Below are 57,671 nucleotides of genomic sequence, written 5' to 3'. Positions count from 1 at the left end.
AGTTGGTTATTGATATTCGTTCTGGCGGGGATCGTGTTTTTTAATCGCTATATTTTCCTCGAACCCGCCGTGCCGGTAAAAATCCCCGTTTTACTGCATCGTGCATTAAAGTATTCTGCGCCATGTTTACTCACCGCGATTTGTGGGCCGATTATTTTAATGGAACACGGCGTGATTCGCGCCTTTCCTGATAACCCGTATTTTCTCGGCGCGATAGTGAGTATCGTGATTTCATTCTTTATCAGAAATATAGTAGTCGCGGTGCTCTTGAGTATGCTGGCTTTCTATATGATTGCCGCCTTGCTTTAGCGCTTAATTTAAAAAAGAAAAAGCCCGCAATAAAACGTGCGGGCTTTGTGTTATCTACGATGCCAAATCAGTTCAAAAATGCAGGCTGATTCTTTTCATACTCGGTAATCGATGCTTCGTGTTGCAGCGTCAGGCCGATACTGTCTAATCCGTTGATCATGCAGTGACGACGAAAGCTGTCGATTTCAAACGGATAGCTTTTGCTGCCTGCCTGAACGACCTGATTTTCCAGATCGACGGTGAAGTTAATGCCTTCTTGACCATCAACCAGTTTGAACAGTTCGTCTACTTCTTCGTCGCTCAACTTCACTGGCAGCAGTTGGTTGTTAAACGAGTTGCCGTAGAAGATATCGGCAAAGCTTGGGGCGATAACGACTTTGAAGCCGTAATCGGTCAGCGCCCACGGCGCGTGCTCACGGGAAGAGCCGCAGCCGAAGTTTTCGCGCGCCAGCAGGATGCTTGCCCCTTTGTATTGTGGCTTGTTCAGCACAAACTCAGGGTTGGGCTGTTGGCCAGCGTCGTCCAGAAAACGCCAGTCGTGGAACAGATGTTGGCCGAAACCGGTACGCGTCACCTTTTGCAGAAACTGCTTGGGGATAATGGCGTCGGTATCGACGTTAGCGGCATCCAGAGGAACCACCAGACCTGTGTGTTGAGTAAATTTAGCCATGTCGGTTTCTCTCTTAATTCAACTCGCGGACGTCGGCAAAGCGACCCGTCACCGCAGCAGCAGCAGCCATTGCCGGGCTGACCAAATGGGTACGACCCGCGCGGCCCTGACGGCCTTCAAAGTTACGGTTGCTGGTTGATGCACAACGCTCGCCAGGGTTCAGGCGGTCATTGTTCATCGCCAGGCACATGGAACAGCCCGGTAAGCGCCACTCAAAACCTGCTTCGATGAACACTTTATCCAGCCCTTCCAGCTCAGCCATGGTTTTTACCGGGCCGGAGCCGGGTACGACGATGGCCTGAACGCCAGCCGCGACTTTACGCCCTTTGGCGATTTCTGCCGCTGCGCGTAAATCTTCGATACGCGAGTTGGTGCAAGAACCAATGAAGACTTTATCGATCTTCACGTCGGTCAATTTAATGCCGGGTTGCAGATCCATATACGCCAGCGCTTTAGCGGCAGAGGCGCGCTCTACCGGATCGCTGAAAGAATCAGGGTTAGGGATTTCCTGATTGACGGCGATAACCTGACCGGGGTTGGTGCCCCAGGTGACCTGCGGTGCAATCTGCGCGGCGTCCAGTGTGACGATCGTGTCGAACTGCGCGTCATCATCGGATTTCAGCGTGCTCCAGTACGCAACGGCGGCGTCCCAGTTGACGTCTTTCGGTGCAAATTGGCGGCCTTTCAGATAGTTGAAGGTGGTTTCATCCGGTGCAACCAGACCCGCCTTCGCCCCCATCTCAATGGCCATGTTGCACAGCGTCATACGGCCTTCCATGCTCAGCGCCCGAATGGCTTTGCCACAGAATTCAACCACATGGCCGGTGCCACCTGCGCTACCCGTTTTACCGATGATCGCCAGCACAATATCTTTCGCGGTGATGCCGTGTGCAGCATCACCGGTGACTTCAATCTTCATGGTTTTGGCACGGCCCTGTTTCAGGGTTTGCGTCGCCAGCACATGTTCTACTTCTGATGTACCGATACCGAAGGCCAGTGAGCCAAACGCGCCGTGCGTTGCGGTGTGTGAATCACCGCAGACGATGGTCATACCCGGCAGCGTCATCCCTTGTTCTGGGCCGATAACGTGAACGATACCCTGATTCGGGTGGTTCAGGTCATACAGCTGAACGCCGAATTCCGCACAGTTCTTGATTAACTCTTGCATCTGAATGCGAGCCATCTCACCGCTGGCATTGATGTCTTTGGTCTGTGTGGATACGTTGTGGTCCATGGTTGCAAAGGTTTTCCCCGGCTGACGAACCTTGCGGCCCATCGCGCGCAGGCCGTCGAATGCCTGTGGGGAAGTCACTTCGTGTACCAGATGCCTGTCGATATACAGCAGCGGTGTTTCGTTCGGCGCTTCATGAACGATGTGTGCGTCGTACAGTTTTTGATATAACGTCTTACCCATGGTTATGCCCCTTGCGCCACGAAACGCGCAATAACGTCGCCCATTTCACTGGTACCGATCGCGTTGCTGGCGCTTGCCAGATCGGCGGTGCGGTAGCCCTCAGCCAGCGCAGTATTGACGGCTTTTTCGATCGCCTCTGCGGCATCATCTGCACCCAGACTGTAACGCAGCAGCAGCGCCAACGACAGAATCTGTGCGATCGGGTTAGCAATGTCTTTACCGGCGATATCCGGTGCGGAACCGCCAGCAGGCTCGTACAGACCAAAGCCTTGTTCGTTCAAGCTCGCGGAAGGCAGCATACCCATGGAGCCAGTAATCATGGCGCACTCGTCGGACAGAATGTCTCCGAACAGGTTAGAACACAGCATCACGTCAAACTGAGAGGGATCTTTAATTAACTGCATTGTCGCGTTATCGATATACAGATGGGACAGCTTCACGTCTGGATAGGCTTTAGCGACTTCTGTGACGATCTCGCGCCACAAAATAGAGCTTTGCAGCACGTTGGCTTTATCGATGGAAGTCACGATACTGCGGCGTTTACGGGCGGATTCAAACGCGATATGTGCGATGCGCTCAATCTCGAAACGGTGATACACCTCAGTATCGAATGCGCGCTCATACTGACCGCTACCTTCGCGTCCTTTCGGCTGACCAAAGTAGATCCCACCCGTCAGTTCACGGACGCACAGGATATCAAAGCCTTTTGCGGCGATGTCGCTACGCAGTGGACAAAATGCTTCCAGTCCTTGATACAGACGTGCGGGACGCAGGTTGCTGAACAGTTTGAAGTGCTTACGCAAAGGCAATAATGCACCGCGTTCCGGTTGCTCTGCGGGTGGCAAATGTTCCCATTTCGGACCGCCCACGGAACCAAACAGAATCGCATCGGCCTGCTCGCAGCCCGTGACGGTCGCCTGCGGCAACGGTGTGCCCTGACGGTCAATGGCGATACCGCCAACGTCGTATTCACTGGTGGTAATGCGGATACCAAAACGCTGACGCACCGCATCCAGTACTTTGTGGGCCTGCGCCATTACTTCTGGGCCAATGCCGTCTCCGGGTAAAACGGCGATATGGTAGCTCTTTGTCATCACACTGTTTCCTGACTGTTTTGTTGTTTGCTATCGTTTTGTTGTTGGTTATTGTGCTGTTGCAGACGTTGAATTTCTTTTTCTACCTGCTGGGCACGTTTGATGTTGTTTAATACATTTACCATTGCCTGCGCGGAAGATTCAACGATATCCGTCGCCAAACCGACGCCGTGGAAACGACGGCCCTGATAATCCGCGACGATATCAACCTGACCCAGCGCATCACGTCCCTGACCTTTGGCCGTCAGTTGGTATTTAACCAGCGAAACCTGATAACCCGTAATGCGGTTGATCGCCTGATAAACGGCATCTACCGGACCATTACCCGTTGCGGCTTCTGACTGGGTTTCTTCACCACAGATCAGCTTGACTGAAGCGGTTGCCATTACGCTGGAGCCAGACTGAACGCTGAAATAGTCCAAACTGTAGAATTCAGGTTCTTCCTGCTGACGGCTGATAAAGGCCAGCGCTTCCAGATCGTAATCAAATACCTGACCTTTTTTATCTGCCAGTTTCAGGAAAGCGGAGTACAAGTCGTCCAGATTGTAATCGCTGTCCTGGTAGCCCATTTCTTCCATACGGTGTTTCACGGCGGCACGGCCAGAGCGAGAAGTCAGGTTCAACTGCACTTCTTTCAGCCCGATGGATTCCGGCGTCATGATTTCGTAGTTTTCACGATTCTTCAGCACGCCATCCTGATGAATGCCTGAAGAGTGGGCGAAGGCGTTGGCACCGACGACCGCTTTGTTGGCAGGAATAGGCATGTTGCAAATCTGGCTGACCAGTTGGCTGGTGCGGTAGATTTCCTGATGATTGATGTTGGTGTGGACATTCAGGAGGTTATGGCGAGTTTTTATCGCCATGATCACTTCTTCCAGTGAGCAGTTACCCGCACGTTCACCGATACCGTTCAACGTGCCTTCTACCTGACGAGCACCTGCATGAACCGCCGCCATGGCATTGCCGACGGCCAAGCCCAGATCGTCGTGAGTGTGAACAGAAATGATGGCTTTATCGATATTGGGGACACGTTGATACAGTGAAGCGATGATATTGCCGAACTCATGCGGCATGGTGTAGCCGACGGTGTCCGGGATATTAATGGTGCGAGCGCCCGCGTTAATTGCAGCTTCGACCACGCGACACAGATCGGGGATTGGCGTACGGCCTGCATCTTCACAGGAGAATTCAACATCGTCTGTGTAGTTACGCGCGCGTTTGATCATGTAAATAGCGCGTTCAATGACTTCATCCAGCGTGCTGCGCAGCTTGGTGGCGATGTGCATCGGTGAGGTAGCGATGAAGGTGTGGATACGGAAGGCCTCTGCGACGCGCAGTGCTTCTGCGGCGACATCGATATCCTTTTCGACACAGCGGGTCAGACCGCACACACGACTATTCTTGATGTTGCGGGCAATGGTCTGAACGGATTCAAAGTCGCCGGGAGATGACACGGGAAAGCCGACTTCCATGACATCAACGCCCATACGCTCCAGGGCAAAGGCAATTTGCAGCTTTTCTTTTACGCTCAAACTCGCCTGTAAAGCCTGTTCACCATCGCGTAATGTGGTATCAAAAATAATGACTTGCTCGCTCATCGGTTTAGTTCCTTGTCGTGTCTACTTTGTACTTGGCGCTCGGCGAGTAAAAAAAAACCCGCGCATCAGCGCGGGTTTTTGTATCGTGTGGCGAGAAACTTAGTTCTTAACTCTGCCCACAAACCTACCGCGCAAGAAGGATGCGTTTAGTAGTAGGCCTAGTAGGACAGCAAAGTTGAACATGGGATCTCGTCATCTAAAATTCGGTGTTGCATTATTGGTACGCGATTATCAGGGTTATGTCAACTTTTGATTGATGTGACGTGCGTCAAGTAAACCAGCGATAGCCCACGGCGAATGAACGAAAGATCGTTGCGGTTTTGAACAATGGCGGTAGACTGCACGCCAAATAATATACAGCTGTACGCTGAAACGCTGTCACATTCATTTCCCTTATAAATTCTTTTACAGATGACTAATCATTTACAGCCATACCATGTGGTGCACCGGGTTCAAGATCGGATCAATCACTGCGCAGGTCGTATTGCGCTGCGCGAGTGGACGCCTACGGGCGAGCAGCAACTCACCTGGACACAGGCCGGACAGCGCATTCAGCGCATTGCCAGCGCGCTCTTAGCGCAGGGCGTGGATGTTCAGGAACGGGTTGCGATTTTCTCTCACAATTCGATGAATTGGTCGCTAGCCGACCTGGCACTGTTGCACCTGCGCGCAATCAGTGTGCCAATTTATGCCACGAATACGGCGGCACAGGCGGCGTTCATTATCAATGACGCGGATATTCGTACGATATTCGTCGGTGGTCAGGAGCAATTGGATGCGCTGCTGGCGCTGCGCGATACCTGTCCACAGTTGCGAAACATTATCGTGATGGATAACGGCGTTAACCTGCGCGGTAGCGACATCGCACAATCCCTGCATGAATTTGAAGCGCAGGCCGTAGACGATTTCTGGCGTGATGAATGGCAAACGCGCATCGACAGCCGCGATCTCAACGATCTATTTACGCTGATTTATACCTCTGGCACTACCGGCGAGCCGAAAGGCGTCATGCTGGATTACACCAACATGGCGATGCAGCTTAAGCTGCATGACGATCGTCTGGATATGTCAGAAAATGACGTATCGCTCTGTTTCTTACCGCTTTCCCACGTATTTGAGCGCGCCTGGAGCTTTGTCATTATGCACCGCGGCGCGCAGAACGTGTATCTCAGCAACACAAATCTGGTGCGTGAGGCAATGCAGGCGGTGAAGCCGACGGTGATGTGTGCCGTTCCCCGTTTTTATGAAAAAGTGTATAGCGCCATCCATGAAAAAGTGGCGCAGGCACCGTGGTATCGCCAGCGGCTCTTCAACTGGGCTGTTACGCAGGGGCAACACGCTTTTCTGGCGAGCCAAACCGCGAAGAAGGGCGGTCTTTTCCGTCGCGTGATGCACCACTATGCCGACCGTCTGGTGTTAGGGAAACTGCGCCAGCTTCTGGGCGGCGAAATTCGCTTTATGCCGGCAGCAGGCGCACGGCTGGATGACAATATCATTCTGTTTTTCCGGTCGATCGGGATTCGCATTATTTATGGTTATGGTATGACCGAAACCTGCGCGACGGTTTCCTGCTGGGAAGAAAACCGTTTCCGCTTAGGCTCTATTGGCACGCCGCTACCGGGCATTGATGTCCGTATTGGCGAGGAAAAAGAGATCCAAGTGCGCGGGGCGACCATCATGCGGGGGTATTTCCATCGTCCGCAAGAAACCGCGGACGCTTTTACCGAAGACGGCTGGCTGAAAACGGGCGATGCGGGAGAGCTGGATGCCAACGGTAACCTGTTTATTACCGAGCGATTGAAAGATCTGATGAAAACCTCGGGCGGTAAATATATCGCACCGCAGCATCTGGAAGGGACGCTGGGGCAGGATCGTTTTATCGAACAGGTTGCGATTATCGCAGACACGCGTAAGTACGTGTCTGCGCTGATTGTTCCCTGTTTCGAGGCGCTGGAAGAATACGCTCACTCTATTAATCTGAAGTACCACGATCGTCTGGAGCTGTTGCGTCACAGCCATATTATTGAGCTGTTCGAACAGCGCCTGCGAGAGATGCAGAAAGAGCTTTCTCGCGTTGAGCAGGTGAAGAAATTCACGCTATTGCCTGTGCCGTTTTCGATGGCTGAAGGGGAACTGACGCCAACGCTCAAGCTGCGCAGGAAGATCATCAATCAGCGTTACCAGCTGGAAATTGATGCGATGTACGCCGAGTCTTGATGATGTCGTCGGCCGAAAAATGCGTTTCCTGAAAAGAAATGTGGTTTTTCGGCCTCAAGATTTCACTCTGTAATTTACCGTCTTCATGGACGATCTCTCAGGTCTACAGGTCTCTGATTAGTATTTTATCTCAGTTCTTTTTTCACTCACGTTCGATTTCCCCTAGGCCTGATTAAGAGCGGTGGTTTTTTGCCGTTTGTCTGCGTCATAATCTGGCGTTATGTTAATGGGTTATCAGTAATCCCTATAATATTTCGTATTCTTGTACTAAAAGTTAACAGTATTAACACAACGTGAGCGCGGGGATTTCCCCCGGTCAATACAGAAACGGGCTCCGTTTTCTGAACAAAAGAGGCAGATCCATGGAGATGTTGTCAGGCGCCGAAATGGTGGTCCGATCGTTGATCGATCAGGGCGTAAAACATGTGTTCGGTTATCCGGGCGGTGCGGTGTTGGATATTTATGATGCCCTACACACGGTTGGCGGTATCGAGCATATTTTGGTGCGGCATGAGCAAGGTGCGGTACATATGGCCGATGGCTATGCGCGCGCGACGGGTGAGGTCGGTGTGGTGCTGGTTACCTCCGGTCCCGGTGCGACAAATGCCATTACCGGTATTGCGACGGCGTATATGGACTCCATTCCTATGGTGGTGTTATCCGGTCAGGTTGCTACCTCGCTGATTGGCTATGATTCCTTTCAGGAATGTGACACGGTGGGCATTTCCCGCCCTATCGTGAAGCACAGCTTTCTGGTCAAGAAAGTTGAAGATGTTCCGACGATCCTGAAAAAAGCGTTTTATCTGGCATCAACCGGACGTCCGGGGCCGGTAGTCGTCGATCTACCCAAAGACATCATGAATCCGGCAAATAAACTGCCGTATGTTTATCCCGAAAGCGTCAGCATGCGCTCCTATAGCCCAACGGTTCAAGGGCACAAAGGTCAGATTCGCCGTGCGTTGCAAACCCTGCTGGCGGCAGAAAAGCCGATTATCTACAGCGGTGGCGGCGTGATTAACGCGGAGTGCCATGAAGAGCTGCTGACGCTGGCGGAAAAGCTTAATTTGCCCGTGACAACGTCTCTGATGGGGCTGGGCGGCTTCCCGGGAACGCATCGTCAATGCCTCGGCATGCTGGGAATGCACGGGACGTACGAAGCCAACATGGCTATGCATAACGCCGATGTGATTTTTGCCGTTGGGGTGCGTTTCGATGACCGTACGACCAACAATCTGGCGAAATATTGCCCGAATGCGACGGTATTGCATATTGATATCGATCCCGCGTCGATTTCTAAAACGGTAAACGCAGATATCCCTATCGTGGGCGATGCCAAACAAGTGCTAAGCCTGATGTTGGAGTTGTTGGAACAGGATGGCGCACCGCAGCAGTTCGATGCGCTGCGCGACTGGTGGCAGGGTGTCGAGCAGTGGCGTGGACGTCACTGTCTGAAATACGACACTGAAAGCGACAAAATTAAACCGCAGGCAGTGATTGAAACGCTGCATCGGCTGACTGAAGGTAAAGCCTATGTGGCATCGGATGTCGGCCAGCACCAGATGTTTGCTGCGCTGTATTATCCTTTCGATTTACCACGTCGCTGGGTGAACTCAGGTGGACTGGGGACGATGGGCTTTGGCCTGCCTGCTGCGTTGGGCATTAAGCTTGCGCTGCCGGAAGAAACGGTCATTTGTGTGACGGGCGATGGCAGTATTCAGATGAATATTCAGGAGCTTTCTACGGCACTGCAATATGATCTGCCGGTCGTGGTGATCAACCTGAACAACCGTTTCCTTGGTATGGTGAAGCAGTGGCAGGACATGATTTACTCTGGCCGCCATTCCAGTTCTTATATGGAATCGTTACCGGATTTCGTCAAGCTGGCTGAAGCGTACGGTCACGTCGGGATTTCTATCGATACGCCGGATGAACTGGAAAGTAAGCTGTCGCAAGCATTGGCACAGAAAGATCGTCTGGTGTTTGTTGATATCAACATCGATAGCAGCGAGCATGTTTACCCCATGCAGATTCGCGGCGGGGCGATGGATGAAATGTGGTTGAGCAAAACGGAGAGAACCTGATCATGCGGCGGATTTTATCAGTATTACTTGAGAATGAATCAGGCGCTTTATCACGTGTCGTCGGTCTGTTTTCACAGCGTGGTTACAACATCGAAAGTCTGACGGTGGCACCAACCGAAGACCCTACGCTGTCCCGTATGACTATCCAGACGGTAGGCGATGAGAAGGTGTTGGAACAGATCGAAAAGCAACTGCACAAGCTGGTAGATGTCCTGCGCGTCAGCGAATTGGGGCAGGGCGCGCACGTTGAGCGTGAAATCATGCTGGTGAAGTTACAGGCTACAGGTTATGGCCGTGAAGAAGTGAAACGCTGCGCCGATATTTTCCGCGGGCAGATCGTGGATGTCACCGCCTCGCTGTATACCGTACAGCTTGCTGGCACCAGCGATAAATTGGATGCATTCCTCAGCGCTGTGCGTGAAGTTGCCGAAATTGTTGAAGTGGCACGTTCAGGAGTTGTCGGCGTATCGCGCGGCGATAAGATAATGCGTTAATCAACTTCGCAGCTTTTTCCTTTAAGAGGCCCGATATTATCGTATCGGGCCTTTTTATTTCCCTTATCTTATATATACCCGTCATACTTCAAGTTGCATGTGCGTTGGCTGCGTTCACTCACCCGAATCACTTACCTGAGTAAGCTCATCGGGATTCCTTCTCTTGCCGCCTTCCTGAAACTCGAATTATTTAGGGTATAGGCGCAATATATTTTAGGTTAAAAGGTGTCCATTATTGATATGGCAGCTTGAAATATGTGGGTAACGTGATAAAAGCAGTTGCCGTACAAAAGCTTCTGCTGTTAGATCTACGCCATATCCATGATGATTTTATGGTCATCACACTATTTATTTAGCCGGCCTATTTATTTTCCGGCCTACTAAGGGGTTACCGTGAAACTGGATGAAATCGCGCGTCTTGCGGGTGTTTCACGCACGACAGCCAGCTATGTCATTAACGGGAAAGCCAAACAATATCGCGTAAGCGATAAGACCGTTGAGAAAGTCATGGCTGTCGTCAGGGAGCACAATTATCATCCCAACGCCGTCGCGGCTGGATTACGTGCCGGACGCACACGTTCAATTGGTCTGGTTATTCCCGATCTGGAAAATACCAGCTATACGCGCATTGCCAATTATTTGGAACGTCAGGCCAGACAGCGCGGATATCAGTTATTAATCGCATGTTCCGAAGATCAGCCGGATAACGAGATGCGGTGTATTGAGCATCTATTACAGCGGCAAGTTGATGCGATTATCGTTTCTACCGCGCTGCCACCCGAGCACCCGTTTTATCAGCGCTGGATAAACGGCGGCCTGCCGATTATTGCATTAGACCGAGCATTAGATCGCGAGCACTTTACCAGCGTGGTCGGGGCCGACCTTGAAGATGCCGAAATGTTGGCGCAGGAATTGAGGAAGGTGCCTGCTAAATCGGTACTCTACCTTGGGGCGTTACCTGAACTTTCCGTCAGTTTCCTGCGTGAACAGGGGTTCCGTCAGGCATGGTCGGGCGATCCGCGTGAAGTGAATTATCTTTATTCCAATAGCTATGAGCGGGTGGCTGCTGCTGCTGCGTTTATGGATTATTTGAATAATAATCCTATGCCTGATGCGTTGTTCACCACTTCATTCCCACTATTGCAGGGGGTGATGGACGTTAACCTGAAGGTTAATGGGCGTTTGCCGAATAATCTGGCTATCGCGACCTTTGGGGATAATGAGCTGTTGGATTATCTGGAATGCCCAGTATTGTCTGTCGCCCAGCGTCATCGTGAAGTTGCTGAGCGTGTGCTGGAGTTGGTGTTGGCCAGTCTGGATGAACCGAAAAGGCCGAAGCCTGGCTTGAATCGTATTCGACGTAATCTGTACCGCCGTGGCTCATTGAGCCGCGCATAATATCCCTCTGCTTTTCTGCGCCATAGACTGCTATGGCGCCTCTTCTTTATCCGATCTCAATCCATTTTTATGGCAGTGCGACCCGGAATAGCCGACGACAATATTCCAGAAAGTAGCCGTACGTTACACCCATCACCATTGATATCACCAGATTACTGGTGACTGCGGTCAAAATTTGCGCCGGGCTTGCCCCGATAACCCAGAGAATCGCAGCATAAACAGGAGATTGAAAGCTAACATACGCAAACAGGTCAGCAACGCTGCGCACCAGGAAATGGTTGCCACCGTGACGTTTGGCCATATTCAACACGCGATCGCGGTAAAGCCCGTACGGCCAGGCAATAGCAATATTGACGGGGATAGATAGCAGACGTGAAGACAGCGACTGCTCGAAGCTCATCCCGGAAAGCATAATTTCAATTGCCATGCCGATGATGAAACAATAGACAACGAGTGCAAAGGTATCAGCGGTGACGCTTCGCAATCGTGATGTCGGGGAAAACATACCTAGGTGCTCCATTGTTAGGGCGGATAAACTGCTTAAGTCTATTTGTGTGGTTTTTTGTTGTGACTTATTTTATTTGCGTAGTTTACATCACTGAATGATTGGCTTGGTATTAGTGAAAAGTTTTTATTTGTGTTCGTTTTTTATACTTTTCCGCTACTTTATGTCTATCCAATAATTTTCCCGTTTTTTTATCGCGAGATGAAATTTAAAATCATTTAAAAACAATGCATTAATTTATTTTTGAGCCATGGGGTTTCTGCAACGCGTTAATTATGTGGAAGCCTTAAAGGAAGTGAGGGAATGACCGATAAACAAAGGTTACTTTTGACGCCGTTGTTTAAGGCTTCTTAGGATGTACTGGTGTTCATTTTATTCGACGTGATTCCTGAGTCTGTTGTTCTTTCAGTGGGAACCTGTATTCATCGTAGAGAGACGTAAATGAGCGTAAATCGACGGATTAATGCAGAATCGATGGCGTTGATGTTAAAAATGTGACATTGAGCAAATGTTTGCACCCACGGTATGATCCCGCGTGATTCGGTAAGCCTTGACATTCAAGGTGTTCGGCTTAATGAGACAATTCTGAAAGCTTTTATCTTTGGTATCAGGTTGTGACAATAAAAATAATCGATATGTTGAAGTTGGCGGCGATATGTTTGCAATGAACCCTTTTTACTGCAAATTTTCCTCAAATTATCATGATGTTAATCACTGTTAATTCCGACTCCTTATTCTTTTTACCTCTATGCTGGCCCAAATTCATTCAGGAATAATCCCAAAGCGCGTCCGCTCTGGCTTGACAAGGTTTTCATACCCTCCGTACACTCTTAAAGGTGGGATTTTGTGGGGTAAAGTGGTGAAAAAGGTGATGGAGGGGTAACTCAGGTATGTTTCGTGGGGCTACTCTGGTTAACCTCGACAGTAAAGGGCGTCTTGCTGTGCCTACCCGATACCGGGAAATGCTGAATGAGGAATCGCAAGGTCAAATGGTTTGTACCATTGACCTGCATCAGCCATGCCTGCTGCTTTATCCCTTACCTGAATGGGAAATCATTGAACAAAAATTGTCTCGCTTGTCGAGCATGAACCCCGTTGAGCGCCGTGTGCAGCGTTTGTTATTGGGGCATGCCAGCGAGTGTCAAATGGATAGTGCAGGGCGTTTGTTGATTGCGAATACGTTAAGGCAGCATGCGGACCTTAAAAAAGAAGTGATGCTAGTCGGGCAGTTCAACAAGTTTGAGCTGTGGGATGAACAGACTTGGTATCAACAGGTCAAGGATGATATTGACGCTGAACAATCGACTCAGGAGCCTTTGTCTGAGCGGTTGCAGGACCTATCGCTATAGCCATGCTGGAAAATTATAAACATACCACCGTCCTGCTGGATGAGGCCGTAAATGGCCTGAATATTCGCAGCGGCGGCACATACATCGACGGCACATTTGGCCGTGGTGGTCACTCTCGTCTCATTCTTTCCCAACTCGGGCCGGAAGGGCGTCTGTTAGCTATTGACCGCGATCCTCAGGCCATTGAAGCAGCCAAGGCGATTAACGATCCGCGTTTCTCCATTATTCATGGGCCGTTCTCTGCAATGGCGGATTATGTCGAGGAGCTTGGGCTTACCGGGCAAATCGATGGTGTTTTGCTCGATCTCGGCGTTTCTTCCCCACAACTTGATGACCCTGAGCGTGGGTTCTCATTTATGCGCGATGGCCCGCTGGATATGCGTATGGACCCGACGCGCGGTTTGTCTGCTGCCGAGTGGCTGATGAAAGCGGAAGCTGACGACATTGTCTGGGTATTGAAAACGTTCGGTGAAGAGCGTTTTGCCAAGCGTATTGCCCGCGCCATTGTGGAACGTAATCGTACTGAGCCGATGACGCGGACAAAAGAACTGGCGGAATTGATTGCTGCTGCTAGCCCGGTTCGGGAAAAGCATAAACATCCTGCAACGCGCAGCTTTCAGGCGATCCGCATTTATATCAATAGTGAACTGGAAGAGATCGAACGTGCGTTAGAAGGTGCGCTGAGCGTACTGGCTCCGCAGGGACGTCTGTCGGTGATCAGCTTCCATTCGTTAGAAGATCGGATTGTAAAACGGTTTATCCGTCATCAAAGTCGTGGACCACAGGTTCCTGCCGGCCTGCCACTAACGGAAGCGCAACTGCGCAGCCAAGGTGGACAGACATTAAAGCCTGTTGGAAAGAAACTGATGCCTTCGGAAGAAGAAATTGCAGAAAACCCGCGTGCGCGTAGTTCCGTGCTGCGGTTTGCTGAGAGACTGCCGGCATGATCGGTAATGAGCGGCATACTCTGGTCGGCGTCATCGGCGAGGATCTGCTACGCAATGCAAAACTCCCGGTGCTGCTGATGGTTGCCGTGTTGATTTCAGCCGTTTTTGTCGTAACGACGGCGCACCGGACGCGCTTGCTGACAGCGGAGCGCGAACGGCTTCTACTGGAGCGTGATGCGCTGGATATCGAATGGCGAAATCTGATCCTGGAGGAAAACTCATTAGGGGATCATAGCCGCGTTGAGCGGATCGCGACGGAAAAGCTGCAAATGGGGCATGTTGATCCGTCACAGGAAAACATTGTGGTTAAGTAATGAACTAAATAGGCAATCAACCAAGCATGAAAGCAGCCCGTACAGGAAAGTTAAAGCGCCAAGAAGAACAAGCCAGCTTTGTTAGCTGGCGTTTTGCGTTGCTTTGCGGCTGTATCCTGCTTGCGATGGTTGGCTTGATGGCTCGCGCGGCTTATCTTCAGGTGATCAATCCAGACAAACTGGTGCGCGAAGGCGATATGCGTTCCCTACGTGTTCAGGAAGTGCCGACAGCGCGCGGTATGATCAGCGATCGCGCTGGCCGTCCTTTGGCCGTTAGTGTGCCAGTAAATGCTGTATGGGCAGATCCGAAAGAAGTGAACGATCGTGGTGGCATCACGCTGGATACGCGCTGGAAAGCACTTTCTGACGCGCTCGATATTCCGTTAGATCAGTTGGCAACCAAAATCAATGCTAACCCGAAAGGGCGCTTCGTTTATCTGGCGCGTCAGGTGAATCCGGCTATTGGCGAATACGTTCATAAGCTGAAATTGCCAGGAATTAATCTGCGGCAGGAGTCTCGCCGGTACTATCCTTCTGGGCAAGTTACCTCTCATCTCATCGGTTTCACCAATATCGATGGGCAAGGCATCGAAGGGGTAGAGAAAAGTTTTGACCGCTGGCTGACCGGGCAACCCGGTGAACGCACCGTGCGAAAAGACCGATTTGGCCGCGTGATTGAAGATATCTCCTCCGTTGACAGCCAGGCAGCACATAATTTGGCGCTCAGTATTGATGAGCGTTTGCAGGCGCTGGTGTACCGTGAACTTAATAACGCAGTGGCCTTTAACAAAGCTGAATCGGGAACGGCCGTACTGGTCGATGTGAATACCGGTGAAGTATTGGCAATGGCGAATAGCCCGTCTTATAACCCGAACAATCTGGCGGGTACGCCGAAAGACATCATGCGTAATCGCGCGATCACCGATATCTTCGAACCAGGGTCTACCGTTAAACCGATGGTGGTAATGACGGCCTTGCAGCGCGGCGTGGTGAAAGAAAATAGCGTACTCAACACGCTGCCTTACTACGTCAACGGTCATGAAATCAAAGATGTGGCGCGCTACAGCGAATTAACGCTAGCCGGTATTCTTCAAAAATCGAGTAACGTTGGCGTGTCTAAGCTGGCGTTAGCGATGCCTTCCTCTGCGCTGGTCGACACTTACGCCCGCTTTGGATTAGGAAAAGCGACCAATTTGGGGTTGGTCGGAGAAAGCAGTGGCTTATATCCTCAAAAACAACGGTGGTCTGACGTAGAGCGGGCCACCTTTTCTTTCGGCTATGGGCTGATGGTAACCCCGTTACAGTTAGCGCGAGTCTATGCCACGATCGGCAGTTTCGGTATTTACCGTCCGCTGTCGATTACCAAAGTTGATCCCCCTGTGCCTGGCGAGCGCGTCTTCCCAGAAGCGCTCGTGCGTTCCGTGGTGCACATGATGGAAAGCGTGGCACTGCCCGGCGGTGGCGGCACCAAGGCTGCGATCAAAGGCTACCGTATCGCGATTAAAACCGGTACGGCCAAGAAAGTCGGTCCAGATGGTAAATACATCAATAAATACATTGCCTATACGGCGGGTGTGGCGCCAGCCAGTAACCCACGTTTTGCTCTGGTTGTCGTGATCAACGATCCGCAGGCAGGGAAGTACTACGGCGGCGCGGTTTCTGCGCCAATCTTTGGCGCCATCATGGGGGGCGTTCTGCGTACGATGAATATCGAACCGGATGCGTTACCTGCGGGCGACAAAAACGAGTTTGTAATTAATAGAGAAGAGGGATCAGGTGGCAGATCGTAATTTGCGCGATTTACTTGCTCCGTGGGTGCAAGACACCCCGGCGTGTGCGCTGCGGGAAATGACATTAGACAGCCGCGTTGCGGCTGCCGGGGATCTGTTTGTCGCGATTGTCGGGCACAAAGCAGATGGACGGCGCTATATTCCGCAGGCAATTGCGCAAGGCGTAGCAGCGATTGTTGCCGAAGCAGAAGGTGAAGCTGCTGACGGTACGATTCGCGAAATGCACGGTGTGCCAGTGGTCTATCTCAGTAATCTGAACCAGCGGCTTTCCGCGCTGGCAGGCCGTTTTTATCGTCAGCCTGCGGAAAGGTTACAGCTGGTTGGTGTAACGGGAACCAATGGAAAAACGACAACGACTCAGCTTCTTGCTCAGTGGAGCCAGGCGTTAGGCGAAACGAGTGCCGTGATGGGCACCGTAGGCAATGGCCTATTGGGGCGTGCCATTCCGACAGAGAATACAACAGGGTCTGCTGTAGATGTTCAGCAGGTGCTGAGCCAACTGGTAGAGCAAGGCGCGACCTTTGCCGCAATGGAAGTGTCTTCCCATGGGCTGGTACAAAACCGTGTGGCCGCGCTGCCGTTTGCGGCGGCCGTGTTCACCAACTTGAGCCGCGACCATCTTGATTACCACGGCGATATGGAAAGCTATGAAGCGGCCAAGTGGGCGTTGTTCGCTGAGCATCGCGTTGGTCAGATGATTATCAATGCTGATGATGAGGTTGGGCTGCGTTGGCTGGCGAAGCTGCCGGATGCGGTTGCTGTGACGATGGAAAACAATTTGGTCCCCGGCTGCCGTGGGCGCTGGCTGAAAGCGACACAGATTGATTATCACGATAACGGCGCCACGATTGCGTTTGATTCAAGCTGGGGACATGGCGAAATTGAAAGTCGCCTGATGGGCGCGTTTAACGTCAGCAATATGCTGTTGGCGCTGGCAACATTGCTGTCTCTAGGTTATCCGCTCGACAAGCTCGTCATCGCCGGATCGCAACTACAACCCGTATGTGGGCGCATGGAAGTTTTCCATGCTGAAGGCAAACCAACGGTCGTTGTTGATTATGCTCACTCGCCGGATGCGCTGGAAAAAGCGCTTGAAGCGGCGCGTTTGCACTGTCTGGGTAAACTCTGGTGTGTGTTTGGCTGCGGCGGCGATCGCGATAAAGGTAAGCGCCCACTTATGGGCGGCATCGCAGAACAACTGGCCGATCGTGTTGTAGTGACTGATGATAACCCGCGCAGTGAAGAGCCTCAGGCAATTGTTGCCGATATTCTCTCCGGGCTGCTGGATGCCGGGCGGGTTCAGGTGATTCACGGACGTGCTGAAGCTGTCACTAGCGCGATCATGCAGGCGCAGGAAAATGACGTGGTGCTGGTTGCGGGCAAAGGACACGAAGATTATCAACTGGTTGGCAATCAGCGTCTTGATTATTCCGATCGCATCACTGTTGCTCGTCTGCTGGGGGTGATCGCATGATTCGCGTTTCCCTACAGCAGCTTGCCACGGTGCTGAATGCGCAGCTCATTGGTGAAAACATTGATATTGACGATGTTTCAACGGATACGCGTAAGCTGACGTCCGGCTGTTTGTTTGTTGCGCTGAAAGGCGAGAAATTTGATGCGCATGATTATGCCGCAGACGCGGTAAAAGGCGGTGCGGCGGCTCTGTTAGTCAGTAAGCACTTACCTCTTGATGTTCCCCAACTGTTGGTAAGCGATACACGTTTAGCATTAGGTCAAGTGGCGGCCTGGGTTCGCCAGCAGTCAACGGCGCGCGTTGTTGCACTGACCGGTTCTTCCGGCAAAACCTCGGTTAAAGAGATGACCGCGGCGATTCTGCGTCAGTGCGGTTCGGTTCTGTATACCGCGGGTAACTTCAATAACGACATCGGCGTGCCGTTAACGCTGCTTCGTTTGACGGCGGAACACCAGTTTGCAGTGATTGAACTAGGGGCGAATCACATTGGTGAGATTGCCTATACCACCGATCTGGTGCGGCCGGAAAGTGCGCTGGTCAATAATCTGGCTGCTGCGCATCTGGAAGGCTTTGGTTCGCTGGCCGGCGTGGCGCAGGCGAAAGGTGAGATTTTTTCTGGTTTGCCAGCAGACGGCGTTGCGATCGTGAATGCGGACAGTAACGATTTCCCGCACTGGCAGGCCACACTGAATCATAAAACCGTTTGGCGGTTCTCGCCGCAGGCTGCTTGCGATATCGATTTTTTTGCCAGCGACGTAGCCGTTTTGGCACAAGGTACGCGCTTTACTCTGCACACGCCGTTTGGCGAAACGCAGGTTTTGCTGCCTTTACCTGGTCGACATAATGTGTCGAACGCACTGGCGGCGGCTGCGCTGGCGATGTCCGTCGGGGCGACGCTAGAGGCCGTTAAAACAGGATTATCTCAACTTCAAGCGGTGCCAGGGCGATTGTTTCCGATTGCCTTGTCCGAAGGCAAGCTGCTGTTGGATGACAGCTATAACGCCAATGTGGGTTCCATGACGGCGGCAGCACAGGTACTGGCGGAGATGCCGGGCTACCGTGTGATGGTTGTCGGCGATATGGGAGAGCTGGGAGAGGAAGCCCCCGAGTGTCATCGTCAAGTAGGCGAAGCCGCACGTGTTGCGGGTATTGATTGCGTATTGAGTGTGGGAACGTTGAGTGAATTGATCGGCGCTGCCAGCGGCAATGGTGAACATTTTCATGATAAGGCCGCGCTGGTTTCACGTTTGAAGGTGCTGATGTCAGAACATAACGTCATCAGCGTATTGGTCAAAGGCTCACGCAGTGCTGCGATGGAGCAGGTTGTACATGCATTACAGGAGAATGCGCAATGTTAGTATGGCTGGCCGAACATTTGGCCAAACTTTATACCGGTTTTAACGTCTTTTCTTATTTGACGTTCCGCGCCATTGTCAGCCTGCTGACCGCATTGGTTATCTCTCTATGGATGGGGCCGCATATGATCGCCTGGCTGCAACGTTTGCAGATTGGGCAGGTTGTGCGTAACGAAGGGCCAGAATCGCATTTTAGCAAACGTGGAACCCCGACAATGGGGGGCGTGATGATTCTGGTCGCGATTATCGTTTCCGTTTTGATGTGGGCGAATCTGTCTAACCCTTATGTCTGGTGCGTGCTGCTTGTGTTAGCGGGCTATGGCGCCGTCGGTTTTGTTGATGATTATCGCAAAGTGGTACGTAAGGATACTAAAGGGTTGATTGCACGCTGGAAATACTTCTGGCAGTCCGTGATTGCGCTCGTGGTGGCTTTCACTATGTACTCCATCGGTAAAGATACACCGGCAACGCAGCTGGTTGTGCCATTTTTCAAGGACGTGATGCCGCAATTGGGTCTGCTGTATGTTGCGCTGGCCTATTTTGTCATTGTCGGCACCAGTAATGCCGTAAACCTGACTGACGGCCTGGATGGATTGGCAATCATGCCGACCGTGTTTGTTGCTGCAGGTTTTGCACTGGTGGCATGGGCGACAGGGAACATGAATTTTGCCGGCTATTTGCATATTCCGTATATCCGTCATGCCAGCGAGCTGGTGATTGTCTGTACTGCGATTGTGGGGGCTGGGCTCGGCTTCCTGTGGTTTAACACCTATCCGGCGCAGGTCTTCATGGGAGACGTAGGTTCACTGGCACTGGGCGGCGCACTGGGTACTATCGCGGTACTGTTACGTCAGGAGTTTTTGTTAGTGATTATGGGCGGCGTTTTCGTCGTCGAAACGCTGTCGGTGATTCTGCAAGTCGGGTCCTTTAAGTTGCGCGGGCAGCGGATTTTCCGCATGGCGCCCATTCATCATCATTATGAACTTAAGGGCTGGCCGGAACCGCGCGTGATTGTGCGCTTCTGGATTATTTCGTTGATGCTGGTGCTGATTGGCCTGGCAACGCTGAAGGTACGATAAGACATGGTGGACTATCAGGGTAAAAAAGTCGTCATTATCGGGTTGGGTCTGACCGGGCTTTCCTGTGTTGATTTCTTTCTCGCGCGTGGTGTGGTACCGAGCGTGGTGGATACCCGTATCAGTCCACCGGGTCTGGATAAGCTGCCAGAACAGGTGGAACGACATCTTGGTAGCTTGAATGAAGACTGGCTGATGAATGCAGATTTGATTGTCGCCAGCCCCGGTGTGGCGTTGGCGACGCCGATTCTGTGTGACGCCGCTGATGCTGGTATTGAGATCGTTGGCGATATCGAACTGTTCTGCCGTGAAGCGCAGGCCCCGATTGTGGCGATTACCGGTTCGAACGGTAAAAGTACGGTGACAACGCTGGTCGGTGAAATGGCGCGCGCGGCAGGCTGGCAGGTGGGCGTCGGTGGCAACATTGGCCTTCCTGCGCTGCAACTGCTGGAACAGCCCGCTCAACTGTATGTACTGGAACTGTCGAGCTTCCAACTGGAAACGACGAGTAGTCTGCATGCCGCAGCGGCTACCATTCTGAACGTAACGGAAGATCACACCAACCGTTACCCGTTTGGCCTACAGCAGTATCGTGCAGCGAAATTGCGTATCTATGAAAATGCAGATTTGTGCGTGGTGAATGCAGACGATGCGTTGACCATGCCGGTTCGCGGTGCAGATGTGCGCTGTCGCAGTTTTGGTGTTGATGTCGGTGATTATCATCTTAACCGCCAGCAGGGCGAAACCTGGCTGCGGGTGAACGGTGAACGTGTACTCAACACCCGCGAAATCAAGCTTGTTGGACAGCACAACTATACGAACGCATTAGCAGCACTGGCACTGGCTGATGCCGTGAAGATTCCGCGGGCTTCTGCACTGGCGGCATTGACGTCATTTACCGGGCTGCCGCACCGTTTTCAAATGGCCTTCGAGCACAATGGCGTACGGTGGATCAATGATTCTAAAGCCACCAATGTGGGCAGCACTGAGGCCGCATTAAGCGGTTTGACCGTCGACGGCACGTTGCACCTGCTGTTAGGGGGTGATGGAAAATCTGCTGACTTCTCGCCGCTGGTGCCGTATTTACAGGGTGAGCGTATTCGCTTGTATTGTTTTGGACGTGATGGTGAACAACTGGCTGCGTTGCGCCCGGAAATTGCCGAGCAGACAGACACGATGGAACAGGCAATGCGTATCATCGCCGAACACGTTAAGCCCGGTGACATGGTGTTGCTGTCGCCAGCTTGTGCAAGCTTGGATCAGTTTCGCAGTTTTGAACAGCGAGGCGATGAGTTTGCTCGCCTGGCGAAGGAATTAGGTTGATGCGGTTCTTTGGGCTGGCGTTTATTGAACGCATCAAAAGCTGGGTCATGGGGACGCGCGAAAGCGATACGCTGAGCATCGTTCTGTACGATAGAACGCTCGTGTGGTTAACGCTTGGCCTGGCTGTGATTGGTTTTGTGATGGTGACCTCGGCATCCATGCCTGTCGGGCAGCGTCTTGCCAACGACCCGTTTTTGTTCGCGAAGCGTGATGCGATTTATCTGGGGTTAGCATTTGGTTTGTCGTTAATTACGCTGCGTGTCCCGATGGAAATATGGCAACGCTATAGTCCAGTGCTGTTATTGCTCGCCATGGTCATGCTGCTGGTTGTACTCGCGGTAGGCAGTTCGGTCAACGGTGCGTCGCGCTGGATTTCTCTGGGGCCGTTACGCATCCAGCCCGCGGAGTTATCCAAGCTGGCGTTGTTTTGCTACCTGTCCAGCTATATGGTGCGCAAAGTTGAAGAAGTACGAAACAACTTCTGGGGCTTTTGCAAACCAATGGGCGTGATGGTGGTGTTGGCAGTGCTATTGCTGGCCCAGCCTGACCTCGGTACGGTGGTTGTGCTGTTCATTACGACGTTGGCGATGTTGTTTCTGGCCGGCGCTAAGATGTGGCAGTTTCTGGCGATCATTGGTTCCGGTGCCTTTGCCGTTGGGCTGCTGATTGTGGCTGAACCTTATCGTATGCGGCGCGTAACGTCTTTCTGGAATCCGTGGGATGATCCGTTCGGCGATGGCTATCAGTTAACACAATCTCTGATGGCGTTTGGACGCGGCGAGTTCTGGGGGCAAGGCCTGGGGAATTCAGTACAGAAACTGGAATATTTGCCGGAGGCACATACCGATTTCATTTTCTCTATTTTAGGTGAGGAACTGGGGTATATCGGTGTGGTTTTGGCGTTGTTAATGATATTCTTCGTCGCTTTTCGCGCGATGTCTATTGGAAAGCGGGCGTTGGAGATCGATCAGCGTTTTTCAGGCTTTCTGGCATGTTCAATTGGTGTTTGGTTTAGCTTTCAAACGCTGGTGAACGTAGGCGCAGCGGCGGGGATGCTGCCGACGAAAGGGTTAACGCTACCGCTGATCAGTTATGGTGGTTCCAGTTTGCTGATTATGTCGACGGCGATTGTTTTGTTGTTACGCATTGATTTTGAAACGCGTCTGACAAAAGCGCAGGCGTTTACGAGAGGTGCCCGATGAGTGGCGAAGGCAAGCGTTTGATGGTGATGGCTGGCGGCACAGGTGGACATGTCTTCCCTGGGCTGGCGGTTGCACATCATCTGATGGCGCAGGGCTGGCAGGTTCGCTGGTTAGGTACAGCGGATCGTATGGAAGCCGATTTGGTGCCTAAGCATGGTATCGAAATTGATTTTATCCGCATTTCTGGGTTACGCGGTAAAGGCATTCGGGCGCAGCTAAGCGCACCGATTCGTATTTTTCAGGCAGTGCGTCAGGCGCGGGCGATTATGCGCCGTTACCAGCCTGATGTCGTGCTGGGGATGGGCGGTTATGTTTCCGGTCCCGGTGGCTTGGCTGCCTGGCTGTGCGGCATTCCGGTTGTCCTACATGAGCAGAACGGTATTGCAGGGCTAACCAATCGCTGGTTATCCCATATCGCCAAAAAGGTATTGCAGGCATTCCCGGGGGCGTTTCCTAAGGCAGATGTTGTGGGGAACCCGGTAAGAACTGATGTGTTGGCACTGCCTGCGCCGGAAACACGATTAGCCGATCGCTCAGGCCCTGTGAGGGTGCTGGTTGTCGGTGGTAGTCAGGGAGCGAGAGTGCTGAACCAAACGCTTCCCGGTGTGGCAGAGCAGTTGGGTGAGCGTATTACGATTTGGCATCAGGTCGGTAAAGGTGCGCTATCAACTGTTCAACTGGCTTATCAGGATGTTGGGCAGACTCAGCACAAGATTACCGAGTTTATTGATGATATGGCGGCAGCTTACGCTTGGGCAGACGTGGTGGTATGCCGCTCTGGTGCCTTGACCGTCAGTGAAATTGCAGCGGCAGGGCTACCAGCTCTGTTTGTGCCGTTTCAGCATAAAGATCGGCAGCAGTACTGGAATGCGCTGCCGTTGGAAAAGGCTGGCGCGGCAAAAATTATTGAGCAGCCACAGTTTAGCGTGGCATCTGTTAGCGAGGTGCTGTCTGCTTGGGATCGCACAACTTTGCTGGCGATGGCGCAAAAAGCCCGCGCAGTGGCGATTCCAGATGCAACCGAACGGGTTGCGGCGGAGGTCAGTACAGCGGCAGGCAGTCGGGCCACACACGTGGCTCATGGTTAATTAATACAGCGTTGTCGGGTAGGAGACTGTCCGGTGACGCTACAAGGTAGCGATAGAATAACGTGAATACTCAACAACTGGCGAAACTACGTTCAATCGTGCCCGAGATGCATCGCGTCCGGCACATACACTTTGTTGGCATCGGCGGTGCTGGCATGGGTGGTATCGCCGAAGTGTTGGCCAACGAAGGTTATGAAATTAGCGGCTCCGATCTGGCACCGAATGCGGTAACGCAGCAGTTGACCGATCTTGGTGCACAGATTTATTTCCACCACCGTGCAGAGAACGTGCTGAATGCCAGCGTGGTGGTGGTATCGAGTGCGATTACGGCGGATAACCCGGAGATTGTCGCTGCGCATGACGCTCGTATTCCCGTGATCCGTCGTGCTGAAATGTTGGCGGAACTGATGCGGTTTCGTCACGGTATTGCGGTCGCGGGTACGCATGGCAAGACGACGACAACGGCGATGGTCACCAGTATTTACGCAGAAGCGGGATTGGACCCAACGTTTGTGAACGGTGGTTTGGTGAAAGCGGCGGGAACGCATGCACGTCTGGGGTCAAGCCGTTACTTGATTGCGGAAGCGGATGAAAGCGATGCGTCCTTCCTGCATTTGCAGCCGATGGTGGCGATTGTAACTAACATTGAAGCTGACCATATGGACACTTATCAGGGGGATTTTGAGAACCTGAAGCAGACGTTCATTAATTTCCTGCACAACCTGCCGTTTTATGGTCAGGCTGTGATGTGTGTTGATGATGCGGTCATCCGCGAACTGTTGCCACGCGTTGGCCGCCATATCATTACCTATGGTTTTAGCGACGATGCTGATGTGCGCGTTGCTGGGTATCGTCAGATTGGCGCACAAGGACACTTTACGCTGGAGCGGAAAGATAAACCGTTGCTGAACGTTACGCTGAATGCGCCGGGGCGTCACAATGCGCTGAATGCGGCGGCGGCGGTTGCTGTAGCGACCGATGAAGGCATCGATGACGAGGCAATTCTACGCGCGCTAGAACGTTTTCAGGGGACTGGGCGTCGTTTTGATTTTCTCGGTGAATATCCTCTCGAATTGGTAAATGGGCACAGTGGAACAGCGATGTTGGTGGATGATTACGGTCATCATCCGACAGAGGTTGATGCTACGATTAAAGCCGCACGCGCTGGCTGGCCAGATAAGCGGTTGGTTATGATTTTTCAGCCGCATCGCTATACGCGAACCCGCGATTTATATGACGACTTCGCGCATGTGTTATCGCAGGTTGACGTGCTGCTGATGCTGGATGTGTATTCCGCAGGAGAATCGCCGATTCCGGGCGCAGACAGCCGTTCACTGTGCCGTACCATTCGCGGAAGAGGTAAGATTGATCCGATTCTGGTAACAGATGTGGATACTTTACCGGAACTGTTGTCACAGGCGCTGCGAGGCGAAGACCTGATTTTGGTTCAGGGAGCCGGCAACATCGGTAAACTGGCGCGTAAACTGGCTGATTCCAGATTACAGCCGCAGATAAGTGAATGAGGAACATCATGACTGAGAAAGTTGCTGTATTGCTTGGTGGAACCTCTGCTGAACGTGAAGTGTCGTTACTTTCCGGTCAGGCGGTCTTGGCTGGCCTGAAGGAAGCTGGCATCAATGCCCATGCGGTTGATACCCGTGACTTCCCTGTGACGAAATTGAAGGAAGAAGGCTTTACCCGCGTTTTCATCGCCTTACATGGTCGCGGTGGTGAAGATGGCACATTGCAGGGTGTTTTGGAATTTCTGGAACTGCCTTATACCGGTAGCGGCGTCATGGCATCCGCACTGACGATGGATAAGCTCCGCACCAAACAGGTGTGGCAGGCGGTCGGATTACCGGTATCGCCTTACGTGGCATTGGCTCGGCGCCAGTATTCAGAGACGGCGGCAAATGAATTGCTGGCGAAATTCACTCATCTTGGATTGCCACTGATTGTCAAACCAAGCCGTGAAGGTTCCAGCGTCGGCATGAGCAAAGTGAACGCGCTTAGTGATTTGCCTGCGGCATTGGAAGAAGCATTCCGTCATGATGACGATGTTCTGGTCGAGAAATGGCTGAGTGGCCCAGAATATACCGTCGCTATCCTGGGTGATGAGGTATTACCTGCTATTCGCATTCAGCCTGCGGGTACGTTTTACGACTATGAAGCGAAGTATTTGTCAGATGATACCCAGTATTTCTGCCCAAGTGGTTTGCCTGACGATCAAGAGCAGGCATTAGCGGTACTGGCGATGGCAGCTTATCGTGCGGTGGATTGTAGCGGATGGGGACGCGTCGATTTTATGTTGGATAGCGATGGTGCTTTCTACTTGCTTGAGGTGAATACGTCTCCAGGGATGACGAGCCACAGCCTGGTTCCTATGGCGGCGCGTCAACGTGGCCTGACTTTCTCGCAACTGGTCGTGAAAATTCTGGAGCTTGCTGGCTGATATGTCGCAGGCAGCGCTGAATACACGCGGACGAGAGCCTGAACCGAAAGGAACACGTCGCAGTAATGGAGGCCAATTGGCAGGAATTGTTTTCCTGCTGATGGTGATAGGGACGATCGTCTGGGGAAGCTGGATGGTGGTGGGGTGGATGAAAGACGCCAGCCGCCTGCCGCTCTCTCGTATGGCAGTAACAGGGGAAAGGCAGTACACCACCAATGACGATATTCGTCAGGCAATTTTGTCGTTGGGGTCGCCGGGAACGTTCATGACACAGGATGTGAACGTGATCCAGCAGCAGATCGAACGTCTATCATGGATAAAACAGGCCAGCGTACGTAAGCAGTGGCCGGACGAATTAAAGATTCATCTGGTTGAATATGTACCGGTAGCGCGTTGGAATGATCAGCTAATGGTTGATGCGGAAGGAAATTCGTTCAGTGTACCCGCTGAACGTGTTGGTAACCGTAAGATGCCGTTGCTGTATGGCCCGGAAGGCAGTGAAACCGAAGTATTGGAAGGCTATCGCATCATGAGTCAGACGCTAGCCGCCGGAAAGTTTACGTTAAAAACGGTTGCGATGAGTGCACGGCATTCATGGCAACTGGGATTAGACGATGATACTCGCCTCGAATTGGGGCGGGACGATAGGGCTAAACGTCTGCAACGCTTTATTGAACTTTATCCGCTGTTGCAGCGGCAGGCTCAGAGCGAAAACAAACGTATTAGCCATGTAGATTTGCGATACGACAGCGGGGCCGCGATAGGTTGGGCTCCAGCCTTGCTTGATCAACAACATGTTGATCGGCAGCGAGTTGGTCAGCAACAAGACATTGATCAGCAACAGAACAGTAACCAGAAACAGACACAGGCTAAACAACAATGATCAAGTCGACGGACAGAAAACTGGTAGTTGGGCTGGAAATCGGTACAGCGAAAGTGGCTGCGCTGGTAGGGGAAGTCCTGCCCGATGGCATGGTCAATATTATTGGCGTAGGTAGTTGCCCGTCACGTGGAATGGATAAAGGCGGCGTAAACGATCTGGAATCAGTCGTTAAGTGTGTTCAACGCGCGATTGATCAGGCGGAGTTAATGGCAGACTGTCAGATCTCTTCCGTGTATCTGGCGCTATCGGGAAAACACATCAGTTGCCAGAATGAAATAGGGATGGTGCCTATTTCAGAAGAAGAGGTGACGCAGGACGACGTAGAAAGTGTGGTGCATACCGCCAAGTCCGTGCGTGTGCGCGATGAACACCGTGTTCTCCATGTGATCCCACAGGAGTATGCGATCGATTATCAGGAAGGGATTAAAAACCCAGTTGGCTTATCTGGCGTGCGTATGCAGGCGAAAGTCCACCTGATAACCTGCCATAACGATATGGCGAAGAATATTGTTAAAGCCGTTGAACGCTGTGGTTTAAAGGTCGACCAACTGATTTTCGCAGGATTGGCTTCCAGCTATGCGGTTTTGACAGAAGACGAACGTGAGCTGGGCGTGTGCGTTGTTGATATCGGCGGCGGCACAATGGATATCGCGGTCTACACCGGTGGTGCATTGCGACACACGAAAGTGATTCCTTATGCAGGCAACGTGGTTACGAGCGACATTGCCTACGCGTTTGGCACGCCGCCGACGGATGCTGAAGCGATCAAAGTGCGTCATGGTTGTGCATTAGGCGCGATCGTTGGCAAAGATGAGAATGTGGAGGTCCCGAGCGTTGGAGGACGTCCACCCCGCAGTTTGCAAAGACAGACACTGGCGGAAGTGATTGAACCACGTTACACCGAGCTGTTGAACTTGGTGAACGATGAACTTTTACAGTTGCAGGAGCAGTTGCGTCAACAGGGCGTAAAACACCATCTGGCAGCAGGGATTGTGCTGACGGGCGGTGCCGCGCAAATAGACGGTCTGGCGGCTTGTGCGCAGCGTGTGTTCCATACACAGGTGCGTATTGGACAACCAATGAATATAACAGGGCTGACGGATTATGCCCAAGAGCCTTATTACTCAACGGCGGTTGGGTTGCTGCATTACGGGAAAGAATCTCATCTGGGTGGTGAGCATGAAGTCGAAAAACGTGCCTCAGTGAGCAACTGGTTCAAACGAATCAACAGCTGGTTGAGGAAAGAATTCTAATTTTATCAAAGAGATCACCTGGCACAGTTTTATGATCTCGCAGTTACAGGCACAAACGGAGAGAAATTATGTTTGAACCAATGGAATTAACCAACGACGCGGTGATTAAAGTCATCGGCGTCGGTGGCGGCGGTGGTAATGCCGTCGAACACATGGTGCGTGAGCGCATCGAAGGCGTCGAGTTTTTTGCAGTCAACACGGATGCGCAGGCATTACGTAAAACAGCGGTTGGCCAGACAATTCAGATCGGTAGCGGCATCACAAAAGGTTTGGGTGCAGGCGCTAATCCAGAAGTCGGCCGTAACTCGGCTGAAGAAGATCGCGAAGCGTTGCGTTCAGCACTGGAAGGTGCGGATATGGTGTTTATCGCCGCCGGTATGGGCGGTGGTACAGGTACAGGTGCTGCACCCGTTGTGGCCGAAGTTGCCAAAGATCTGGGCATTCTGACCGTCGCTGTAGTGACCAAGCCTTTCAACTTTGAAGGCAAAAAGCGTATGGCGTTTGCGGAGCAGGGTATCGCCGAGCTGTCTAAGCACGTCGACTCGCTGATCACCATTCCGAACGACAAGCTGTTGAAAGTACTCGGGCGCGGGATCTCCCTGCTGGATGCGTTTGGTGCGGCAAATGACGTACTGAAAGGCGCGGTGCAGGGTATCGCCGAGCTGATCACGCGTCCAGGTCTGATGAACGTCGACTTTGCGGACGTGCGTACCGTGATGTCCGAAATGGGTTATGCCATGATGGGCTCCGGCGTTGCACGCGGTGAAGACCGTGCAGAAGAAGCGGCTGAAATGGCAATCTCCAGCCCACTGTTGGAAGATATCGATCTGTCTGGTGCACGTGGCGTGCTGGTCAACATCACGGCGGGCTTTGACCTGCGCCTGGATGAGTTCGAGACGGTAGGTAACACCATCCGTGCATTCGCGTCCGACAATGCGACCGTAGTAATCGGTACGTCGCTTGACCCAGAAATGAATGATGAACTGCGTGTAACGGTTGTTGCGACGGGTATTGGTATGGACAAACGTCCTGAGATTACTCTGGTGACAAATAAGCAGGCCAGCCAGCCTGTGATGGATCATCGTTACCAGCAACACGGCATGACGCCGCTGGCGCAGGAAAAACCGGCTGCTAAAGTGGTTAACGACCAGAATCCGCAGACAAATAAAGAGCCAGACTATCTGGATATCCCAGCGTTTCTGCGTAAGCAGGCAGACTAATTTGCTGCCAGATAACGTTGGAATCTCCGCTCTTTGTGCTAAACTGTGCCACCGAGCCTGGTCTATACTAGGTCGGTAGGTTCAGTAACATGCGAGATAAAATGATGATCAAACAACGTACATTAAAACGTATTGTTCAGGCGACTGGTGTCGGGTTACATACCGGCAAGAAGGTCACCTTGACCATGCGTCCTGCACCGGCAAATACCGGGGTCATCTATCGCCGCACAGACTTGAATCCCCCGGTTGATTTCCCGGCTGATGCAAAATCCGTGCGTGATACCATGCTCTGTACTTGCCTGGTTAATGAGCATGACGTGCGTATTTCTACGGTGGAGCATCTTAACGCTGCGCTTGCAGGGTTGGGCATTGACAATATTGTCATCGATGTTGATGCACCAGAAATTCCAATTATGGATGGCAGCGCCAGCCCGTTCGTTTACCTGTTGCTAGATGCGGGTATCGAAGAGCTGAACTGCGCCAAGAAATTCGTACGTATCAAACAGCCCGTTCGCGTTGAAGACGGCGACAAGTGGGCCGAAATGAAACCGTTTAACGGTTTTAGCTTGGATTTCACTATCGACTTCAACCACCCAGCGATCGATGCGGGCAACCAGCGCTATCGTTTGGATTTCTCTGCCGATGCGTTTGTTCGCCAGATCAGTCGTGCGCGTACCTTCGGCTTCATGCGCGATATCGAATACTTGCAGTCTCGTGGGTTGTGCCTGGGCGGCAGTATGGATTGTGCCATCGTTGTTGACGATTATCGCGTACTGAACGAAGACGGCCTGCGTTTTGAAGATGAGTTTGTCCGTCATAAAATGCTGGATGCCATTGGTGACTTGTTTATGTGTGGTCATAACATCATCGGTGCGTTTTCTGCGTTTAAATCCGGTCATGCTCTGAACAACAAACTGTTGCAGGCTGTGCTGGCGAATCAGGAAGCGTGGGAATACGTGACCTTTGAAGATGAAGCTGAAATGCCGCTGGCGTTTAAAGCGCCATCTATTGTGTTGGCGTAACGCCTGACGTTGTCACTTCTTATTACGACTGGTTTTACTGGTACCCTCTCCGGCCAGTGAAGCCAGTCGTTCTAATATCTTTCTGAGTTTTTCCGGGCTGTTGCCTGCTAACGTCCTCAATGTCTCCGCGCTTTGCTCACTCAACTGACGCAACGGTTTATCCCCGGTAATTTCTTGCGCTGCAATGTCACTATTTTTCACGATTTCATGCCCTTTTGCGGCAAGCGTTGGATTAATCCTGATGTCGATTGAAGCCAATGATGGTAGTATTTGTGCGCGTAATGCAGAGAGCAACGCAGGTTGTTCGTAACGTAACCGCATCAGCCAACTGGCGTTGGCGGTTTCCAGTATTAGTAAACCTTGCCGGTAATTAGCGACGCGGCACCATGGGTGCAACGGTGCAGGCAGTAATCCGCGCACGGCACGGTTGAGTTTTAATAAGGCGATAGCGCGCTGTTGCACATCTTGTAGCGGGCCTTTACCCGACATGGATGCGCTATCAAACAGAAATTCCAGTGATTGTGGGCGGCTATCACGCATAGACCTGGCTCCGGTGGATGTTACTCGTGATTGGTATTCTAAATCGTTGGCGACAATTTGGCAGACGTTATTTCTGGCCGCATCTCTTATTAGGGATGGTCGCGGCGAGTCTTGGTCTGCCGACAAGCCTGAACGACTCACAGGACATCGCCTCACTTCCTAATTCAAGCTCCAGCGTTAGTCGGCAGAATAACGTATCGCTGAGCCTTACCGATCTGGTGGCGCTAAAAGAAGCGCATCGACGCTCGTCCTACAGCGTTGATTATTGGCATCAGCATGCGATACGCACTGTCATTCGTCACCTTTCTTTTGCATTGACGACGCCACAGACGGCCAATGCCCAACAGGCTGACGAGCTAGAGCCTCATTCTCTGGTTTTGTTGGATACGCTAAATGCGCTGTTGACGCAGGATTCCCAGTATCCCTTCGTGATCTCTCCCCATGCTGGACGAGTCACTTTTTATCCTCAGGCATATCATCAAATCGGTATCTGGCTTGCCCAAATCCGTGGCATCCGCGCAGGACCATACCTCATCAGCTGAACGTGTAATGATAATTAGCTGAAGAAATTTCTCTCGTTTTTTGCTGAGTTTCTCAGGTTTTCGATATTGTATTGCCACTGGATACGTGGCACTTGTGAGATTAAAACTATTATGGTCATGAATATCTTAACCAAAATTTTTGGTAGCCGTAACGATCGTACGCTGCGTCGTATGCGTAAAAATGTTGATGTTATTAGTCGGTTAGAGCCAGGAATGGAAAAACTTTCCGATGAGGAACTACAGGCGAAAACGCTGGAGTTCCGTGCTCGTCTGGAGAAAGGCGAAACGCTGGAGAGCCTGCTGCCGGAAGCTTTCGCTGTAGTGCGTGAATCCAGTAAACGTGTATTTGGCATGCGTCACTTCGACGTACAGCTTCTTGGCGGTATGGTTCTGAATGAGCGGTGTATTGCGGAGATGCGTACCGGTGAAGGTAAAACGCTGACGGCAACCTTACCTGCGTACCTGAATGCATTGACTGGCCGTGGCGTACACGTAGTTACCGTGAACGATTATTTGGCACAGCGTGATGCCGAAAATAACCGCCCGCTGTTTGAGTTCCTTGGCCTGAGCGTCGGTATTAACCTGCCGGGGATGCCTGCGCCAGCGAAGCGTGAAGCCTACGCCGCCGATATTACCTACGGAACCAATAACGAATACGGCTTTGACTATCTGCGTGACAACATGGCATTTAGCCCAGAAGAGCGTGTACAACGTAAACTTTACTACGCACTGGTGGATGAGGTTGACTCCATCCTGATCGATGAAGCACGTACGCCGCTTATCATTTCCGGTCCGGCTGAAGATAGCTCTGAGCTTTATATTAGCGTCAATAAAATTATCCCTCACCTGATCCGTCAGGAGAAAGAAGATTCCGATACTTTCCAAGGCGAAGGTCATTTCTCTGTTGATGAAAAAGCACGTCAGGTTAACCTCACCGAGCGTGGTCTGGTTCTGGTAGAAGAACTGCTGGTGAAAGAAGGCATTATGGAAGAGGGAGAATCGCTGTACTCTCCGACGAACATTATGCTGATGCACCATGTGACCGCCGCGCTGCGTGCGCACGTGCTGTTTACCCGCGATGTGGACTACATTGTGAAAGACGGTGAAGTGATCATCGTCGACGAGCACACTGGCCGTACCATGCAGGGGCGTCGCTGGTCAGATGGCCTGCATCAGGCTGTGGAAGCGAAAGAGAAAGTGGCTATTCAGAATGAAAACCAGACTCTGGCTTCCATTACCTTCCAGAACTACTTCCGCTTGTATGAAAAATTGGCGGGTATGACCGGTACGGCAGATACCGAAGCGTTTGAATTCAGCTCTATCTATAAGCTGGATACGATTGTAGTACCGACTAACCGTCCGATGATTCGTAAAGACTTGCCCGATCTGGTCTACATGACCGAGCAGGAAAAAATCGATGCCATCATTGAAGATATCAAAGATCGTTCCGTAAAAGGTCAACCGATTCTGGTCGGTACGATCTCGATTGAGAAATCAGAAGTGGTTTCTCATGCGCTGGAAAAAGCGGGCATTAAACACAACGTGCTGAATGCGAAATTCCATGCCATGGAAGCGGACATCGTTGCTCAGGCGGGTCAGGCTGGTGCGGTTACTATTGCTACCAACATGGCCGGTCGTGGTACGGACATCGTATTGGGCGGTAGCTGGCAGGCAGAAGTTGCTCATCTGGAAAACCCAAGTGACGAGCAAATTGCAGAAATTAAAGCGGCCTGGAAAGTGCGCCACGATGCCGTATTAGCTGCGGGCGGTTTGCATATTATCGGTACTGAGCGCCATGAATCTCGCCGTATTGATAATCAGCTACGCGGCCGTTCCGGTCGTCAGGGGGATGCGGGTTCATCACGCTTCTATCTGTCGATGGAAGATGCGCTGATGCGTATCTTTGCCTCCGATCGTGTTTCCAACATGATGCGCAAGCTGGGGATGAAACCGGGCGAAGCGATTGAGCACCCGTGGGTCACTAAGGCGATTGCGAACGCACAGCGTAAAGTGGAAAGCCGTAACTTCGATATTCGTAAACAATTGCTGGAATACGATGATGTGGCGAACGACCAACGTCGCGCGATCTACACACAGCGCAACGAACTGCTGGATGTGTCTGATATCAGCGAAACCATCACCAGCATTCGTGAAGATGTATTCAAAGCGACGATCGACAGCTATATTCCACCGGAATCTCTGGAAGAAATGTGGGATACGGAAGGCCTGGAACAGCGCCTGAAGAACGATTTCGATCTGGATATGCCAGTCAAGGCGTGGCTGGATAAAGAGCCTGAATTGCATGAAGAAACGCTGCGTGAGCGTATTTTCCAGCAGGCGCTTGAAGTTTATCATCGCAAAGAAGAAGTGGTTGGCAATGAAGTCATGCGCAACTTCGAGAAAGGCGTGATGTTGCAGACGCTGGATTCCTTGTGGAAAGAGCATTTGGCGGCAATGGATTACCTGCGTCAGGGTATCCACTTACGTGGCTATGCGCAGAAAGATCCTAAGCAAGAATATAAGCGTGAGTCGTTCTCTATGTTTGCCGCGATGTTGGAATCACTGAAATATGAAGTGATCAGTACGCTGAGCAAAGTCCAGGTGAGAATGCCGGAAGAGATCGAAGCGCTGGAGCAGCAACGTCGCGAAGAAGCTGAACGTTTGGCTAGGCAGCAGCAACTGAGCCATCAGGAAGAAGATAGCCTGAATACAGGTTCACCGGCGCAGGCAGACCGTAAGATTGGGCGTAACGATCCTTGCCCATGTGGTTCAGGTAAGAAATATAAGCAGTGCCACGGTCGCTTACAGAAATAATTGACTGCTGAATCCAGTGATTAATTGGTGATAAGTGTAAAGGCGGTCATTGACCGCCTTTTACTTGGTAAGAATCTGATAGGAATTGTCATGACGCAAAAACAGTTATCCGTCGCAGTGGGCATCATCCGCAATGCGGATCAGCAATACTTCATTGCTCGTCGTCCCGATGGCGTTCATATGGCAGGGATGTGGGAGTTTCCCGGCGGTAAAATTGAAGAGGGAGAAACGCCAGAGCAGGGGCTGATTCGTGAACTGCGTGAAGAAACGGGCATCGAAGCGAGCGCACCGCAGCCGCTAAACAGCAAAACGTTTTCTACGCCGGAGAGAATCATCACACTTCATTTCTTTCTGGTTGAAACGTGGCAGGGTGAGCCCTATGGGCGGGAAGGTCAGGAATCTCGCTGGGTGAGCGTGGAGGCGCTGCGCGAGGAAGAGTTTCCGCCAGCGAATGCGGAGATGATCCGCTGGCTGAAATCGCTTTAATCTACGATTTTCTGTTTGAACTCATTATCGCGAAACGTTGCTGTTAGCGCGTTTCGCTCCAGTCTTCACTGTCTGAAACCATATCATCGCTTGGAATGCGTTTTTCTTCATCAGCCCATTCGCCTAAATCGATGAGCTGACAGCGTTTGCTGCAAAAGGGGCGATAGATGCTGGCTTCATTCCAGATAACCGCTCGTTTGCAGGTTGGGCACTTCACCGTCGTAATCTCTGTTGTCATAACGTTCTTTTCACTCTATTTGGTACTTAACACGTTTTCGTTTATCTGTGCTGAGTCTAGCAACAGGCCAGTTCAAACGTTAAACGAGGCGGAATATGGCCGTTTTCGCTATCTAATGGCAGGAAACGGATGGCGTAGCGTGTCTTATGACCGGATATTTGTGGATAGAGTTGATGTGCCTGTTCAAGACGCAAGCGTAGCAGGTCTGCATCTGAGGCATTGTCCTGAAAGAAGCCATTCAAACTGGTTTGCGGGCGGAACGTGCCGGAGTGACGGATCAATTCCAGGATCATGTCCAGCGCTTGTTTAAGTGGTGATAAAGAGCTAAGCCAGCCATAAACCAGTTTCTCACGTAGCGCCTGAGGTTGATGCAACCAGCTATGTAGCGTTGGTAAGTCGAAACTGCAACACCCGCCGGGAATACCTAGTCGCTGACGAACCATGCTAATCAGACGATCTTCTCGTAAGAACTGCCCCATCCGCGGTGCTGCCATCAGCGTACTGGCCAGATCTTTCAACTGACGCCGCAACGTGTGGATGCGTTCCATGTCTACACCTGGTACATCACTCCATTGCAGCAATTTTTGCTGTTGGCGCTCCAGTTCTTTCAGCAACTCGGTACGCACATCTCCGCGTTCCAGCACATCAAGCAGCTCGGCGACGGCGCGAAAAAATGTCAGAGCGCTCCCCATGTCAGTCAGAGAATGGTTTTGATGCAGCTGCTGCAATAATGATTCGATACGCAACCAGGTACGCGTTTTCTCGTTGAGCGGATATTCAAATAAAATCGTTGAGGAAGCGTCACTCATTCTTAGTCATCCTGTCGGCTGCGGAAGCGGCTAGCTCCAGGTAATGGCGGTGTAATTCCGCAACCTGTGGAGCCAACTCGCTTGGGCAACGACTGTTATCAATAATATCATCGGCATAAGCCAGGCGCTGTTCTCGGGTTGCCTGTGCTGCCAGTATGTTTTCCGCTTGCTGCCGACTGATGCCATCACGGGCCAGTGTGCGTTCAAGCTGTGTGTCTCTATCTACATCAACGACCAGAATACGCTGTGCTCGCTGCTGTAACCCATTTTCTACCAGTAAAGGGACGACCCACAGAATGTACGGTGTAGATATGGCGTGAAACTGGGCCTGTGTTTCCTGATGGATCAACGGATGGAGCAAATTATTCAGCCACTGTTTCTCGTCTGGTGAGGAAAAAATTCGGTGACGTAGTGCGGTACGGTTTAATGAACCATCGGCATTGAGCACGGCATCGCCAAACCGGTGCTTAATGGCATCCAGTGCGGGTTTCCCAGGTTCGACTACCTGTCGTGCGAGGATATCCGCATCAACGATAGTGACCCCTAATTTGGCAAATTCATCGGCTACGGTGCTTTTTCCGCTGCCAATACCGCCCGTTAAGGCTACGATGTATGTCATTGCACCTGTGTTGAAAAGTTAACATTTTTACTATCTTCAAGGGCGAGGAATTCATTCCCGTCCCCTGAACCCAATCAAGCATAAACCGCAGTTTGCTCCACACTATCACCCTGCTAGGCGATAGGTAAATTTTTCTGATTTTATCCCAAATAAAGTGAAAATCGCAGTCTTGCCGCAGGATTATTCCTGCGTATGATAACGTCACTGGTAAAGGGCATTATTTTTTTAGAAATGATTATGCCCAGTAACGATACTGAGCATTCCGCCGTCACTCACCAGGAACTCGAACCTCATGCGTATTGAAGAAGATTTAAAGTTAGGCTTTAAAGACGTTCTCATCCGGCCAAAGCGTTCGACGCTGAAAAGCCGCTCTGACGTTGAACTAGAACGTCAATTCACCTTCCTCCACGCTGGTGGCAACTGGTCTGGTGTTCCGATTATCGCCGCTAATATGGATACCGTGGGTACGTTTAGTATGGCGGAAGTCTTGGCCTCTTTTGATGTTCTGACAGCCGTCCATAAACACTATTCTGTCGAGCAATGGTCCCAGTTTGTGCAGCGAGCACCAGAATCGGTATTACGCCACGTCATGGTCTCGACCGGAACATCTGACGCTGACTTCATCAAGTTAAAACAGATTTTGGCGCTGTCGCCAGAGCTGAAATTTATCTGTATCGATGTAGCAAATGGCTATTCTGAGCACTTTGTGACGTTCCTGCAAAAAGCGCGTGAGGCCTGTCCAGACAAGGTTATCTGTGCTGGAAATGTGGTAACGGGTGAAATGGTGGAAGAACTTATTCTCTCTGGGGCGGACATCGTGAAAGTCGGTATTGGCCCCGGTTCTGTCTGCACAACGCGTGTTAAAACGGGCGTTGGCTACCCTCAGCTTTCCGCCGTGATTGAATGTGCCGATGCGGCACATGGCCTCGGCGGGCAAATTGTGAGCGATGGTGGCTGCGCTATGCCCGGCGATGTCGCGAAAGCCTTTGGCGGCGGTGCCGATTTTGTCATGCTGGGCGGCATGTTGGCAGGGCATGATGAATGTGAAGGTACTATCGTTGAAGAAAACGGTGAGAAGATGATGTTGTTCTACGGTATGAGTTCCGCATCTGCGATGGAGCGTCACGTCGGTGGTGTGGCTGAGTACCGTGCCGCAGAAGGAAAAACCGTGAAGCTGCCATTACGCGGTCCGGTAGATAATACCGTCCGCGATATTCTTGGCGGATTGCGTTCGGCCTGTACCTATGTTGGCGCATCCCGCTTGAAGGAACTGACGAAACGTACAACGTTTATCCGCGTGGCCGAGCAGGAAAATCGTATTTTTAACGGATAGTGATACGTTTTCACATTCCGTCTTTCCGCTCTTAATAGTGGTTATGTGGTTTGATTTGTAGACGTTGTCGTGCATGTATTGGCTGGTTCAGGCACCGGCCAATACATTCCCCAACTGGAAGATAGGCAAATACATGCCAATCACTAGCGCCCCGACCATTCCCCCGACGACCATCATCAATAACGGCTCCAGCGTTTGTGTCAGCATGTCGGCCTGTTGTTGTACCCGCCTTTCATGCCATTCTGCTAACTGTATAAAGATTGCATCCAGTGCCCCGGTTTCTTCACCAACCCGAATCAACTGCGGACACGGTGCGGGGAACAACGTGGTGTGATGCTGTGTGGCATGGTATAGCGACGTGCCCTGATGCAGCTGCTCTTGTATCTGTTGAATCGCGGCCTGATAAAGCGGATGACGGATCGTGGCGGCCGCATCCAGCCCCTCAGGAAGCGTTAAACCGGCATGCTGAGTCATGGCCAGAATATTGAATATCTGGTTCAGTGATTTACCACGTAGCAAACTGGATACCACAGGGAGCCTCAGCAGCCATTCTTGTTCTCTGGTTTTCCATAATGGTCTTTGCTGTCTCAGTCGGGCATATCCCAATATTAGGCAGCTAATAAGCAATAGCCCAAGGAACCCGTAGCCAGCGAGGAGATCGGCTAGATGAAGTAACTGCCGGGTAAACCACGGCAATGGCGTATTGAACGAGGAGTAGAGTGTTGCGAATTCGGGGAGAACCAGCAGTAACATCATCATGCTGACCAGCATTGCAATGAGCAAAACAAAACAGGGATAGCGTAGCGCCTTGATGACTTTTTGTTGCAGTCTGGACTGCTTCTCTTGTTGTTGAGCTAGCTGTAGGCAGCATATATCTAGTTTTCCCGTCAATTCACCGACGGCAATGAGGGATCGATACAGGACGGGAAAAATATGAGGGTAGCCGTGCAATGCCTCAGACAGCGAATTTCCCTGAGCAACATGAGTGCGAACGTCGCGTAATATGCAGCGCCAACCGGGGCGCTCATGCTGCTCTGACACCAATTTTAATGCTTCCAGCAGAGGCAATCCAGCTTGTAGTAGAGCCGCAAGCTGTTTGATTAACTCACCTAGCTGTTCGCGTTTCCAGTAGCGGGGTGACAGATAATGGCCAGCCTTTACGATGAGCGGCTGGTAGCCTTGGGCAATCAAGTTGGCATAGGCGTGCTGGCGGTGCGTGCTAATCAGTGTGCCGTCAGCAAATTCGCCCTCGGATGTGATTGCCTGCCAATGATATAAGCGCGCTAACTTCATTGTATCTCCTGATTCATCGACCACTCATCGCCGACAACACGATAGACTTCAACAAGTGAGGTTAGGCCGTCGTTGGCCCGTTCGAGCCCCGCGGTCAGCAGTGTCGGAAAACCAGAGCCTTGCGATAGGGCAGATAATTCCCCAATGCTGGCGTTGCCTGCTAATGCAGCCTGAAAATCTGGCGTGATGGGGAGTAATTCATAGAGCGCGACACGACCATAGTAACCAGAGAAGCAGTGGCTGCAACCGCTGGCCTGCCAATGGTTCAGTGGTCCTTGCCATATATTTTTTGGCAGTGAGAGTAGCGGTTCTCCTTGGGTTTTACAGTGTGGGCATAGTCGACGCACAAGCCGCTGTGCGATGATGAGCTTAAGCGCCGAAGCTAACAGATATCCAGGAATGCCCAAGTGATTGAGACGAGTTAGCGTTTCGACCGCAGAGTTGGTATGCAACGTGGACATGACCAGATGGCCCGTTTGTGCGGCTTTTACCGCAATTTCAGCGGTTTCAGCATCGCGGATTTCACCAATCATAATGACGTCTGGATCTTGTCGCAGCAGCGCACGTAAAATTCTCCCAAAGCCTAGTTCCGCTTTGGGATTGATTGCCGTTTGATTGATTCCCTGTAAGGGAATTTCGACCGGATCTTCCACGCTACAGATATTGCGACTGCACTCGTTAAGCCAGCGTATTGCGCTGTAAAGCGTCACGGTTTTACCACTCCCTGTAGGACCGGTGACTAGCAGCATTCCCTGTGAGGCGTTCAGCACACTGATAACCTGCTGTAATGCTTTTTCGCCAAGACCGAGTTTGTCCAGCGCCAACTCCTGTTGGTGCGTTTGTAAAATACGTAATACGACTTTTTCTCCCTGCTGCACGGGGAGGGTGGCGATACGTAACGAGTAGGACTGTTGATCCAACGTTAGGCTGAATTGACCATCCTGCGGCAACCGTCGTTCGGCGATATTCAACTTACCCATGATTTTTAGCCGTGCGGTAATTCGGCTTATCAGCTCTGGAGGTGGCGCGGATATGACCTGTAATACACCATCAATGCGTAGCCGCACACGGTAGCTGTCTGGTTGCGGCTCAAAGTGGATATCAGAAGCGCGCCGCTGAACGGCGAGGCGTAGCGTTTGATGGATAAATTGCGCAACAGGGGAATCGTCATCATGATCCTGCTGCCCTACGTTGGCGTGATGAATACTGGCATGATAGGTTTCTACTGGCTCGGCAACGGCGTTCACGGGGTTAAGCTGTTGTTCCATTTTGGCCTGCGGCCACTGTTCCACCATAATGCGGCGATTGCTGGCAAAACGCAGTGCGGAAATCATTTCCGCCGAAGGGGAGGTCGTGACGGCTACCGACAGCGTTTGTTCATCAATGCTGAGCAATAATGCCTGATAACGCCGGCACAACGTCTGTAACTCGCTGAGCGTATGCTCGGAGGAGAAGGACGAGTCTGTCATGATTAACCCGCCGTATTATCAAAACGGAAAACGTCCTGACAGGCAGATTGCAGGCTCTCTGCGCCGTTATCTGTGGCACAATTTTTCGTCCAGCGTGAAGCACCAGTTTCGGTATCCCACGTTGGCGTCAGAATAACGCGTAGCCCTTGCAGAGTAGATTGCCCAGTGAGCGTAATTACTCCTTGTGTGACGCTAACGGCGCTGACATAGCGTGAAGATTTGCTACCAGGAATTCCCTGATTACCTGCGTTGCAGGCCGTAAACGCCGCATTTTCCAGGCCGCAGAGATCGACTGGCGTTTTATAAGACACCATCGTTTGTAGCATGTCTGTGAGCGCCGCCTTTTGCAGATAACCTTGATAGGCGGGGACGCCAATGGCGCTGAGGATAGCAATGATCGCAATCACGATCATCAGCTCAATCAGTGTGAATCCTTGTTGTGTTGTCATGTTGATTTCCCTGTTGTTGCATATAAATTTTGTGGCACATAAATATTGCGGTACATAAATCCATACGGATGGCGGCAGCATAGGAAAGGGAGCGAAGGCTGACGAGCAGGAAAATGTGAAACAGGAAGGCGCTACGACATGTTTTTAGCGACTTGCAGAGGATTGAAAGTTTTTTGCGAGCAGAGACGCAATTTTCACGCTGTTGGGACAGGAAGTCCGCGCGGGATTCGTAGTTTGTGTTGTTACGATGGTGTACGAGAGAATGATATGTCGAGAGGTGAACGAGGTGCGAAATAGCACCTCGCCGATAGAAATAGAGGAGCGATTAGATGAAGCGCATGGATAAATCCAGTGCCTGTACATGTTTGGTTAATGCACCCACGGAGATATAGTCCACGCCAGTTTCTGCATAGCCACGTAGCGTGTCGAGCGTGACATTGCCGGATATTTCCAGTAGCGCACGGCCTTGTGCCAAGCCAACCGCTTCCCGAATATTATCCAGACTAAAATTATCCAGCATAATGATATCGGCACCAGCCTCTAGCGCCTGCTGCAACTCATTCAGTGATTCGACTTCAACTTCTACCGGAACATCGCTGCGTAAAGACTGTGCTTTTTCTACCGCATTTTTGATTGAGCCCGCGGCGATGATGTGGTTTTCCTTGATCAGGAAGGCGTCGGATAAACCGAGTCGGTGGTTGTCTCCGCCACCGCAGGATACGGCGTATTTCAGCGCGGTTCTCAGCCCCGGCAGCGTCTTGCGCGTATCCAGCAGTCGAGTACGCGTTCCCTGCAATACGGCAACATAGCGGCTGACTTCAGTGGCGACACCGGACAGCGTTTGCAGGAAATTCAGCGCAGTACGTTCGCCCGTCAGGAGCTGTTTGGCTGGCCCCGTGATGTCACACAGCGTTTGGTTGGGCGTGATAGCCTCGCCATCGGCAACGTGCCAGACGATCGTGGTCGTGTTGCCTAATTGAGAAAAGACTTCCTCAAGCCAGCGCGTGCCGCAGAATACACCTGCTTCACGCGTGATAATGCGTGCGCTGACGGTCTCGTTGTCGGGGAGCAGAAGCGCGGTAATGTCTTGATTAGCATCGACGATGCCACCTAAATCTTCACGCAAGGCCAGTTGCACGCTGGCGGGGATATCTTGTGCAATACGGGCGAGCAAGGCTTGTTGGCGTTGTTCCTGACTGTAGCGACGCGTTGACATGACAAAACTCCGAAGGGGGATTCGGAGGTCTATGCTACCTTGTTTATATCAGGACATCCAGAATGAATAGTCTTTGTAATTCAATGTATTACTTTCTTTAACTTTCCGGCGAACATGCGTGGTCGCCGGAAAGGAGATGTCATCTTAGAAGTTGTAACCGACGACCAGGTAATAGCCCCAACCGGTAGATTTCACTTCAAACGGACCTTTGCCGAAATTGAGCTCTGTGCCATCAGCCCATTGGCCGCCGTTGTGGAAATAGCGTGCGACGAAAGAGTAGTGCCAGTGGTCGTAACCCAGTGCCAGAATATGGCTGGAGGCAATGGAGTTGTTAGTGCGGCTTGAATTCGATTTATCACGTAGTTCTGAACCGAAATCAAAATTGGTGAAGCTGATATACGAGACGTTACCGCCCATCAGAGAGCCAAGCGGGTAGGAGTATTTCACTTTTACGCGGTAGCCGTCCCACTCATTTTCGTTTGCTGCACCGTAGTTCTGCCATTGGTATTTGGCATAGCCGTTCAGTGATAGCGACAGGTCGGTACCGGTATCAATATCGGTACCTAACCCCATGTACCAGGTGCTTTGGCGTGAACCGCTGTTGCGCCCCTGATCGTAAATAACGTTATTGGCGATGTACCACTCTTTAAACGGACCAAAGCTCAGGTCAGCTCCCGTCAGTTTATCAATCGAGAAGCGTGGTTCGATCTCGACAAACAGTGGGGAGCCTTTGTCCCAAATGCCACGGCTGTCGGGATCGCCACCAAAAAATTTAGGCGCATCGGCGTAACCGTAGAAATCGAACCAGTCTTTACGCGCAAATGCTTCATATTCCAGGTAGGTCGTGCTGTTCAGTTGCGGTCCGAAACGCGTATGGGCGCTGCCGACGACGTTAACGCTTTGGTGCCACCAGTCGGAGAGGTATTCAGCTTTATTGCTGTCGGCAAGAGCTGGCATTGAGCATGACAGTGCGAGCAAGGTGCCTGCGGCGAAAGTGTTTTTCATGTTAAGTACCATAGTGTTAGACGTTATTTACGCCGAGCGTAAGACCGCAAAATAAATTTTGGTAATATCAAAAAAAATCAGGAGATAATTTTGCCATGCATTTTAAGTAAAAATAGACGCAATGCACGAAAACGATTGCTTTTTATTGTGTTATTACATTTGTAATGTGACTTTAATCACACAATGAGGTTGGGATTTTATCTTGCTAAAAAAGATGTGAAAGTCGAAAAAGGCAGGAAAATGGCTAAAACATTACAAAACGAACGGTAAAATCTATTGATATCCAGTTGGATAGATAGGATGACGTGAAACATGGTATCTTGGAGCCGAGGACTTTTAGCTCCAATTGATTTTTCGCTTGATTCAGCCGGCAAACGATACGATGCGAGGTTATCGCCGATGCTTTTGGAAAATGGCTGGTTATCCGACATTACACACACGCCTTCGCCGCATTATGATGGTCGCCCGAATAACGAGGTGCCTTCCTTACTGGTGATTCACAATATCAGCCTACCGCCCGGTGAGTTTGGCGGTCCGTACATTGACCAGCTGTTTACGGCGACATTGGACCCCACTGCGCATCCTTATTTCGCCGATATTTCCCATTTACGCGTCGCTGCACATTGCCTTATTCGTCGCGATGGGCAAACCACGCAGTATGTGTCTTTCGATCAGCGCGCTTGGCATGCCGGTGTTTCGGTGTTTGAAGGTCGTGAACGCTGTAATGATTTCTCTATTGGTATTGAATTGGAAGGTACGGATACGCTGCCTTTTACCATGGAGCAGTATCACTCACTGGTTATGATTACACGCCTATTAATGCGGGCTTATCCTATTACACCGTCTCGAATTACCGGACATAGCGACATTGCTCCGGGCCGTAAAACCGATCCCGGTCCGGCATTTGACTGGGACGGCTATCATCGTCTGCTACAAGAAAACTGGAAAGAAAACAAAGGGAGTCTCGATCAATGACGCTGTTTACACTGTTGCTTACGCTGGCATGGGAACGGTTGTTCAAACAGGGGGAGCATTGGCAGATCGATCATCGGCTTGACGTTGTATTCCGACACGTTCCCTCTCCCTCTCCCTCTTTATTTCAAACGCTGTTCCTGACGTTATGCAGCATGGGAATTGTGGTGGGACTGCTGTGGCTAACGAGTGGCATTCTGTTTGGCCTGATTTCTCTTTTGCTGTGGATTGTTATCAGCCTGATGTGCATTGGTGCGGGTGAGATTCGCCAACACTATCGACGTTATTTGCAGGCTGCACAGCGCGGCGAGGCGGATGCCAGCCGGGAAATGGCGGCGGAACTGGCGTTGATTCACGGTTTACCCGTTGGTGCTGGTGAAAGCGAGCAGCTAAAAGAGCTGCAAAATGCATTGCTATGGATAAATTTCCGGTTTTATCTGGCTCCGCTGTTTTGGTTCGTTGCCGCAGGACCATACGGGCCGGTTGCTCTCGTGGGGTATGCGTTTTTGCGCGCCAGACAAACCTGGCTTGCTCGGCATAACACGCCGCTGGAACGTGCGCAGTCTGGTGTCGATCGTTTGTTGCATTGGCTCGACTGGATTCCCGCTCGTTTGGCTGGTGCGGCTTACGCGTTGCTGGGACATGGTGAAAAAGCGTTGCCTGCCTGGTTCGCATCGCTAGGGGACTCTCGCAGTTCGCAATATTGGGTGTTAACTCAGTTGGCTCAATTTTCTCTGGCGCGTGAATCCCATAGCGAGCCCGTAGAAACGCCCAAAGCCGCCGTGACGCTGGCGAAAAAAGTGACGCTGGTGCTGGTGGTGGTTGTCGCGCTTCTGACGATATACGGTGCGCTGGTCTGATGTTTTTTGGGCGTTGGTAGGAAAAATAATGGCCGACAAGGTCGGCCATTGAATCGAGAAAATGTGGTTAAGGCAGAGGTTTACTTAAGCTGATTTTTCTTTTTGATGAAGTAGCCCACGCCCAGAATAACCAGCCAGACCGGGATCAGCATGACGGAAATCTGAATGCCCGGCGTCAGGAACATGATGACCAATATCCCCGCCAGGAACAGCAGGCAGAGGTAGTTACCCAGCGGATACAGCAACGCTTTAAACTTGGTCACCGTACCTTCTTTGTCCTTCTGTGCACGGAACTTCAGGTGCGCCAGACTGATCATCGCCCAGTTAATCACGAGAGCAGACACGACCAACGCCATTAATAGCTCGAATGCTTTGCCGGGAATAAGGTAGTTAATCAGCACGCAGAGTGCTGTCGCCAGTGCGGAAATACCGATTGCGACAACGGGTACGCCACGGCTATCGACGGTCTCCAGCACTTTCGGGCCATTACCCTGTTTTGCTAACCCGAACAGCATGCGGCTGTTGCAATAAACACAGCTGTTGTAAACCGACAGTGCTGCGGTCAATACCACGATGTTCAGTACCGTAGCTACGACGTTGCTGTTCAGTTCATGGAAGATCATGACGAACGGGCTACCGCCTTCTACAACTTTTCCCCACGGATAAAGCGACAGCAGGATAGCAAGTGAACCGATATAGAAAATCAGAATACGGTAGATCACCTGATTGGTCGCGCGTGGAATACTTTTCTCTGGGTCATCTGCTTCTGCCGCGGTAATCCCCACCAGTTCCAGCCCGCCAAATGAGAACATGATTACGGCCATCGCCATCACCAGACCAAGCCCGCCATTCGGGAAGAATCCGCCCTGCGCCCACAGGTTGGTCACGGTGGCTTCCGGCCCACCTGTACCGCTGAGCAACAGCCAGCCGCCGAAGACGATCATGCCAATAATCGCAGCGACTTTGATGATGGCAAACCAGAACTCCATCTCACCGTAGACTTTGACGTTCGCCAGATTGATAGCGTTAATCAGTAGGAAGAACACCGCGGCGGATACCCAGGTCGGAATATCTGGCCACCAGTACTGGACGTAAATCCCTACAGCACTAAGTTCAGCCATGGCGACCAGAACATACAGTACCCAGTAGTTCCATCCAGATGCAAAGCCCGCGAAGTCGCCCCAATATTTATAAGCAAAGTGGCTGAACGATCCGGCTACCGGTTCTTCAACCACCATCTCGCCCAGTTGGCGCATAATGAGAAACGCGATCAGTCCGCCAATCGCATAGCCTAACAGGACTGATGGTCCGGCCATTTTGATTGTTTGTGCAATACCAAGAAAGAGGCCAGTACCTACCGCGCCACCCAAGGCAATCAACTGAATATGACGGTTTTTCAAACCACGCTTTAGCGTGCCGTCCGTTTGTTGATTATCCATCAAATTTAACCCTCTGCCTGTGCAAGTAAAAAATACGCTGCGTATTATTGACTGTACGTTTGTGTAATTTTATTTTTACGGATTGATTTTTCTTAAATTAAGAAACTCTCTACCGTTTGCCAAAGAATAGTGGTAAGTGCGCAAGATTGCACTGATTTCTTATAGCCTGATAATTAAAAACTATCGTCACATCAAAATTTTTATCTCTCTTCGATTGAACTCCTGATGATGAGAAATAGGTGGGGAATTTGAAAGGTGATACCTCTTTGGGCTTACTCCCTTTTATTGCCTGTTTATCCCCGCTGTAAAAATAGTGTTTACCCCGATAGAGGGCTACTGGTAATCACGCTATCTTTATAAGAATAAAAATCCTTATTTTTTGAATAAAAATTCATTATTTGTGCATTTAAACGGTTCAGCACCGCCTGCTTTACGTTTCAAAAAAGTTAAAATATAGACAGGGGGGATTAATGGTAATACCACAGGCGGGCTATCACTTTGCCGCATGTTTCTCGTGCATTTGTTAAAATCTGGTGGGATTGGTGATTTAGCTCAAGGTCCTTATGGACAGAAGGTGAATACTTTGTTACTTTAGCGTCACGTTTTTGAAATTGGTATTACCAATTGACTCCGCGCCATTCGCAGAGAAGAATTCACCATGGCATACAGCAAGATCCGTCAGCCCAAACTGTCAGATGTGATTGAAAAGCAGTTGGAGTTTCTGATCCTTGAGGGAACCTTGCGCCCCGGCGAGAAGCTCCCACCGGAGCGCGAACTGGCAAAACAGTTCGATGTTTCCCGCCCTTCTCTGAGAGAAGCCATTCAACGCCTGGAAGCCAAAGGTTTACTTTTGCGCCGTCAGGGTGGTGGTACCTTCGTTCAAGCCAATCTATGGCAAAGCGTCAGCGATCCGCTGGCAGAATTACTGAGCACACATCCCGAATCACAGTTCGATCTTCTGGAAACGCGTCATGCGCTGGAAGGCATTGCTGCCTACTATGCGGCGTTGCGTGGCACAGAGTCTGATTTGCAGCGTATCCGGGATTGTCATGCCGTGATTGAGAAGGCGAGGGAAGCGGGCGATCTAGACGCCGAGTCAGAAGCCGTTATGCAGTATCAGGTTGCTGTAACAGAAGCCACGCATAATGTGGTTTTGTTGCATTTGGTACGTTGTATGGGGCCGATGCTCGAACAGAACGTGAGGCAGAATTTTGAATTGCTTTATTTGAGCCGTGAAGTGTTGGCTCAGGTTAGCATTCATCGCGCCAGCATTTTTGAGGCGATTGTTGCCCGTGAGCCAGAGAAGGCGCGCGAAGCATCACACCGCCATCTGGCGTTTATTGAGGAAGTATTGCTGGATCTTAACCGGGAACATAGTCGGCGCGAGAGATCGCTGCGTCGGCTCCAGCAACGCAAGGACTGAGTACCCATATTTTTGGTGCTCTGAATGCGGCAATGACGACGATGAGCCTGTCTTCATGCGTTTTGCTTATGATCAAATATAAGCCAGAATGCATGAAGACAGGCTCCAACAAACCAACTTATTAGAGAAGATAAGGAATAACCATGTCAGATCGTTTAAATAATGACGTGGATCCGATCGAAACCCGCGACTGGCTGCAGGCGATCGAATCGGTCATCCGTGAAGAGGGTGTTGAGCGCGCTCAGTTCCTGATAGATCAGGTTCTGGGTGAAGCGCGTAAAGGCGGTGTCAGCGTTGCTGCTGGTACGGCTGCACGCCAATATATCAACACCATCGCAGTGGAAGACGAACCGGAGTACCCTGGTAATCTGGATCTGGAACGTCGTATTCGCTCAGCAATCCGCTGGAACGCGATCATGACAGTGCTGCGTGCTTCGAAAAAAGATCTGGATCTGGGTGGCCACATGGCTTCTTTCCAGTCTTCCGCTACTTTCTATGAAGTGTGCTTTAACCACTTCTTCCGTGCTCGCACTGCGCAGGACGGCGGCGACCTGGTCTACTTCCAGGGCCACATTTCTCCGGGCGTTTACGCTCGTGCCTTCCTTGAAGGCCGTCTGACAGAAGACCAGATGAACAACTTCCGCCAGGAAGTTCACGGTAACGGTCTGTCTTCTTATCCGCACCCTAAATTGATGCCTGACTTCTGGCAGTTCCCGACCGTTTCTATGGGTCTGGGCCCGATTGGTGCTATCTACCAGGCTAAATTCCTGAAGTATCTGGAAAACCGTGGTCTGAAAGATACCTCTAAGCAAACCGTTTATGCCTTCCTGGGCGACGGCGAAATGGATGAGCCAGAATCCAAAGGTGCGATCACCATCGCGACCCGTGAAAAACTGGACAACCTGGTATTCGTTATCAACTGTAACCTGCAACGTCTGGATGGTCCGGTTACGGGTAATGGTAAGATCATCAATGAACTGGAAGGCATCTTCAGCGGCGCTGGCTGGGATGTGATTAAAGTGATGTGGGGCGATCGTTGGGACGAACTGCTGCGTAAAGACACCAGCGGTAAACTGATCCAACTGATGGAAGAAACCGTCGACGGTGACTACCAGACCTTCAAATCCAAAAATGGTGCCTACGTGCGTGAGCACTTCTTCGGTAAATACCCGGAGACGGCTGCACTGGTTAAAGACTGGAGCGACGATCAGATTTGGTCACTGAACCGTGGTGGTCACGATCCGAAGAAAGTCTACGCTGCACTGAAAAAAGCGCAGGACACCAAAGGCAAACCAACCGTTATTCTGGCGCATACCATTAAAGGTTATGGTATGGGCGACGCGGCGGAAGGTAAGAACATCGCTCACCAGGTTAAGAAAGTTAACATGGACGGCGTACGTTACTTCCGTGACCGCTTCAACGTGCCAGTGAGCGATGAAAACATCGAAAGCCTGCCGTACATCACCTTCGATAAAGATTCCGAAGAGTACAAGTACCTGCACGAACGTCGTCAGGCACTGGGCGGTTACCTGCCATCTCGTCAGCCGAACTTTGATGAGAAGCTTGAGCTGCCAACGCTGGAAGATTTCCGCACGCTGCTGGAAGAGCAGAACAAAGAAATCTCTACCACTATCGCGTTTGTACGTGCCCTGAACGTGATGCTGAAGAACCAATCTATCAAAGATCGTCTGGTTCCGATCATCGCTGACGAAGCGCGTACCTTCGGTATGGAAGGTCTGTTCCGCCAAATCGGTATTTATAGCCCGAAAGGCCAGCAGTACACCCCGCAGGACCGTGAGCAAGTTGCTTACTACAAAGAAGACCAGAAAGGTCAGATTCTGCAGGAAGGTATCAACGAGCTGGGTGCAGGTTCTTCTTGGCTGGCGGCGGCAACGTCTTACAGCACCAACAATCTGCCAATGATCCCGTTCTACATCTACTACTCTATGTTCGGTTTCCAACGTATCGGCGACCTGTGCTGGGCTGCGGGTGACCAACAGGCGCGTGGATTCCTGATCGGTGGTACTTCAGGACGTACAACGCTGAACGGTGAAGGTCTGCAACACGAAGATGGCCACAGCCACATTCAGTCGCTGACTATCCCGAACTGTCTCTCCTACGATCCGGCATTCGCCTATGAAGTTGCGGTGATCATGCATGATGGTCTGCACCGTATGTACGGCGAAGCGCAAGAGAACATTTACTACTACATCACCACGCTGAACGAAAACTACCACATGCCTGCGATGCCGCAGGGTGCGGAAGAAGGTATCCGTAAGGGTATCTACAAGCTGGAAACGGTTGAAGGTAGCAAAGGTAAAGTTCAGCTGCTGGGCTCTGGTTCTATCCTGCGTCACGTACGTGAAGCGTCTCAGATTCTGGCTAAAGACTACGGCATCGGTTCTGACGTATTCAGCGTAACCTCCTTCACTGAACTGGCTCGCGAAGGTCAGGATTGTGAGCGTTGGAACATGCTGCATCCGACCGAAACGCCGCGCGTACCTTACGTGGCTCAGGTACTGAGCGATGCGCCAGCGGTTGCATCTACTGACTACATGAAGCTGTTTGCTGAGCAAATCCGTAACTTCATCCCGGCTAGCGATTACCGCGTACTGGGTACTGACGGTTTCGGTCGTTCTGACAGCCGTGAGAACCTGCGTCACCACTTCGAAGTGGATGCGTCTTACGTCGTGGTTGCGGCTCTGGGTGAACTGGCTAAACGCGGTGAAATCGATAAGAAAGTGGTTGCTGATGCCATCACTAAATTCAACATCGATGCAGATAAAGTTAACCCGCGTCTGGCATAAGAGGTAAAGATTACATGGCTATCGAAATCAACGTACCGGACATCGGTGCAGATGAAGTTGAAGTCACCGAAGTGCTGGTGAAGGTGGGCGACAAGGTTGAAGCTGAACAGTCGCTGATCACGGTTGAAGGTGATAAGGCTTCTATGGAAGTCCCTTCTCCGCAGGCTGGTGTCATTAAAGAGATCAAAGTCTCTGTCGGTGACAAAGTTGAAACCGGCAAACTGATCATGATTTTCGATTCCGCCGACGGTGCAGCTGATGCTGCACCTGCTAAGGCAGAAGAGAAGAAAGAAGCGGCTCCGGCTGCTGCACCAGCAGCCTCTGCGGCGAAAGACGTCAACGTACCGGATATCGGCGGTGACGAAGTTGAAGTGACCGAAGTACTGGTTAAAGTGGGCGACACCGTTGCTGCTGAACAGTCTCTGATCACCGTAGAAGGCGACAAAGCGTCTATGGAAGTCCCGGCACCTTTCGCAGGTACGGTTAAAGAGATCAAAATCAGCACCGGCGATAAAGTCTCTACCGGTTCTCTGATCATGGTATTCGAAGTGGCGGGTGCTGCACCTGCTGCCGCTCCGGCACAAGCCGCTGCTCCAGCAGCAACTGCGCCAGCGGCCTCTGCCGCTAAAGAAGTTAACGTACCGGATATCGGCGGTGACGAAGTCGAAGTGACTGAAGTGATGGTTAAAGTTGGCGATAAAATCGCGGCTGAGCAATCACTGATCACCGTTGAAGGTGACAAGGCTTCGATGGAAGTCCCTGCGCCGTTCGCGGGTACGGTTAAAGAAATCAAAATCAGCACCGGCGACAAAGTGAAAACCGGTTCACTGATCATGGTCTTCGAAGTAGAAGGCGCTGCACCTGCTGCGGCTCCGGCTGCCAAGCAAGAAGCGGCTGCTGCACCAGCTCCGGCGGCAAAACCTGCTGCTGCACCGGCTGCGAAAGCGGAAGGCAAGAGCGATTTCGCCGAGAATGACGCTTACGTTCACGCGACGCCGGTTATCCGCCGTCTGGCACGTGAATTCGGCGTGAATCTGGCGAAAGTGAAAGGTTCTGGTCGTAAAGGCCGTATCCTGCGCGAAGACGTTCAGACTTACGTGAAAGATGCCGTGAAACGCGCTGAGTCTGCGCCAGCTGCTGCCGCTGGCGGCGGTCTGCCAGGCATGCTGCCATGGCCGAAAGTTGACTTCAGCAAGTTTGGTGAAGTTGAAGAAGTGGAACTGGGTCGCATCCAGAAAATTTCTGGTGCTAACCTGAGCCGTAACTGGGTGATGATCCCGCATGTTACGCACTTCGATAAAACGGACATCACCGATCTGGAAGCGTTCCGTAAACAGCAGAACGCCGAAGCTGAGAAGCGCAAACTGGATGTGAAATTCACCCCAGTTGTCTTCATCATGAAAGCCGTTGCCGCTGCGCTTGAGCAGATGCCACGCTTCAACAGTTCCCTGTCTGAAGACGCGCAACGTCTGACGCTGAAGAAATACATCAACATCGGTGTTGCGGTTGATACCCCGAACGGTCTGGTGGTTCCGGTCTTTAAAGACGTGAACAAGAAGAGCATCACTGAGCTGTCTCGCGAACTGATGGCGATTTCCAAGAAAGCCCGTGACGGTAAGCTGACCGCAGGCGAAATGCAGGGTGGTTGCTTCACTATCTCCAGCCTGGGCGGTATCGGGACTACGCACTTTGCGCCGATCGTCAACGCGCCGGAAGTCGCTATTCTTGGTGTGTCTAAGTCCGCGATGGAACCGGTCTGGAATGGTAAAGAGTTCACTCCGCGTCTGATGATGCCGATGTCTCTGTCCTTCGACCACCGTGTCATTGACGGTGCTGATGGTGCTCGCTTCATTACCATCATTAACAACACGTTGTCTGACATCCGCCGTCTGGTGATGTAATCGAAAAGCCGGCCTGACGGCCGGCTTTTTTCTGATAAGCTGTAATTTGTTACAGCGGTCAGTGATCAAGGACAAATCGTTAGTCGCTTGTTGTTTCAAAATTGTTAACGATTTTGTAAACTACTGCGGCAAAGACACGTCCCGGTGGAAGAGGGCGTTATTAAAAATGCACCCTCAATCAGAATGATGACGGGTGTGACGTCACAGACCCGCCGGAAATCAATTAAGAGGTCATGATGAGTACTGAAATTAAAGCTCAGGTAGTGGTACTTGGTGCCGGCCCCGCAGGCTATTCTGCTGCATTCCGCGCGGCGGATTTGGGTCTGGAAACCGTACTGGTAGAGCGCTACTCCACGCTGGGTGGGGTGTGTCTGAATGTGGGCTGTATTCCTTCCAAAGCCCTGCTGCACGTTGCCAAAGTTATCGAAGAGGCCAAAGCACTGGCAGAACACGGTATCGTGTTCGGTGAACCTAAAACCGACATTGATAAGATCCGCCTGTGGAAAGAAAAAGTTATCACCCAGCTGACCGGTGGTCTGGCGGGTATGGCTAAAGGCCGTAAAGTTAAAGTCGTTAACGGTCTGGGCAAATTCACGGGTGCCAACACGCTGGAAGTTGACGGTGAAAACGGCAAAACGACGATCAACTTCGATAATGCGATTATTGCTGCGGGTTCACGTCCTATCCAACTGCCTTTCATTCCTCATAATGACCCGCGCGTATGGGATTCTACCGATGCACTGGAGCTGAAAAGCGTCCCAGGTCGTCTGTTGGTGATGGGCGGCGGTATCATCGGTCTGGAAATGGGTACCGTTTACCATGCTCTGGGTTCACAGATCGACGTTGTTGAAATGTTCGATCAGGTGATTCCAGCCGCTGACAAAGATGTCGTCAAAGTCTTCACCAAACGTATCAGCAAGCAGTTCAATCTGATGCTGGAAACCAAAGTGACGGCAGTAGAAGCCAAAGAAGACGGCATCTATGTGACGATGGAAGGCAAAAAAGCGCCAGCCGAGCCACAGCGTTACGATGCGGTTCTGGTGGCTATCGGTCGTGTACCGAACGGCAAAAACCTGGATGCTGGCAAAGCGGGCGTGGAAGTTGACGATCGCGGTTTCATCCACGTTGATAAGCAAATGCGCACCAACGTGCCACACATCTACGCTATCGGCGACATCGTCGGTCAGCCGATGCTGGCGCACAAAGGCGTGCATGAAGGCCACGTTGCTGCTGAAGTGATCTCCGGTAAGAAACACTACTTCGATCCGAAAGTGATTCCTTCTATCGCCTATACCGAACCAGAAGTTGCCTGGGTGGGTCTGACCGAGAAAGAAGCCAAAGAGAAAGGCATCAGCTACGAAACCGCGACCTTCCCATGGGCGGCGTCTGGCCGTGCTATTGCGTCTGACTGCGCTGACGGTATGACCAAACTGATTTTCGACAAAGAAACTCACCGTGTTATTGGTGGTGCGATTGTCGGGACTAACGGTGGTGAACTGTTAGGCGAAATCGGTCTGGCGATTGAAATGGGCTGTGATGCAGAAGATATCGCACTGACCATCCATGCGCACCCAACGCTGCATGAGTCTGTTGGTCTGGCGGCTGAAATCTTTGAAGGTAGCATTACTGACCTGCCAAACCCGAAAGCGAAGAAGAAGTAAGTTTACTCGCGTTCGATGAATCAGAATCCGGTGCTTAGGCGCCGGATTTTTTTTGTCCGTCAGAAGAGGGAAACACCCGCGCGCAGAGGAAATCCACCAGTGCCCGTACTTTTGGTGACGGATGTTTGCTGGCAGGCCACAGCACATGGAAGACGCCGCTGCGTTCCACATAGTTGCTTAGGATCGGCTGTAGCAGTCCCTTGGCCAGCGGTTCGCGGATAGAGAAATCCGGCAGATAGGCGATCCCCAGTCCTTGTAATGCAAAACAGAGGCGCGTTTCGATGTTGTTGCAGATCATCGACGTGGGCAACGGCAATTCGGGTTCATCGGGATCAAGCCGCAACGCCCAAGGTTCCAGCTTGCCACTGCTGGGAAAGCGGTAGTGCAGGCAAGTGTGTTGCAGCAGATCAGCAGGCTGCTGGGGTGTGCCGTGTTGGGCAAGATAGTCTGGCGCGGCGACCAGCAGAAAACGGAAAATACCCAGCTTGCGTGCCGTGAGGCGTGAATCAACCGGCTCGCCCGTCCGCACAACGGCATCAAAACCTTCCTCAATCACATCTACCATGCGATCGGAGAAGTCCAAGTCCAGTTCGATTTCAGGATAGTCGCGCATGAAATCGCCGAGTATGGGCAGCATCAGCGGGCTAACCAGCGGCAGGCTGACTCGTAGACGTCCGCGTGGTACGGCTTTGCCCTGAGACAGTTCCCGCTCTGCGGCCTCAATTTCGGCCAGAATACGTCGGCTACGCGCTAGAAATAGTGAGCCTTCAGCCGTCAGTGTGATGCTGCGCGTACTGCGGTGAAACAGTCTCACGCCCAGCTTTTCTTCGAGCCGTGCAATGCTTTTCCCCACCGCAGAGGCTGACACGCCAAGTAACCGGCCTGCCGCAACGAAGCTGCGCGTTTCGGCCACCTGTACAAACACCACAAAGCCATTCAGGCTGTCCATATTACTCCTCCATTACGGATGTTTTTTTCCGTATATCTAGGAACTGTAGCCTACTTTTTCTTTAATTGTCGATTTTCTATCGTACCGGGAACGCTCATTAATGAAAGGAACATGTCGTGATAACTCCCTTATTTCCCCCGCGTACCGATTCGCCGACAACGCATCTCTCTGCTCGAATTCAGACAGTCGTTCAACAAGCATTGGACGAGCGGCGTTTGGTTGGTACTGTCGTGCTGGTCGCGCATAACGGCGCATTGATTCATCAGCAGGCTGCCGGATGGGCTGACCGGGAGAAGGCTCGCCCGATGACGCTGGACGCCATCTTCCGGTTGGCTTCGGTAAGCAAACCCATCGTGTCCGTGGCAGTGCTGGTGCTGGTGGCGCAAGGTCGGCTCGATCTGGATGAGGATATTACTCGCTGGATGCCAACGTTCCAGCCCCGGCTGCCCGATGGTTGCCCCTCGCGTATCACGGTGCGACAGCTGCTCAGCCACACAGCAGGTTTGGGCTATCGCTTTTTCGAGGATCATGCGGATGGCCCCTACGCGCGAGCGGGAGTTTCAGACGGTATGGATGCCTCTGGCATTACTCTGGATGAGAACCTGAGTCGCATCGCCAGCGTGCCGTTGTTGTATGTGCCGGGAACGGCCTGGGGTTATTCGCTGGCAACAGACGTACTGGGAGCCTTGATTGAACGCATCCACGGTTCGTCACTGGATGAGGCGATTCGCCAATTGGTGACCGACCCGCTGGGTATGCATGATACTGGATTCGTTGTTCGTGCTCCTTTGCGCCTGACCACCGCTTATGTGAACGACACCCCAGAACCGCATCGCCTGACTGAAGGCGAGATGGTTTCTCCCTTCGAGGGGGCAATCGGTATTGCGTATAGCCCCGCTCGTATCTTTGATGCACAGGCCTTTCCGTCAGGTGGTGCAGGCATGGTGGGGAGCGCGTGGGATCTGCTACGCCTGCTGGAAGCGTTGCGCAAAGGAGAGGGGGTACCACTGCCTGATGCGCTGATTGAGGAGATGGGACGCGATCAGACGCAGGGTCTGGAATTGCCCAACGCACCGGGCTGCGGTTTCGGCCTTGGTTTTTCCGTCTTGCGCGATCCACAGTTAGCCGAGTCACCGGAATCGTCTGGCACCTGGCGCTGGGGCGGTGCCTACGGCCATTCATGGTTTGTCGATCGAACGCAAGGTTTGAGCGTGGTGGCGTTCACCAACACGATGTACGAGGGGATGTCAGGGCGCTTTGTTACCGATCTGCGTGATGCCGTGTATGGCGCCTTGGAGGCAGTGCAATGACAGCCTCAATGAGGGCTACACGTCGTGACAGCTTACCGATTGCCTCACTCTTGGCGTTAGCTACTGCGGCCTTCATCACCATCCTGACCGAAGCGCTGCCTGCGGGCCTGTTGCCACAAATGGCGCAAGGTCTGGCGGTGTCCGAAGCTTGGGTTGGGCAAACCGTCACGATCTATGCCGTGGGGTCTCTGGTGGCTGCGATCCCGTTGACCGCAGCGACGCAAGGTGTATGTCGCCGTCAGTTGCTATTGGCGGCCATCGGAGGTTTTGTTATCGCCAATACGATTACGGCGTTTTCCGGCAGTTATCTGCTGACGATGGCGGCGCGTTTTCTGGCGGGCGTTTCAGCCGGGCTGCTATGGGCGCTACTGGCAGGCTACGCGGCGCGTATGGTGCCTGAACATCAGAAGGGACGCGCTATTGCGATAGCGATGGTGGGCACCCCATTGGCGTTATCGCTTGGCGTACCCGCTGGCACCTTTCTTGGTAACTTACTCAGCTGGCGCATGTGTTTCGGCATGATTAGTGTTTTGGCCGTCATACTCATGGTGTGGGTGCGCATTCAAGTACCCGATTTTGCCGGGCAGCCAGCAGGTAAACGGCTTTCGCTGGGGCAGGTTTTCACCCTCGCAGGCGTGCGATCGGTACTCGTCGTCGTGTTGGCCTTCGTGCTGGCGCATAACATTCTCTACACCTATATCGCGCCGTTTCTCGCGGCGGTGGGTATGGTCGCACAGACCGATCTGGTACTGTTGGTGTTCGGTGTTACCTCATTGCTGGGCATCTGGATCGTCGGTGTACTGATCGACGGCTATTTGCGAGCCTTGACGCTTGGCTGTTCGGCACTGTTCTGCCTGTCCGTCGTGGTGCTTGGCGTAGCGGGGGATGTGCCAGTGGTTGTTTATGTCGCTGTGGCAGTCTGGGGACTTGCTTTTGGTGGCGTGCCAACCTTGTTCCAAACGGCCATGGTCAACACCGCGGAGAAGGAAGCCGATGTCGCGCAGTCTA

At 51.8% G+C, this 57,671-nt stretch carries 50 protein-coding genes (3 of these 50 running past the window's edge); 34 read left to right on the top strand and 16 right to left on the bottom strand.

Annotated features, from left to right (window positions below; all coding sequences use genetic code 11):
• Window position 1, top strand: a 1-nt sliver of a protein-coding gene (locus A6301_RS19460; protein WP_234258529.1) for an AzlC family ABC transporter permease. 734 nt of this gene lie to the left of the window's left edge; just 1 of its 735 coding nucleotides falls inside the window; the start codon falls outside the window, past its left edge; the stop codon is cut by the window's left edge — 1 of its three bases falls inside, at window position 1.
• Window positions 1-309, top strand: the 3' portion of a protein-coding gene (locus A6301_RS19455) for an AzlD domain-containing protein (protein ID WP_234258528.1). It extends 3 nt beyond the left edge of the window; the window shows 309 of its 312 coding nt (coding positions 4-312); the start codon falls outside the window, past its left edge; its stop codon occupies window positions 307-309. Before A6301_RS19460 ends, A6301_RS19455 begins: the two co-directional genes overlap by 4 nt.
• 67 nt (window positions 310-376) lie before the next feature.
• Here the strand turns inward: A6301_RS19455 and leuD are convergent, their stop codons facing one another.
• The 4 genes from leuD to leuA are packed head-to-tail and all read right to left on the bottom strand — an operon-like array spanning window position 377 to window position 5,085.
• Window positions 377-979 carry a 3-isopropylmalate dehydratase small subunit gene (gene leuD, locus A6301_RS19450; RefSeq protein WP_107169254.1) on the bottom strand — a complete coding sequence of 201 codons (603 nt, stop codon included), beginning with the start codon at window positions 977-979 and terminating at the stop codon, window positions 377-379.
• A 13-nt stretch (window positions 980-992) separates the two neighbouring features.
• Window positions 993-2,393 carry a 3-isopropylmalate dehydratase large subunit gene (gene leuC, locus A6301_RS19445; RefSeq protein ID WP_234258527.1) on the bottom strand — a complete coding sequence of 467 codons (1,401 nt, stop codon included), beginning with the start codon at window positions 2,391-2,393 and terminating at the stop codon, window positions 993-995.
• A gap of 2 nt (window positions 2,394-2,395) precedes the next feature.
• Window positions 2,396-3,487 carry a 3-isopropylmalate dehydrogenase gene (leuB, locus tag A6301_RS19440; RefSeq protein ID WP_107169256.1) on the bottom strand — a complete coding sequence of 364 codons (1,092 nt, stop codon included), beginning with the start codon at window positions 3,485-3,487 and terminating at the stop codon, window positions 2,396-2,398.
• Window positions 3,487-5,085, bottom strand: a complete 1,599-nt coding sequence (gene leuA / locus A6301_RS19435; RefSeq protein ID WP_215483158.1) for a 2-isopropylmalate synthase — start codon at window positions 5,083-5,085, stop codon at window positions 3,487-3,489. Before leuA ends, leuB begins: the two co-directional genes overlap by 1 nt.
• 411 nt (window positions 5,086-5,496) lie before the next feature.
• Between leuA and A6301_RS19430 the strand changes: the two genes are divergently transcribed.
• The 4 genes from A6301_RS19430 (at window position 5,497) to cra (ending at window position 11,275) form a co-directional block, all read left to right on the top strand.
• Window positions 5,497-7,302, top strand: a complete 1,806-nt coding sequence (locus tag A6301_RS19430) for a long-chain fatty acid--CoA ligase (protein WP_215483157.1) — start codon at window positions 5,497-5,499, stop codon at window positions 7,300-7,302.
• A gap of 362 nt (window positions 7,303-7,664) precedes the next feature.
• Window positions 7,665-9,383, top strand: coding sequence for an acetolactate synthase 3 large subunit (ilvI, locus tag A6301_RS19425; RefSeq protein WP_234258526.1), 1,719 nt, complete (start codon window positions 7,665-7,667; stop codon window positions 9,381-9,383).
• Window positions 9,384-9,385: 2 nt separating this feature from the next.
• Window positions 9,386-9,877, top strand: a complete 492-nt coding sequence (ilvN, locus tag A6301_RS19420) for an acetolactate synthase small subunit (RefSeq protein ID WP_165800684.1) — start codon at window positions 9,386-9,388, stop codon at window positions 9,875-9,877.
• 393 nt (window positions 9,878-10,270) lie between these two features.
• The gene (gene cra / locus A6301_RS19415; protein ID WP_107171040.1) at window positions 10,271-11,275 is read left to right on the top strand and encodes a catabolite repressor/activator; all 1,005 of its coding nucleotides are present in this window, start codon (window positions 10,271-10,273) and stop codon (window positions 11,273-11,275) included.
• 67 nt (window positions 11,276-11,342) lie between these two features.
• Here the strand turns inward: cra and A6301_RS19410 are convergent, their stop codons facing one another.
• Entirely contained in the window at window positions 11,343-11,780 is a 438-nt protein-coding gene (locus A6301_RS19410) for an L-alanine exporter AlaE (protein ID WP_234258525.1), read from the bottom strand.
• Window positions 11,781-12,670: 890 nt separating this feature from the next.
• Between A6301_RS19410 and mraZ the strand changes: the two genes are divergently transcribed.
• The 16 genes from mraZ to lpxC all read left to right on the top strand — a co-directional run bounded on the left by mraZ (window position 12,671) and on the right by lpxC (window position 30,528).
• A complete protein-coding gene (mraZ, locus tag A6301_RS19405; RefSeq protein WP_107171042.1) occupies window positions 12,671-13,129 on the top strand; it encodes a division/cell wall cluster transcriptional repressor MraZ in 459 nt (152 codons plus the stop codon).
• Window positions 13,130-13,131: 2 nt separating this feature from the next.
• Window positions 13,132-14,076, top strand: coding sequence for a 16S rRNA (cytosine(1402)-N(4))-methyltransferase RsmH (gene rsmH / locus A6301_RS19400; RefSeq protein WP_234258524.1), 945 nt, complete (start codon window positions 13,132-13,134; stop codon window positions 14,074-14,076).
• On the top strand, window positions 14,073-14,390 hold the full coding sequence (gene ftsL / locus A6301_RS19395) for a cell division protein FtsL (protein WP_107171044.1): 318 nt from the start codon (window positions 14,073-14,075) through the stop codon (window positions 14,388-14,390). Before rsmH ends, ftsL begins: the two co-directional genes overlap by 4 nt.
• Window positions 14,391-14,416: 26 nt before the next feature.
• The gene (locus A6301_RS19390) at window positions 14,417-16,180 is read left to right on the top strand and encodes a peptidoglycan glycosyltransferase FtsI (RefSeq protein ID WP_107171045.1); all 1,764 of its coding nucleotides are present in this window, start codon (window positions 14,417-14,419) and stop codon (window positions 16,178-16,180) included.
• Window positions 16,167-17,654 carry a UDP-N-acetylmuramoyl-L-alanyl-D-glutamate--2,6-diaminopimelate ligase gene (murE, locus tag A6301_RS19385; RefSeq protein WP_234258523.1) on the top strand — a complete coding sequence of 496 codons (1,488 nt, stop codon included), beginning with the start codon at window positions 16,167-16,169 and terminating at the stop codon, window positions 17,652-17,654. Before A6301_RS19390 ends, murE begins: the two co-directional genes overlap by 14 nt.
• Complete coding sequence (gene murF, locus A6301_RS19380) at window positions 17,651-19,012, top strand: UDP-N-acetylmuramoyl-tripeptide--D-alanyl-D-alanine ligase (protein WP_205540269.1); 1,362 nt, start codon at window positions 17,651-17,653, stop codon at window positions 19,010-19,012. Before murE ends, murF begins: the two co-directional genes overlap by 4 nt.
• Complete coding sequence (mraY, locus tag A6301_RS19375) at window positions 19,006-20,088, top strand: phospho-N-acetylmuramoyl-pentapeptide-transferase (RefSeq protein WP_010298023.1); 1,083 nt, start codon at window positions 19,006-19,008, stop codon at window positions 20,086-20,088. The genes murF and mraY overlap by 7 nt, the downstream gene beginning before the upstream one ends.
• A gap of 3 nt (window positions 20,089-20,091) precedes the next feature.
• A complete protein-coding gene (murD, locus tag A6301_RS19370; protein WP_234258522.1) occupies window positions 20,092-21,408 on the top strand; it encodes a UDP-N-acetylmuramoyl-L-alanine--D-glutamate ligase in 1,317 nt (438 codons plus the stop codon).
• On the top strand, window positions 21,408-22,610 hold the full coding sequence (gene ftsW, locus A6301_RS19365; protein ID WP_107171049.1) for a cell division protein FtsW: 1,203 nt from the start codon (window positions 21,408-21,410) through the stop codon (window positions 22,608-22,610). Before murD ends, ftsW begins: the two co-directional genes overlap by 1 nt.
• Window positions 22,607-23,698, top strand: a complete 1,092-nt coding sequence (murG, locus tag A6301_RS19360) for an undecaprenyldiphospho-muramoylpentapeptide beta-N-acetylglucosaminyltransferase (protein ID WP_215484554.1) — start codon at window positions 22,607-22,609, stop codon at window positions 23,696-23,698. The genes ftsW and murG overlap by 4 nt, the downstream gene beginning before the upstream one ends.
• 62 nt (window positions 23,699-23,760) lie before the next feature.
• On the top strand, window positions 23,761-25,221 hold the full coding sequence (gene murC / locus A6301_RS19355; RefSeq protein WP_107171051.1) for a UDP-N-acetylmuramate--L-alanine ligase: 1,461 nt from the start codon (window positions 23,761-23,763) through the stop codon (window positions 25,219-25,221).
• Between the two features lie 8 nt (window positions 25,222-25,229).
• Window positions 25,230-26,150 carry a D-alanine--D-alanine ligase gene (locus A6301_RS19350; RefSeq protein ID WP_234258521.1) on the top strand — a complete coding sequence of 307 codons (921 nt, stop codon included), beginning with the start codon at window positions 25,230-25,232 and terminating at the stop codon, window positions 26,148-26,150.
• Window position 26,151: 1 nt separating this feature from the next.
• Window positions 26,152-27,033, top strand: a complete 882-nt coding sequence (gene ftsQ / locus A6301_RS19345; protein WP_107171053.1) for a cell division protein FtsQ — start codon at window positions 26,152-26,154, stop codon at window positions 27,031-27,033.
• The gene (ftsA, locus tag A6301_RS19340; protein ID WP_010298002.1) at window positions 27,030-28,286 is read left to right on the top strand and encodes a cell division protein FtsA; all 1,257 of its coding nucleotides are present in this window, start codon (window positions 27,030-27,032) and stop codon (window positions 28,284-28,286) included. The genes ftsQ and ftsA overlap by 4 nt, the downstream gene beginning before the upstream one ends.
• Before the next feature lie 68 nt (window positions 28,287-28,354).
• Window positions 28,355-29,506: a cell division protein FtsZ gene (ftsZ, locus tag A6301_RS19335; RefSeq protein ID WP_005975217.1), complete on the top strand. Its 1,152-nt coding sequence runs from the start codon at window positions 28,355-28,357 to the stop codon at window positions 29,504-29,506.
• 104 nt (window positions 29,507-29,610) lie between these two features.
• Window positions 29,611-30,528, top strand: coding sequence for a UDP-3-O-acyl-N-acetylglucosamine deacetylase (gene lpxC / locus A6301_RS19330; RefSeq protein WP_039278868.1), 918 nt, complete (start codon window positions 29,611-29,613; stop codon window positions 30,526-30,528).
• A 12-nt stretch (window positions 30,529-30,540) separates the two neighbouring features.
• Here the strand turns inward: lpxC and A6301_RS19325 are convergent, their stop codons facing one another.
• Complete coding sequence (locus tag A6301_RS19325) at window positions 30,541-31,068, bottom strand: DUF721 domain-containing protein (protein WP_107167987.1); 528 nt, start codon at window positions 31,066-31,068, stop codon at window positions 30,541-30,543.
• Between the two features lie 26 nt (window positions 31,069-31,094).
• On the opposite strand from A6301_RS19325, the gene secM reads away from it, so the two are divergent.
• The 3 genes from secM to mutT all read left to right on the top strand — a co-directional run bounded on the left by secM (window position 31,095) and on the right by mutT (window position 34,910).
• Window positions 31,095-31,610 (top strand): secA translation cis-regulator SecM, encoded by a 516-nt coding sequence (gene secM, locus A6301_RS19320; RefSeq protein ID WP_205540266.1) that lies wholly within the window; start codon window positions 31,095-31,097, stop codon window positions 31,608-31,610.
• A 111-nt stretch (window positions 31,611-31,721) separates the two neighbouring features.
• Window positions 31,722-34,424, top strand: coding sequence for a preprotein translocase subunit SecA (secA, locus tag A6301_RS19315; protein WP_107167989.1), 2,703 nt, complete (start codon window positions 31,722-31,724; stop codon window positions 34,422-34,424).
• 90 nt (window positions 34,425-34,514) lie between these two features.
• Window positions 34,515-34,910, top strand: coding sequence for an 8-oxo-dGTP diphosphatase MutT (gene mutT / locus A6301_RS19310; protein WP_107167990.1), 396 nt, complete (start codon window positions 34,515-34,517; stop codon window positions 34,908-34,910).
• 43 nt (window positions 34,911-34,953) lie between these two features.
• Here mutT and yacG read toward each other — a convergent pair whose 3' ends face one another.
• Genes yacG through coaE form a run of 3 tightly spaced genes read right to left on the bottom strand, consistent with a single transcriptional unit; the run spans window position 34,954 to window position 36,576 of the window.
• On the bottom strand, window positions 34,954-35,148 hold the full coding sequence (gene yacG / locus A6301_RS19305; protein WP_107167991.1) for a DNA gyrase inhibitor YacG: 195 nt from the start codon (window positions 35,146-35,148) through the stop codon (window positions 34,954-34,956).
• 56 nt (window positions 35,149-35,204) lie between these two features.
• On the bottom strand, window positions 35,205-35,957 hold the full coding sequence (gene zapD, locus A6301_RS19300) for a cell division protein ZapD (RefSeq protein WP_107167992.1): 753 nt from the start codon (window positions 35,955-35,957) through the stop codon (window positions 35,205-35,207).
• On the bottom strand, window positions 35,950-36,576 hold the full coding sequence (gene coaE / locus A6301_RS19295; RefSeq protein WP_107167993.1) for a dephospho-CoA kinase: 627 nt from the start codon (window positions 36,574-36,576) through the stop codon (window positions 35,950-35,952). The genes zapD and coaE overlap by 8 nt, the downstream gene beginning before the upstream one ends.
• A gap of 292 nt (window positions 36,577-36,868) precedes the next feature.
• Here coaE and A6301_RS19290 point away from each other — a divergent pair, with 292 nt between their 5' ends.
• A complete protein-coding gene (locus A6301_RS19290) occupies window positions 36,869-37,909 on the top strand; it encodes a GMP reductase (RefSeq protein ID WP_107167994.1) in 1,041 nt (346 codons plus the stop codon).
• A gap of 87 nt (window positions 37,910-37,996) precedes the next feature.
• Here the strand turns inward: A6301_RS19290 and hofC are convergent, their stop codons facing one another.
• From hofC to A6301_RS19265, 5 genes are all read right to left on the bottom strand, one after another.
• Window positions 37,997-39,202, bottom strand: coding sequence for a protein transport protein HofC (gene hofC, locus A6301_RS19285; protein ID WP_234258520.1), 1,206 nt, complete (start codon window positions 39,200-39,202; stop codon window positions 37,997-37,999).
• Complete coding sequence (gene gspE, locus A6301_RS19280) at window positions 39,199-40,671, bottom strand: type II secretion system protein GspE (RefSeq protein WP_234258519.1); 1,473 nt, start codon at window positions 40,669-40,671, stop codon at window positions 39,199-39,201. Before gspE ends, hofC begins: the two co-directional genes overlap by 4 nt.
• A gap of 2 nt (window positions 40,672-40,673) precedes the next feature.
• Window positions 40,674-41,120: a prepilin peptidase-dependent pilin gene (ppdD, locus tag A6301_RS19275; protein WP_234258518.1), complete on the bottom strand. Its 447-nt coding sequence runs from the start codon at window positions 41,118-41,120 to the stop codon at window positions 40,674-40,676.
• Between the two features lie 325 nt (window positions 41,121-41,445).
• Window positions 41,446-42,336 (bottom strand): carboxylating nicotinate-nucleotide diphosphorylase, encoded by an 891-nt coding sequence (gene nadC / locus A6301_RS19270; protein ID WP_234258517.1) that lies wholly within the window; start codon window positions 42,334-42,336, stop codon window positions 41,446-41,448.
• A gap of 144 nt (window positions 42,337-42,480) precedes the next feature.
• Window positions 42,481-43,341: a nucleoside-specific channel-forming protein Tsx gene (locus A6301_RS19265; protein ID WP_205540262.1), complete on the bottom strand. Its 861-nt coding sequence runs from the start codon at window positions 43,339-43,341 to the stop codon at window positions 42,481-42,483.
• A gap of 399 nt (window positions 43,342-43,740) precedes the next feature.
• On the opposite strand from A6301_RS19265, the gene ampD reads away from it, so the two are divergent.
• Together ampD and ampE are read left to right on the top strand one after the other, a co-directional pair.
• Window positions 43,741-44,316, top strand: a complete 576-nt coding sequence (gene ampD, locus A6301_RS19260) for a 1,6-anhydro-N-acetylmuramyl-L-alanine amidase AmpD (RefSeq protein ID WP_107168000.1) — start codon at window positions 43,741-43,743, stop codon at window positions 44,314-44,316.
• A complete protein-coding gene (gene ampE, locus A6301_RS19255; protein WP_234258516.1) occupies window positions 44,313-45,173 on the top strand; it encodes a beta-lactamase regulator AmpE in 861 nt (286 codons plus the stop codon). Before ampD ends, ampE begins: the two co-directional genes overlap by 4 nt.
• Window positions 45,174-45,253: 80 nt before the next feature.
• On the opposite strand, the gene A6301_RS19250 is transcribed toward ampE, so the two are convergent.
• On the bottom strand, window positions 45,254-46,612 hold the full coding sequence (locus A6301_RS19250) for an amino acid permease (protein ID WP_205540261.1): 1,359 nt from the start codon (window positions 46,610-46,612) through the stop codon (window positions 45,254-45,256).
• A 658-nt stretch (window positions 46,613-47,270) separates the two neighbouring features.
• Here A6301_RS19250 and pdhR point away from each other — a divergent pair.
• The 4 genes from pdhR (at window position 47,271) to lpdA (ending at window position 54,404) form a co-directional block, all read left to right on the top strand.
• Window positions 47,271-48,035 (top strand): pyruvate dehydrogenase complex transcriptional repressor PdhR, encoded by a 765-nt coding sequence (gene pdhR, locus A6301_RS19245; RefSeq protein ID WP_137740032.1) that lies wholly within the window; start codon window positions 47,271-47,273, stop codon window positions 48,033-48,035.
• A gap of 143 nt (window positions 48,036-48,178) precedes the next feature.
• Window positions 48,179-50,842, top strand: a complete 2,664-nt coding sequence (gene aceE, locus A6301_RS19240) for a pyruvate dehydrogenase (acetyl-transferring), homodimeric type (protein WP_107168004.1) — start codon at window positions 48,179-48,181, stop codon at window positions 50,840-50,842.
• Between the two features lie 14 nt (window positions 50,843-50,856).
• Entirely contained in the window at window positions 50,857-52,743 is a 1,887-nt protein-coding gene (gene aceF, locus A6301_RS19235; RefSeq protein ID WP_234258515.1) for a pyruvate dehydrogenase complex dihydrolipoyllysine-residue acetyltransferase, read from the top strand.
• A 236-nt stretch (window positions 52,744-52,979) separates the two neighbouring features.
• Entirely contained in the window at window positions 52,980-54,404 is a 1,425-nt protein-coding gene (lpdA, locus tag A6301_RS19230; RefSeq protein WP_107168006.1) for a dihydrolipoyl dehydrogenase, read from the top strand.
• 34 nt (window positions 54,405-54,438) lie between these two features.
• Here lpdA and A6301_RS19225 read toward each other — a convergent pair whose 3' ends face one another.
• Window positions 54,439-55,353: a LysR family transcriptional regulator gene (locus A6301_RS19225; RefSeq protein WP_107168007.1), complete on the bottom strand. Its 915-nt coding sequence runs from the start codon at window positions 55,351-55,353 to the stop codon at window positions 54,439-54,441.
• Between the two features lie 116 nt (window positions 55,354-55,469).
• Between A6301_RS19225 and A6301_RS19220 the strand changes: the two genes are divergently transcribed.
• Complete coding sequence (locus tag A6301_RS19220) at window positions 55,470-56,663, top strand: serine hydrolase domain-containing protein (RefSeq protein ID WP_234258514.1); 1,194 nt, start codon at window positions 55,470-55,472, stop codon at window positions 56,661-56,663.
• On the top strand, window positions 56,660-57,671 hold the 5' portion of the coding sequence (locus A6301_RS19215) for an MFS transporter (RefSeq protein WP_255764878.1). It continues 173 nt past the right edge of the window; the window shows 1,012 of its 1,185 coding nt (coding positions 1-1,012); the start codon lies at window positions 56,660-56,662; its stop codon lies off the right edge, out of view. Before A6301_RS19220 ends, A6301_RS19215 begins: the two co-directional genes overlap by 4 nt.

The organism is Pectobacterium sp. IFB5596 (assembly GCF_021432585.1).
Classification (GTDB): domain Bacteria; phylum Pseudomonadota; class Gammaproteobacteria; order Enterobacterales; family Enterobacteriaceae; genus Pectobacterium; species Pectobacterium punjabense.
The sequence above is the reverse complement of the archived record's forward strand: the minus strand, read 5'-3'. Positions and strand labels throughout refer to the sequence as shown.

Coding starts and splice junctions, on each gene's coding strand:
- gspE (WP_234258519.1), bottom strand. CDS start 40,671: ATGACAGACTCGTCCTTCTCCTCCGAGCATACGCTCAGCGAGTTACAG.
- murF (WP_205540269.1), top strand. CDS start 17,651: ATGATTCGCGTTTCCCTACAGCAGCTTGCCACGGTGCTGAATGCGCAG.
- ftsQ (WP_107171053.1), top strand. CDS start 26,152: ATGTCGCAGGCAGCGCTGAATACACGCGGACGAGAGCCTGAACCGAAA.
- A6301_RS19410 (WP_234258525.1), bottom strand. CDS start 11,780: ATGTTTTCCCCGACATCACGATTGCGAAGCGTCACCGCTGATACCTTT.
- aceF (WP_234258515.1), top strand. CDS start 50,857: ATGGCTATCGAAATCAACGTACCGGACATCGGTGCAGATGAAGTTGAA.
- A6301_RS19430 (WP_215483157.1), top strand. CDS start 5,497: ATGACTAATCATTTACAGCCATACCATGTGGTGCACCGGGTTCAAGAT.
- A6301_RS19290 (WP_107167994.1), top strand. CDS start 36,869: ATGCGTATTGAAGAAGATTTAAAGTTAGGCTTTAAAGACGTTCTCATC.
- leuC (WP_234258527.1), bottom strand. CDS start 2,393: ATGGGTAAGACGTTATATCAAAAACTGTACGACGCACACATCGTTCAT.
- mraY (WP_010298023.1), top strand. CDS start 19,006: ATGTTAGTATGGCTGGCCGAACATTTGGCCAAACTTTATACCGGTTTT.
- A6301_RS19325 (WP_107167987.1), bottom strand. CDS start 31,068: ATGCGTGATAGCCGCCCACAATCACTGGAATTTCTGTTTGATAGCGCA.
- lpdA (WP_107168006.1), top strand. CDS start 52,980: ATGAGTACTGAAATTAAAGCTCAGGTAGTGGTACTTGGTGCCGGCCCC.
- ilvI (WP_234258526.1), top strand. CDS start 7,665: ATGGAGATGTTGTCAGGCGCCGAAATGGTGGTCCGATCGTTGATCGAT.
- ftsW (WP_107171049.1), top strand. CDS start 21,408: ATGCGGTTCTTTGGGCTGGCGTTTATTGAACGCATCAAAAGCTGGGTC.
- hofC (WP_234258520.1), bottom strand. CDS start 39,202: ATGAAGTTAGCGCGCTTATATCATTGGCAGGCAATCACATCCGAGGGC.
- leuB (WP_107169256.1), bottom strand. CDS start 3,487: ATGACAAAGAGCTACCATATCGCCGTTTTACCCGGAGACGGCATTGGC.
- ampE (WP_234258516.1), top strand. CDS start 44,313: ATGACGCTGTTTACACTGTTGCTTACGCTGGCATGGGAACGGTTGTTC.
- yacG (WP_107167991.1), bottom strand. CDS start 35,148: ATGACAACAGAGATTACGACGGTGAAGTGCCCAACCTGCAAACGAGCG.
- rsmH (WP_234258524.1), top strand. CDS start 13,132: ATGCTGGAAAATTATAAACATACCACCGTCCTGCTGGATGAGGCCGTA.
- murG (WP_215484554.1), top strand. CDS start 22,607: ATGAGTGGCGAAGGCAAGCGTTTGATGGTGATGGCTGGCGGCACAGGT.
- A6301_RS19225 (WP_107168007.1), bottom strand. CDS start 55,353: ATGGACAGCCTGAATGGCTTTGTGGTGTTTGTACAGGTGGCCGAAACG.
- A6301_RS19390 (WP_107171045.1), top strand. CDS start 14,417: ATGAAAGCAGCCCGTACAGGAAAGTTAAAGCGCCAAGAAGAACAAGCC.
- leuA (WP_215483158.1), bottom strand. CDS start 5,085: ATGAGCGAGCAAGTCATTATTTTTGATACCACATTACGCGATGGTGAA.
- ampD (WP_107168000.1), top strand. CDS start 43,741: ATGCTTTTGGAAAATGGCTGGTTATCCGACATTACACACACGCCTTCG.
- aceE (WP_107168004.1), top strand. CDS start 48,179: ATGTCAGATCGTTTAAATAATGACGTGGATCCGATCGAAACCCGCGAC.
- coaE (WP_107167993.1), bottom strand. CDS start 36,576: ATGACATACATCGTAGCCTTAACGGGCGGTATTGGCAGCGGAAAAAGC.
- leuD (WP_107169254.1), bottom strand. CDS start 979: ATGGCTAAATTTACTCAACACACAGGTCTGGTGGTTCCTCTGGATGCC.
- mraZ (WP_107171042.1), top strand. CDS start 12,671: ATGTTTCGTGGGGCTACTCTGGTTAACCTCGACAGTAAAGGGCGTCTT.
- zapD (WP_107167992.1), bottom strand. CDS start 35,957: ATGAGTGACGCTTCCTCAACGATTTTATTTGAATATCCGCTCAACGAG.
- ftsL (WP_107171044.1), top strand. CDS start 14,073: ATGATCGGTAATGAGCGGCATACTCTGGTCGGCGTCATCGGCGAGGAT.
- pdhR (WP_137740032.1), top strand. CDS start 47,271: ATGGCATACAGCAAGATCCGTCAGCCCAAACTGTCAGATGTGATTGAA.
- ftsA (WP_010298002.1), top strand. CDS start 27,030: ATGATCAAGTCGACGGACAGAAAACTGGTAGTTGGGCTGGAAATCGGT.
- lpxC (WP_039278868.1), top strand. CDS start 29,611: ATGATCAAACAACGTACATTAAAACGTATTGTTCAGGCGACTGGTGTC.
- A6301_RS19350 (WP_234258521.1), top strand. CDS start 25,230: ATGACTGAGAAAGTTGCTGTATTGCTTGGTGGAACCTCTGCTGAACGT.
- secA (WP_107167989.1), top strand. CDS start 31,722: ATGGTCATGAATATCTTAACCAAAATTTTTGGTAGCCGTAACGATCGT.
- ppdD (WP_234258518.1), bottom strand. CDS start 41,120: ATGACAACACAACAAGGATTCACACTGATTGAGCTGATGATCGTGATT.
- ilvN (WP_165800684.1), top strand. CDS start 9,386: ATGCGGCGGATTTTATCAGTATTACTTGAGAATGAATCAGGCGCTTTA.
- A6301_RS19250 (WP_205540261.1), bottom strand. CDS start 46,612: ATGGATAATCAACAAACGGACGGCACGCTAAAGCGTGGTTTGAAAAAC.
- ftsZ (WP_005975217.1), top strand. CDS start 28,355: ATGTTTGAACCAATGGAATTAACCAACGACGCGGTGATTAAAGTCATC.
- mutT (WP_107167990.1), top strand. CDS start 34,515: ATGACGCAAAAACAGTTATCCGTCGCAGTGGGCATCATCCGCAATGCG.
- A6301_RS19265 (WP_205540262.1), bottom strand. CDS start 43,341: ATGAAAAACACTTTCGCCGCAGGCACCTTGCTCGCACTGTCATGCTCA.
- murD (WP_234258522.1), top strand. CDS start 20,092: ATGGTGGACTATCAGGGTAAAAAAGTCGTCATTATCGGGTTGGGTCTG.
- nadC (WP_234258517.1), bottom strand. CDS start 42,336: ATGTCAACGCGTCGCTACAGTCAGGAACAACGCCAACAAGCCTTGCTC.